The organism is Enterococcus dongliensis (assembly GCF_031927985.1).
GTDB classification, from domain to species: Bacteria; Bacillota; Bacilli; order Lactobacillales; family Enterococcaceae; genus Enterococcus_A; species Enterococcus_A dongliensis.
In genome coordinates, this window is the sequence record NZ_JARPZC010000001.1 from 1 (window position 1) to 57,671 (window position 57,671).

At 38.0% G+C, this 57,671-nt stretch carries 51 protein-coding genes and 2 tRNA genes (1 of these 53 running past the window's edge); 18 read left to right on the forward strand and 35 right to left on the reverse strand.

Features of this window, described 5'->3' with window-relative positions:
• Window positions 1–64: 64 nt before the first annotated feature.
• Window positions 65–137: transfer RNA gene (locus tag P7D84_RS00005), tRNA-Thr, on the reverse strand.
• Window positions 138–271: 134 nt separating this feature from the next.
• Here P7D84_RS00005 and P7D84_RS00010 point away from each other — a divergent pair.
• Entirely contained in the window at window positions 272–508 is a 237-nt protein-coding gene (locus tag P7D84_RS00010; RefSeq protein WP_137603037.1) for a hypothetical protein, read from the forward strand.
• A gap of 42 nt (window positions 509–550) precedes the next feature.
• On the opposite strand, the gene upp is transcribed toward P7D84_RS00010, so the two are convergent.
• The 6 genes from upp to P7D84_RS00040 form a co-directional block, all read right to left on the reverse strand.
• Window positions 551–1,180, reverse strand: a complete 630-nt coding sequence (upp, locus tag P7D84_RS00015; RefSeq protein ID WP_311804605.1) for a uracil phosphoribosyltransferase — start codon at window positions 1,178–1,180, stop codon at window positions 551–553.
• 64 nt (window positions 1,181–1,244) lie between these two features.
• Window positions 1,245–2,486 (reverse strand): serine hydroxymethyltransferase, encoded by a 1,242-nt coding sequence (glyA, locus tag P7D84_RS00020; RefSeq protein WP_311804606.1) that lies wholly within the window; start codon window positions 2,484–2,486, stop codon window positions 1,245–1,247.
• Between the two features lie 68 nt (window positions 2,487–2,554).
• Entirely contained in the window at window positions 2,555–3,568 is a 1,014-nt protein-coding gene (locus P7D84_RS00025) for an L-threonylcarbamoyladenylate synthase (protein WP_311804607.1), read from the reverse strand.
• A gap of 178 nt (window positions 3,569–3,746) precedes the next feature.
• Window positions 3,747–4,577, reverse strand: coding sequence for a peptide chain release factor N(5)-glutamine methyltransferase (prmC, locus tag P7D84_RS00030; protein WP_311804608.1), 831 nt, complete (start codon window positions 4,575–4,577; stop codon window positions 3,747–3,749).
• A complete protein-coding gene (gene prfA, locus P7D84_RS00035; protein ID WP_137603032.1) occupies window positions 4,570–5,643 on the reverse strand; it encodes a peptide chain release factor 1 in 1,074 nt (357 codons plus the stop codon). The genes prmC and prfA overlap by 8 nt, the downstream gene beginning before the upstream one ends.
• A 142-nt stretch (window positions 5,644–5,785) precedes the next feature.
• Window positions 5,786–6,367 carry a thymidine kinase gene (locus P7D84_RS00040; RefSeq protein ID WP_311804609.1) on the reverse strand — a complete coding sequence of 194 codons (582 nt, stop codon included), beginning with the start codon at window positions 6,365–6,367 and terminating at the stop codon, window positions 5,786–5,788.
• Window positions 6,368–6,737: 370 nt separating this feature from the next.
• Here P7D84_RS00040 and P7D84_RS00045 point away from each other — a divergent pair, with 370 nt between their 5' ends.
• From P7D84_RS00045 to P7D84_RS00055, 3 genes are all read left to right on the forward strand, one after another.
• Complete coding sequence (locus P7D84_RS00045; protein ID WP_311804610.1) at window positions 6,738–8,135, forward strand: TrkH family potassium uptake protein; 1,398 nt, start codon at window positions 6,738–6,740, stop codon at window positions 8,133–8,135.
• Between the two features lie 147 nt (window positions 8,136–8,282).
• A complete protein-coding gene (locus P7D84_RS00050) occupies window positions 8,283–9,635 on the forward strand; it encodes a MurT ligase domain-containing protein (RefSeq protein WP_311804611.1) in 1,353 nt (450 codons plus the stop codon).
• A complete protein-coding gene (locus P7D84_RS00055; protein WP_311804612.1) occupies window positions 9,628–10,314 on the forward strand; it encodes a type 1 glutamine amidotransferase in 687 nt (228 codons plus the stop codon). The genes P7D84_RS00050 and P7D84_RS00055 overlap by 8 nt, the downstream gene beginning before the upstream one ends.
• A gap of 96 nt (window positions 10,315–10,410) precedes the next feature.
• On the opposite strand, the gene manA is transcribed toward P7D84_RS00055, so the two are convergent.
• From manA to P7D84_RS00070, 3 genes are all read right to left on the reverse strand, one after another.
• Complete coding sequence (gene manA, locus P7D84_RS00060) at window positions 10,411–11,361, reverse strand: mannose-6-phosphate isomerase, class I (protein ID WP_311804787.1); 951 nt, start codon at window positions 11,359–11,361, stop codon at window positions 10,411–10,413.
• A gap of 130 nt (window positions 11,362–11,491) precedes the next feature.
• Window positions 11,492–12,523 carry a serine hydrolase domain-containing protein gene (locus P7D84_RS00065; protein WP_311804613.1) on the reverse strand — a complete coding sequence of 344 codons (1,032 nt, stop codon included), beginning with the start codon at window positions 12,521–12,523 and terminating at the stop codon, window positions 11,492–11,494.
• Between the two features lie 169 nt (window positions 12,524–12,692).
• Window positions 12,693–13,514 carry a VOC family protein gene (locus P7D84_RS00070; RefSeq protein WP_137603025.1) on the reverse strand — a complete coding sequence of 274 codons (822 nt, stop codon included), beginning with the start codon at window positions 13,512–13,514 and terminating at the stop codon, window positions 12,693–12,695.
• 255 nt (window positions 13,515–13,769) lie between these two features.
• Between P7D84_RS00070 and P7D84_RS00075 the strand changes: the two genes are divergently transcribed.
• Entirely contained in the window at window positions 13,770–14,078 is a 309-nt protein-coding gene (locus tag P7D84_RS00075) for a rhodanese-like domain-containing protein (protein WP_311804614.1), read from the forward strand.
• Between the two features lie 83 nt (window positions 14,079–14,161).
• On the forward strand, window positions 14,162–14,782 hold the full coding sequence (locus tag P7D84_RS00080; protein WP_137603023.1) for an FMN-dependent NADH-azoreductase: 621 nt from the start codon (window positions 14,162–14,164) through the stop codon (window positions 14,780–14,782).
• A 21-nt stretch (window positions 14,783–14,803) separates the two neighbouring features.
• Here P7D84_RS00080 and P7D84_RS00085 read toward each other — a convergent pair whose 3' ends face one another.
• Window positions 14,804–15,961 carry an AI-2E family transporter gene (locus P7D84_RS00085; protein WP_137603022.1) on the reverse strand — a complete coding sequence of 386 codons (1,158 nt, stop codon included), beginning with the start codon at window positions 15,959–15,961 and terminating at the stop codon, window positions 14,804–14,806.
• A 12-nt stretch (window positions 15,962–15,973) separates the two neighbouring features.
• Window positions 15,974–16,318, reverse strand: coding sequence for a PTS glucitol/sorbitol transporter subunit IIA (locus P7D84_RS00090; protein WP_311804615.1), 345 nt, complete (start codon window positions 16,316–16,318; stop codon window positions 15,974–15,976).
• 106 nt (window positions 16,319–16,424) lie between these two features.
• On the opposite strand from P7D84_RS00090, the gene P7D84_RS00095 reads away from it, so the two are divergent.
• Both P7D84_RS00095 and P7D84_RS00100 read left to right on the forward strand, forming a co-directional pair.
• Window positions 16,425–17,444 carry a lactonase family protein gene (locus tag P7D84_RS00095; protein ID WP_311804616.1) on the forward strand — a complete coding sequence of 340 codons (1,020 nt, stop codon included), beginning with the start codon at window positions 16,425–16,427 and terminating at the stop codon, window positions 17,442–17,444.
• Window positions 17,445–17,501: 57 nt separating this feature from the next.
• A complete protein-coding gene (locus tag P7D84_RS00100) occupies window positions 17,502–17,663 on the forward strand; it encodes a hypothetical protein (protein ID WP_170999751.1) in 162 nt (53 codons plus the stop codon).
• 248 nt (window positions 17,664–17,911) lie between these two features.
• Here the strand turns inward: P7D84_RS00100 and P7D84_RS00105 are convergent, their stop codons facing one another.
• The 10 genes from P7D84_RS00105 to groES form a co-directional block, all read right to left on the reverse strand.
• A complete protein-coding gene (locus P7D84_RS00105) occupies window positions 17,912–18,337 on the reverse strand; it encodes a hypothetical protein (protein ID WP_311804617.1) in 426 nt (141 codons plus the stop codon).
• A gap of 235 nt (window positions 18,338–18,572) precedes the next feature.
• Window positions 18,573–21,251, reverse strand: coding sequence for a cation-translocating P-type ATPase (locus tag P7D84_RS00110; RefSeq protein WP_311804618.1), 2,679 nt, complete (start codon window positions 21,249–21,251; stop codon window positions 18,573–18,575).
• Window positions 21,252–21,458: 207 nt separating this feature from the next.
• A complete protein-coding gene (locus P7D84_RS00115; RefSeq protein ID WP_311804619.1) occupies window positions 21,459–22,238 on the reverse strand; it encodes a tRNA 2-thiocytidine biosynthesis TtcA family protein in 780 nt (259 codons plus the stop codon).
• A 17-nt stretch (window positions 22,239–22,255) separates the two neighbouring features.
• Window positions 22,256–24,055, reverse strand: a complete 1,800-nt coding sequence (locus P7D84_RS00120) for an LTA synthase family protein (protein ID WP_311804620.1) — start codon at window positions 24,053–24,055, stop codon at window positions 22,256–22,258.
• A 137-nt stretch (window positions 24,056–24,192) separates the two neighbouring features.
• Window positions 24,193–25,017 carry an NAD(+) synthase gene (gene nadE / locus P7D84_RS00125; RefSeq protein ID WP_311804621.1) on the reverse strand — a complete coding sequence of 275 codons (825 nt, stop codon included), beginning with the start codon at window positions 25,015–25,017 and terminating at the stop codon, window positions 24,193–24,195.
• A 16-nt stretch (window positions 25,018–25,033) separates the two neighbouring features.
• Window positions 25,034–26,506, reverse strand: a complete 1,473-nt coding sequence (locus P7D84_RS00130) for a nicotinate phosphoribosyltransferase (RefSeq protein ID WP_137603014.1) — start codon at window positions 26,504–26,506, stop codon at window positions 25,034–25,036.
• Between the two features lie 223 nt (window positions 26,507–26,729).
• A complete protein-coding gene (locus tag P7D84_RS00135; protein ID WP_311801196.1) occupies window positions 26,730–27,086 on the reverse strand; it encodes a DUF1827 family protein in 357 nt (118 codons plus the stop codon).
• 156 nt (window positions 27,087–27,242) lie between these two features.
• Complete coding sequence (locus P7D84_RS00140) at window positions 27,243–30,158, reverse strand: FAD-dependent oxidoreductase (RefSeq protein ID WP_311804622.1); 2,916 nt, start codon at window positions 30,156–30,158, stop codon at window positions 27,243–27,245.
• Window positions 30,159–30,566: 408 nt separating this feature from the next.
• Complete coding sequence (gene groL, locus P7D84_RS00145) at window positions 30,567–32,195, reverse strand: chaperonin GroEL (protein WP_137603012.1); 1,629 nt, start codon at window positions 32,193–32,195, stop codon at window positions 30,567–30,569.
• A 23-nt stretch (window positions 32,196–32,218) separates the two neighbouring features.
• Window positions 32,219–32,503, reverse strand: a complete 285-nt coding sequence (gene groES / locus P7D84_RS00150; RefSeq protein WP_137603011.1) for a co-chaperone GroES — start codon at window positions 32,501–32,503, stop codon at window positions 32,219–32,221.
• A gap of 196 nt (window positions 32,504–32,699) precedes the next feature.
• Here groES and P7D84_RS00155 point away from each other — a divergent pair, with 196 nt between their 5' ends.
• Both P7D84_RS00155 and P7D84_RS00160 read left to right on the forward strand, forming a co-directional pair.
• Complete coding sequence (locus P7D84_RS00155; protein WP_311804623.1) at window positions 32,700–33,341, forward strand: CPBP family intramembrane glutamic endopeptidase; 642 nt, start codon at window positions 32,700–32,702, stop codon at window positions 33,339–33,341.
• Window positions 33,342–33,462: 121 nt separating this feature from the next.
• Window positions 33,463–34,083 (forward strand): NAD(P)-dependent oxidoreductase, encoded by a 621-nt coding sequence (locus P7D84_RS00160; protein ID WP_311804624.1) that lies wholly within the window; start codon window positions 33,463–33,465, stop codon window positions 34,081–34,083.
• A gap of 69 nt (window positions 34,084–34,152) precedes the next feature.
• Here P7D84_RS00160 and P7D84_RS00165 read toward each other — a convergent pair whose 3' ends face one another.
• From P7D84_RS00165 to P7D84_RS00195, 7 genes are all read right to left on the reverse strand, one after another.
• Window positions 34,153–34,962: an MBL fold metallo-hydrolase gene (locus P7D84_RS00165; protein ID WP_311804625.1), complete on the reverse strand. Its 810-nt coding sequence runs from the start codon at window positions 34,960–34,962 to the stop codon at window positions 34,153–34,155.
• A 48-nt stretch (window positions 34,963–35,010) separates the two neighbouring features.
• A complete protein-coding gene (locus tag P7D84_RS00170; RefSeq protein WP_137603007.1) occupies window positions 35,011–35,847 on the reverse strand; it encodes a two-component system regulatory protein YycI in 837 nt (278 codons plus the stop codon).
• Window positions 35,848–37,158: a YycH family regulatory protein gene (locus tag P7D84_RS00175; protein WP_311804626.1), complete on the reverse strand. Its 1,311-nt coding sequence runs from the start codon at window positions 37,156–37,158 to the stop codon at window positions 35,848–35,850.
• Complete coding sequence (gene walK / locus P7D84_RS00180) at window positions 37,155–38,984, reverse strand: cell wall metabolism sensor histidine kinase WalK (RefSeq protein WP_137603005.1); 1,830 nt, start codon at window positions 38,982–38,984, stop codon at window positions 37,155–37,157. Before walK ends, P7D84_RS00175 begins: the two co-directional genes overlap by 4 nt.
• 2 nt (window positions 38,985–38,986) lie before the next feature.
• Window positions 38,987–39,691, reverse strand: coding sequence for a response regulator YycF (yycF, locus tag P7D84_RS00185; RefSeq protein ID WP_137603004.1), 705 nt, complete (start codon window positions 39,689–39,691; stop codon window positions 38,987–38,989).
• A gap of 239 nt (window positions 39,692–39,930) precedes the next feature.
• Window positions 39,931–40,788, reverse strand: a complete 858-nt coding sequence (locus tag P7D84_RS00190; RefSeq protein WP_170999750.1) for a DegV family protein — start codon at window positions 40,786–40,788, stop codon at window positions 39,931–39,933.
• On the reverse strand, window positions 40,778–41,326 hold the full coding sequence (locus tag P7D84_RS00195) for a DUF1836 domain-containing protein (RefSeq protein WP_137603002.1): 549 nt from the start codon (window positions 41,324–41,326) through the stop codon (window positions 40,778–40,780). Before P7D84_RS00195 ends, P7D84_RS00190 begins: the two co-directional genes overlap by 11 nt.
• 155 nt (window positions 41,327–41,481) lie before the next feature.
• On the opposite strand from P7D84_RS00195, the gene P7D84_RS00200 reads away from it, so the two are divergent.
• Both P7D84_RS00200 and P7D84_RS00205 read left to right on the forward strand, forming a co-directional pair.
• Window positions 41,482–41,554: transfer RNA gene (locus P7D84_RS00200), tRNA-Lys, on the forward strand.
• A 338-nt stretch (window positions 41,555–41,892) separates the two neighbouring features.
• Window positions 41,893–42,834, forward strand: a complete 942-nt coding sequence (locus P7D84_RS00205) for a glycosyltransferase family 2 protein (protein WP_137603001.1) — start codon at window positions 41,893–41,895, stop codon at window positions 42,832–42,834.
• Between the two features lie 34 nt (window positions 42,835–42,868).
• On the opposite strand, the gene P7D84_RS00210 is transcribed toward P7D84_RS00205, so the two are convergent.
• Window positions 42,869–44,617 (reverse strand): putative glycosyltransferase family protein, encoded by a 1,749-nt coding sequence (locus P7D84_RS00210; protein ID WP_311804627.1) that lies wholly within the window; start codon window positions 44,615–44,617, stop codon window positions 42,869–42,871.
• Between the two features lie 976 nt (window positions 44,618–45,593).
• Between P7D84_RS00210 and P7D84_RS00215 the strand changes: the two genes are divergently transcribed.
• The 4 genes from P7D84_RS00215 (at window position 45,594) to leuD (ending at window position 50,178) form a co-directional block, all read left to right on the forward strand.
• Window positions 45,594–47,108 carry a 2-isopropylmalate synthase gene (locus P7D84_RS00215; RefSeq protein WP_311804628.1) on the forward strand — a complete coding sequence of 505 codons (1,515 nt, stop codon included), beginning with the start codon at window positions 45,594–45,596 and terminating at the stop codon, window positions 47,106–47,108.
• Between the two features lie 62 nt (window positions 47,109–47,170).
• On the forward strand, window positions 47,171–48,220 hold the full coding sequence (gene leuB / locus P7D84_RS00220; RefSeq protein ID WP_311804629.1) for a 3-isopropylmalate dehydrogenase: 1,050 nt from the start codon (window positions 47,171–47,173) through the stop codon (window positions 48,218–48,220).
• 3 nt (window positions 48,221–48,223) lie between these two features.
• On the forward strand, window positions 48,224–49,597 hold the full coding sequence (gene leuC, locus P7D84_RS00225; RefSeq protein WP_311804630.1) for a 3-isopropylmalate dehydratase large subunit: 1,374 nt from the start codon (window positions 48,224–48,226) through the stop codon (window positions 49,595–49,597).
• On the forward strand, window positions 49,597–50,178 hold the full coding sequence (leuD, locus tag P7D84_RS00230; protein ID WP_311804631.1) for a 3-isopropylmalate dehydratase small subunit: 582 nt from the start codon (window positions 49,597–49,599) through the stop codon (window positions 50,176–50,178). Before leuC ends, leuD begins: the two co-directional genes overlap by 1 nt.
• Window positions 50,179–50,211: 33 nt before the next feature.
• On the opposite strand, the gene P7D84_RS00235 is transcribed toward leuD, so the two are convergent.
• The 5 genes from P7D84_RS00235 to P7D84_RS00255 all read right to left on the reverse strand — a co-directional run bounded on the left by P7D84_RS00235 (window position 50,212) and on the right by P7D84_RS00255 (window position 55,681).
• Window positions 50,212–51,987 (reverse strand): ABC transporter ATP-binding protein, encoded by a 1,776-nt coding sequence (locus P7D84_RS00235; RefSeq protein ID WP_311804632.1) that lies wholly within the window; start codon window positions 51,985–51,987, stop codon window positions 50,212–50,214.
• Between the two features lie 17 nt (window positions 51,988–52,004).
• The gene (locus P7D84_RS00240; protein ID WP_311804633.1) at window positions 52,005–52,703 is read right to left on the reverse strand and encodes a MarR family winged helix-turn-helix transcriptional regulator; all 699 of its coding nucleotides are present in this window, start codon (window positions 52,701–52,703) and stop codon (window positions 52,005–52,007) included.
• 222 nt (window positions 52,704–52,925) lie between these two features.
• Window positions 52,926–53,060 (reverse strand): FeoB-associated Cys-rich membrane protein, encoded by a 135-nt coding sequence (locus P7D84_RS00245; RefSeq protein WP_137602994.1) that lies wholly within the window; start codon window positions 53,058–53,060, stop codon window positions 52,926–52,928.
• On the reverse strand, window positions 53,048–55,210 hold the full coding sequence (gene feoB, locus P7D84_RS00250; protein WP_311804634.1) for a ferrous iron transport protein B: 2,163 nt from the start codon (window positions 55,208–55,210) through the stop codon (window positions 53,048–53,050). The genes P7D84_RS00245 and feoB overlap by 13 nt, the downstream gene beginning before the upstream one ends.
• The gene (locus tag P7D84_RS00255) at window positions 55,211–55,681 is read right to left on the reverse strand and encodes a FeoA family protein (protein ID WP_311804635.1); all 471 of its coding nucleotides are present in this window, start codon (window positions 55,679–55,681) and stop codon (window positions 55,211–55,213) included. It lies immediately after the preceding gene.
• 392 nt (window positions 55,682–56,073) lie between these two features.
• Between P7D84_RS00255 and nrdH the strand changes: the two genes are divergently transcribed.
• Both nrdH and nrdE read left to right on the forward strand, forming a co-directional pair.
• Window positions 56,074–56,292, forward strand: a complete 219-nt coding sequence (gene nrdH, locus P7D84_RS00260) for a glutaredoxin-like protein NrdH (RefSeq protein WP_137602991.1) — start codon at window positions 56,074–56,076, stop codon at window positions 56,290–56,292.
• A 74-nt stretch (window positions 56,293–56,366) separates the two neighbouring features.
• A protein-coding gene (nrdE, locus tag P7D84_RS00265) for a class 1b ribonucleoside-diphosphate reductase subunit alpha (RefSeq protein WP_311804636.1) crosses the window boundary here: on the forward strand, window positions 56,367–57,671 show its 5' portion. The gene runs 855 nt beyond the window's last position; 1,305 of the gene's 2,160 nt are visible here — the first part of the coding sequence; its start codon is at window positions 56,367–56,369; its stop codon lies off the right edge, out of view.

Sequence of the window (57,671 nt, forward strand, 5' to 3'; positions counted from 1 at the left end):
GCACACGTTTGGCACAAAAAGAAAGACAAACCTTATTGTATCAAGGTTTGTCTTTTAGTTTAAATGCCAGCTGCAGGATTTGAACCTGTGACCTACGCGTTACGAGTGCGTTGCTCTACCAACTGAGCTAAGCTGGCAATTAGTACAAGAGAAATTATAGAAAACTTTTACGAAAAAGTAAAGTAAGATTCTTCTTAAAAAGCGATTACATGAAAAAAAGTTGAAAATATGTTAAAATAAACTATGTGATAAAAGGAGGCGTTCGAAACAGATGGCTACATTTGGCAAAATAGAGGCACACGTTGATCCTTCCGAAGCTGGGAAAAAATTCCCCGTAAAGACACACGTTATGTTCACTATTCGTGGCGAAGCCCAAACCGGGGTCGTTGCTAAACAATTGAAAAACGCGGCAGTCATTGAAATTGATGAAAAACAAGACAATGGAGACTTGATTAATCAATCCAATGGTGTCGTCGTCATCAACTATAAACAAATGAAAATCATTTAGTTTTATACGAAAAAAGCGAACCGTTTAAGCGGCTCGCTTTTTTTATTTTGTTCCGAATAAACGGTCTCCTGCATCGCCCAAACCAGGAACGATGTAGCCTTGTTCATTTAATTTATCATCTAATGCAGCTGTATAAATATCTACATCAGGATGTGCTTCTTGTAAAAGTTTTACGCCTTCAGGTGCAGCGACTAAACAAACAAATTTCATATTTGATGCCCCGCGTTTTTTCAATGAATCAATCGCCATGATTGCAGAGCCACCAGTAGCTAACATTGGATCAACGATGAACAATTGACGGCTGTCGATGTCTTCTGGCATCTTGAAGAAGTATTCATGTGGTTCAAAGGTCTCTTCATCACGAAACATACCGATATGTCCCACTTTCGCTGCTGGGATCAATTCTAAAATACCATCCACCATACCGATTCCTGCACGCAAGATTGGTACGATTGCAACTTTTTTCCCTGATAATGTTTTTTGAGTAGATACTGTAATCGGTGTTTCGATCTCTACTTCTTCTAGCGGCATATCACGAGAAACTTCATACGCCATCAACGTCGCGATTTCATTGACTACTTCACGAAAAACTTTCGTTCCGCAGTTTTTATCACGAATAATCGTTAATTTGTGTTGGATCAATGGATGATCAATTACTTGAAACTTGCCCATATTAAATTGCTCCTTTATTCTGCATTTCTCCTAATTATATGACAACTACTATCAGAAAACTAGTCTAATGTGAGTGAATTGGGTGAGATTTTGTTAATTCTAATGCAGCCTTGCGAAGCTCTACTAATTTTTCTTCGTCACCATTAGCACGTAACGTTTTAACGATTAATTCAGCAACTTGTTTTGCAGCTTCTTCGTTAAAACCACGGCTAGTAATGGCCGCTGTTCCAATACGAATGCCGCTAGTTTCTTTGAAGCTTTTTGATTCAAAAGGAATAGAATTTTTATTGACGGTGATGTGCACGCTGTCTAGTAATTCTTCTGCTGCACGACCTGTAAGATCAAAACCAGTTACTTCAATTAACAATAAGTGATTATCGCTACCGCCTGAGATTACTCTGGTTTCTGGCGTTTGGTTGAAAACTTTTACCATCGCTTGTACATTTTTTAATACTTGTTCACTATAGCTCTTAAATTCTGGCGCTAAAGCTTCTTTAAATGCCACCGCTTTGGCTGCAATTACATGTTCCAACGGCCCTCCCTGCAAACCAGGGAAAACAGCGCTGTTGATTTTTTTCGCTAATTCCGCATCATTGGTTAAAATCAATCCACCTCGTGGCCCACGCAATGTCTTATGTGTAGTTGACGTAACGATATCTGCATAAGGCACTGGGTTAGGATGAAGACCCGTTGCAACTAACCCGGCAATATGAGCCATATCAACCATTAGTTTTGCTCCAATCTCATCGGCAATTTCTCGAAAGCGCGCAAAATCAATCGTCCGACTATAAGCACTTGCACCTGCTACAATCAATTTAGGCTGATGTTTTCGTGCTAGAATACGAACGACTTCATAATCGATTGTCTCTGTATGCGGATCTACACCATAGCTGACAAAGTTATACAACTTTCCGCTGACATTGACTGGTGAGCCATGCGTTAAATGTCCTCCTGCTGATAAATCCATTCCTAAAACTGTATCACCGGGTTGGATCAATGAGAAATAGGCTGCTTGATTGGCCTGTGAGCCTGAGTGAGCTTGCACATTGGCAAATTTTGCATCAAATAATTCTTTGGCGCGATCAATCGCCAAATTTTCTACGACATCAATAAATTCACAGCCCCCATAATAACGTCGACCGGGATAGCCTTCCGCATATTTATTCGTTAAAACGCTCCCTTGTGCCATTTGTACAGCTTCTGACACAATATTTTCTGAAGCAATTAATTCAATGTTTTGTTCTTGTCGTTCTGCCTCGTGTTCAATTGCTCCCCATAGTTCGGGATCCAATGCTTTATAATCCATCCCAACGCCACCTTTCCATTTTCTGATTTTAGTATACGAAAGATTTAACAGATAATCGAATTTTTTGTTTACTTTTTTACAAAATAGTTTTGGGCAGCAGCTTTTTTCAAACGATTCATATAAGCTAATCCTAAATGATCTTCTGGAAATATCTCTGCAAAGATCACATCCACTTTATGCGCTTCGTCCAGGGCCCGTAAACCACTAAATAATCCGCGAGTCGCTGCTTCGATTGTATCTTCATCAAATACAAAACGATCAGCTGTTTTATAATTTTCTGCAATTTTCGGTGTTGCTAATAAGCCGACTTTTTGGTCTTTTTTTTCTGCCCAATCTAGCGCTTTTTCCCAATCATCTGGTCGAATCATCAAGACTGGTGTATCTGGCGAGTAATGTTTATATTTCATTCCTGGAGCCTTTGGTGTTTCACTTTCTTTGACTAAATGCTTATCTAAAGGAATTTCAATTCCTAATACATCTTCTAGCTGCTCCTTCGTCACCGCACCAGGACGTAAAATTGTCGGTACTTCGCCGCTTAAATCTAAAACAGTCGATTCTACACCAATCTGTGTCGCGCCATCGTCTAGAATACCAGCAATTTTTCCTTTTAAGTCATGATAAACGTGCATTGCTGTCGTAGGACTTGGTTTTCCTGAAGTATTTGCACTTGGTCCTACTAACGGTGCACCAGTTTCTTCAATTAAAGATAATGTTTTTTTATTATCTGGCATTCGAAATGCTGCTGTGGATAACCCCCCAGTGACCACAGGGCTCAAACTCCCTGATTTAATTGAAAAAATCAATGTCAGTGGTCCTGGCCAAAAATTTTTCACAATTTTTTCGGTCAATGGATGGTAGCTTTCCACAAATTTTTGTGTCATAGGAAAATCTACTACATGGACGATCAATGGGTTGTCACTAGGACGTCCCTTCACCGCAAAAACTTGTGCGACTGATTTTGGTAACAATGCATTAGCCCCTAGTCCATAAACAGTTTCGGTTGGAAAAGCCACCAATTCTCCTTGACGTAATAATGCTGCTGCATGATTAATTTGATCTGATTGAAAAATTTTTGTTTCCACAGTTTCTCCACAGCTCCTTTTTTTCTTTTCCTTCATTTAAACCTATTCATTGGCAAGTTATCCCCGAATTGTGGATAACGGCCTTGTCAAGTGTGCATAACTATGTTGATAACTTTTTTTATTTTTAAACACTGTTATATCAGTGTTCTTTTATGATTATTCTCACTAAAAATAATTTTTAGTAAACAACGACCATTCGATCATTGCCGGACATATCTTGATGAACAGTGACTTTTTTTTCAGGAAAAATCTTCTGGAATATTTCTTGTACAGCACTTCCTTGCTGAAAACCAATCTCCAAAAAGATCATCCCGTGCGGATTTAACAAGCTTCGACCTTCTACTGCGATTTTTTGATAGATTGCTAGTCCGTCATTTTCTGCAAACAGTGCCGTTTTAGGTTCATACGTACGGACACTCTCATCCATCAAATCCCATTCTGCTTTACTGATATAGGGCGGATTGCTGATAATAATATCTTGTTTCTCAGTTATTGCTGATAATACATCGCTGTACTTGAACTGAATCTTCGCCGCTAAATTTTTTGCATTCTCTTTAGCAACTCGCAATGCTGCTTCAGAAATATCGACAGCTGTTACTTGCCAATTTTGACGTTTCATTTTTAGACTGATTGCAATCGCTCCTGACCCCGTCCCAATATCTACAACTTTTTTGGGAAAATCTCCGTTCATAGATAAACAAAGAGCGACCAATTCTTCTGTTTCTGGTCGTGGAATCAATGTATCCGTCGTAACTTTAAAGCGATGATTGAAAAAATATTCATATCCCAATAAATACTGAGGAGGAATATTTTTCATCAGATGAGCTACATCTTGTTTAATTTGCTCCTCATCTTCTGGTGAAATCTCTTCGCGCATATGGATCAACCATTGAGTTTTATCCCATTTTTTTCGAGCTAAAAAAAGATACTCAATCGCATAGCCTTCTTTACCAGCAGCTTCTAAAAAAGAAGAAGCCCCTGACAGGACTTCTACATAAGTTTTAGCCATTTTGCATATCTTCCAGTTTCTTGGTTTGATCATACATAATCAAGGCATCGATAATCTCATCTAGCTTGCCTGCTAAGATCTGATCTAATTTTTGGATAGTTAGACCAATACGATGATCGGTCACACGATTTTGTGGGAAGTTGTACGTACGGATACGTTCAGAACGATCACCTGTACCAACTGCAGATTTACGGCTGGCATCGTATTCACTTTGCGCTTCTTGTTGGATTTTGTCATAGACGCGCGCACGTAAAATCTTCATCGCCTTTTCACGGTTTTTTATCTGTGAACGTTCATCTTGCATCGCTACAACGATTCCTGTTGGGATATGTGTCAAACGAACAGCCGATGCTGTTTTATTGACGTGCTGTCCACCGGCACCTGATGCGTGATAAATATCCGTTCGAATATCTTTGTCCGCCATATCAATCTCTACTTCTTCTGCTTCTGGCATCACTACGACTGTTGCAGTAGATGTATGGATACGCCCTTGTGATTCTGTCGACGGTACTCGTTGAACACGATGAGCGCCGCTTTCGTATTTCAATTTTGAATAGACATTATCGCCAGTGATCATCATGATGACTTCTTTGTATCCACCAATTCCTGTCACATTAGCTTCCATGACTTCTGTCTTCCAGCCTTGGCTTTCCGCATATTTTTGATACATATTGAACAGATCCCCAGCAAATAATGCGGCTTCATCCCCACCGGCTGCTCCTCGGATTTCCATGATGATGTTCTTATCATCATTGGGATCTTTGGGTAAAAGTAAAATTTTAATTTCATCTTCTAGAACTTCTTTTTCCTTTTTCAAATCAGATAGTTCTTCTTTGGCCATCTCTGCCATTTCAGCATCTAGATTTTCGCCTAACAATTCTTCTGCATCCCGGATACCTTCTACTACTTTTTTATAGCGACGATATGTGGCAACAGTTTCTCTAGTGTTGGCTTCTTCTTTTGACAGCTGCATGAAACGCTGAGTATCACTGATAACTTCTGGATCACTCAATAATTCGCCAAGCTCTTCATAACGATCTTCGATTGCTTGCAGTTGATCATACATGGATAAAATTCCTCCTAATTTTTTACTATAATTACTTTCAATCCGTTTGCGACTCATCACGTGGATCGTTCCACGAAATTTTTAGAACCTACAAAAATCAGCTTACTATTCAGCGAAACGATTCAATCACTTTTTAACGTATCTACGCTCTATGATCAATTCCCGGATGTAAATAATGTTTGCGGCACACCGGATAATAAGCTTCATTACCGCCGATTTGAACTTGATCACCTTCATAGACTGGACGTCCATCGATGTAATGCAAGTTCATTGTCGCTTTTTTATGGCAGAACCAACAAATTGTTTTTAGTTCTTCTAATTTATCAGCATAAAGCAACAAATATTTTGAGCCTTCAAACATTTCATTGCGGAAATCATTTTTTAAGCCGAAAGCCATCACTGGAATATCCAGTTCATCTACAACCTGAGCCAATTGGATAACATGTTCTTTCGTTAAAAACTGTGATTCATCGATGAGCACACAATAAGGTTTGTAATCAAGACTGTTAATAAATTCAAAAATATTGGTCTCAGGAAAAATCGGTACCGCCGAGCGGCTCAACCCGATCCGGCTAGAGATCGTTCCTACGCCTTCACGCGTATCCAATCCACTGGTCATCAAGACCACCGGTTTATTTTGTTCCTCATAATTATGGGCAACTTTTAAGATTTCAATCGTCTTACCACTATTCATTGCACCATATTTAAAAAAAAGCTGGGCCATTTCTTGTCACCTTTCCCTTTTGTTCCTATCGTATTATAGCGGAAAAGCTAGATTATTTACAGTAATAATTTTCAAGAACGTACCGTCTTAGTAGAATCATTTACTATTTTCAAGAAAGTCGTGGTTGACTGTTAAACAAATGACTTGTGCCCATTTTTTATAATTGGCGTCAGTCCTGTAGAGCAATTGCGAAAAACTTTGATGACAGATCACGCTATGATAGCTAAGATCAGGAGCCAATCAAGTGCCGACAACGGCTCTTTTCTTACTGATTTGGCGGAAGTTTTTTTTATAGAACCATGCTATACTGAACTTATTGTTAAAAATTTTACTGTTCAAATTTTTGAATAGATCATCAAAGGAGTTTTTCATGAATTTTGATCGACGAGTTAGTTTTTTCAAAAAAAATTGGCAAAAAATAAACAATCACTTTTCTTCGATTCAGATCATCGTCTTTTATTACTTAGCAATGACCGTGTTGGCATTGATTTTGTTTCATCTGCCTGCTTTTCGCGAACCTGATTCACACGTTTCATTTTTAGATATGGTCTTTATGGCGATCTCAACGATTTCAGTTACTGGCTTAACAACGTTTGATATCAATTCAGTCTTTAATGACGCCGGTGTTTTAGTGTTAGAAGTTTTATTTCACATCGGCGGTTTAGGAATCATGATGATCACTACCTTCTTTTTTATTGTGTCCAAACGACGGATCACTTTGAAACAGCGGCAATTAATCATGACCGATATGAACCAGCCCCGACTTAGCGGCATCGTCAACTTAATCCGGGTCACTTTTACGATGCTGCTAGCAATCGAAGTTCTCTTTGGCACGATTTTTTCCCTTTATTTTTATCTTGCCGGTTATTATCAAAAAATCTCCGAAGCAATCTTTTTTGGTTTTTATCAATCGATCTCTGCGCTGACCAATTCTGGTTTTGATGTGACTGGAGAATCGATCATCCCTTTTTCTCATGATGTGTTTTTCATCGTTACGATTATGCTTTTGATTTTTATCGGTGGAATCGGTTTTCCAGTTTTGATGGATTTTCATGGTTGGATCTTTCATAAGAAATCTTATTCAAAACTGCCTTTTCGCTTCAGCCTTTTTTCAAAGATCGCTTTATTAGCATTCTTTGTACTTTTTATCGGCGGCGCTGTTGCAATCTGGTTATTAGAGAAAGATCATAGTTTTGCTGACATGAATGTGTTTGATCAATGGCTGAATTCTTCATTTTACTCTATGACGACACGGAATGCCGGCCTGCAGATCCATGACTTGTCCAGTTTTCAAAATACGACGTTGATTATTTTTGCCTTGTTAATGTTTATCGGCTGTTCTCCTAGTTCTGTCGGTGGCGGGGTGCGAACTACAACGATTGCTATTATCGGTTTGTATTTGTACTCTTTTTTGAAAAATGAAAATGACATCAACGTATTTGGTCGGAAGATTGCTCAAGAAGATGTTCGTAAATCAGTGGTCGTCTTTATGCTCTCTGCGGGGATGTGTTTGTTCAGTATCCTCTTTTTAACGGCGACTGAAGATCAATCCTTGATTTCAATCATTGTTGAGGTTACTTCTGCTTTTGGGACAACGGGACTTTCACTAGGCATCACTGCTGATCTTTCTAATACTGGAAAAATTATGATTGCTATTTTGATGTTCATCGGCCGCGTCGGAATGCTGTATACGTTGCTGCTTTTTGTACCGAAAGAAACCCAAGATTTAGGCTATGAATTTCCAGAAGAAAAGATTATTATTGGCTAGGAGCAAATTCTTGCTCCGGCTTTTTTTGTGAAAGAACTTTTCACTATTCCAACTGATTAGAACCTTAAGAAAAAGGAAAGCTGTTTAAACTTTGTTTTTAAATATGATAAGATAAATTAAATTTGTTACAGACATGGAGGATGTATGATGAGCTTACGTAGTCAATTGGCGATCACTGCTGGTAGAAGCGCTCAATGGGTATTGAAAACTTTTTTTAAAGGCGGATCGAGTTATCCCGGTCAGCTTGCTTTAAAAATGGACCCTAAAATTTTAGATACTTTAGTAAAAGATTACAAAGTCGTCGTCGTGACCGGAACTAACGGGAAAACATTGACGACTGCTTTAACTGTTAATATTTTAAAACAAGAATTTGATGATGTACTAACAAACCCCACTGGTGCTAATATGGCACAAGGAATCGTCTCAACTTTTTTGAAAGCAAAAGGAAAAAAAGGCGGCAAAAAAATTGCAGTTCTAGAGATTGATGAAGCTAGTCTAAGCAAAGTGACTGAGTACATCAAGCCGGAATTGTTCTTATTCACTAATATTTTCCGTGACCAAATGGATCGATATGGTGAGATTTATACGACTTATAAATTAATCGTTGACGGCGCGGCAAAGTCCCCGGAGGCTCCGATTTTATGTAATGGGGATTCTCCTATTTTTAATTCCTTAGAAACGGTCAATCCGCGAAAATATTATGGTTTTGATCATTTGCCTGATGAAGATCAAGAGGCCCATTACAATACTGATGGCCTGCTTTGTCCAAAATGTCAGCATATTTTACGGTATAAAATGATTACTTACGCCAACCTTGGAAAATACTATTGTCCCAACTGTGGTTTTCATCGTCCAGAATTGGATTATCAACTGACTGAAATAACAGCCATGGACAATCAATCTTCAGAATTTGTAATCGATGAACAAGCCTATAAAATCGAAGTTGGCGGGATGTACAACGTCTACAATGCATTAGCAGCGACAGCCGTGGCGGAATACTACGGTGTTTCAAAAGAGAAAATCAAACGCGGCTTAGGCTATGATGAAAAAGTTTTTGGCCGACAAGAAGAATTCGACATCGCTGGAAAAAAATGCACATTGGTCTTAGTAAAAAATCCTGTTGGTTTGAACCAAGTAATCGACATGATCGGTTTAGCACCTTATCCTTTCTCACTGGTCTCATTATTGAATGCGAATTATGCAGACGGTATCGACATCAGTTGGATCTGGGATGGTAATCACGAAGCCTTTGCTGAAATGGATATTCCTGCAGTGATTGCAGGCGGCGATCGCCATACGGATATGGCATTGAGATTACGTGTTGCCGGTATTCCTGATGAGAAGTTGACTGAGACAGAAAGTTTAACAGACGTGATTGAAAAGATTCAACAACTGCCGACTGATCACGTGTATATCTTAGCAACTTACACTGCCGTTTTACAATTACGCAAAGAATTAGCCCAACAAGGCTACATCAATGGAGGTATGGATCGTGGCTAACTATGAATTGAACTTAGCACATTTATACGGGAATTTATTGAATACTTACGGGGATAATGGGAATCTCTTGACTTTAAATTATTATGCCAAACAAATGGGCATCCAAATCCACTCAGAGATTGTCAGTATCTATCAAGAATTCGATCCAAATAAATATGATTTTGTTTTTATTGGCGGCGGACAAGATTACGAGCAAGTGATCGTCTCCAAAGACATCCAAACAAAAAAAGAAGACTTGACTCGATACATTGAAAATAATGGTGTATTATTGTCAATCTGCGGCGGCTACCAATTGTTAGGCCACTATTACATTGGAGCAAATGGCGAAAAAATTGAAGGAATCGGTGCGTTGGATCACTATACTTTGAGTCAAGATAACCATCGCTTCATTGGTGATATTGAGATTCACAATGAAGAATTTGGCGAAACTTATTATGGTTTTGAAAATCACAATGGCCGTACCTTTTTAGGAAAAGGTGAACGTCCCCTTGGCACAATCGTTAAAGGCAATGGAAATAACGGTGAAGATCAAGGCGAAGGCGTCATCTACAAAAATGTCTACGGTTCATATTTTCACGGACCAATCTTAGCTCGTAACAAGTCATTAGCTGTGCGTTTGCTTCATACTGCTTTAAAAAATAAATATGGCGAATCGGTAGAATTACCGCAACTTCCATAAATAAAATCGGGGCTGTGACAGATTGCTGTCACAGCCCCTTAACTATTTATAAAAAAGTCGGCTTAGTTTTTCGCATCTTTCTAATCGATGACCTGATTATTCTCCTGGTGTCGAAGCGATGATTTTCATTTCGCCTCCCACTTTCCATTCAGTGATCTGTGCTGGCAAAATACAACTTGTCCCTGGCTTCATTTCGTAACTTTGATCGTTGACAATCAGATTTCCGTACCCTTCAATTACAGTTACAAGCGTATAATCTCCTGTTTTTTTCAAAGAAAGTTCACCAACGACATCCCATTCGTAGACATTGAAAAAATCTGTTTTCAAATAAGTAACGACAGATGATTTTCCTTTTTTACTTTCTGATACTTCTAATTCTGGGCTGATTGCAGGTACTGTCGTCACATCAATGGATTGTTGGATGTGTAATTCACGGGTGTTGCCTTGATCATCTTTTCGATCATAATCATACACTCGATAAGTCGTATCTGAGCTTTGCTGCGTTTCTAAAATCATGATGCCTTTTCCGATTGCATGAATCGTTCCGCTTGGCACATAGAAAAAATCACCTTTTTTTACTGGAACACGACGAAGCAGATCATCCCAGCGTTCTTCTTTAATCATTTCGGCTAGTTCTTCACGTGTTTTAGCATTGTGTCCATAAACGATTTCTGAACCTGGTTTAGCATTGATAATGTACCAACATTCTGTTTTTCCTAATTCGCCTTCGTGTTCCAATCCATAGCTATCATCTGGATGGACTTGAACAGACAGATCATCTTCAGCATCTAAGATTTTAGTCAATAACGGGAACACATCCCCTTTTGCATGACCAAATAATTCTCGATGTTCAGTCCAAAGGTCACTGACTTTCCAGCCTTTGTAAGGTCCGTTTTCTACGATGCTGACACCGTGTGGATGCCCGCTGATCGCCCAGTCCTCTCCAATTTTTTCATTAGGGATATCAAAACCAAAAATGGTATGCAGCTGATTGCCGCCCCAAATTTTTTCTTGAAAAACTGGTTGTAAAAATAATGGTTCCATGATTTTTGCTCCTTTTACTGTATTATTTTTTCTAGTAGAAAATAAGGTACATTGACAAACCTATCCTATTGATAGTTTGCTGCTCATTTGCACAACTTTTTTAATCAACTCAAGTGATCGATTAAAAATCTAATTACTTTTGATACCTCGTTGCCCGTTCTTGTAAATAGCTGGCTAAGATCTCATCACGCTGGATTACATAACTAGCGCGGTGGTCACTAGGATGTACACGATTGGATAGAAAAATAAACGCAGACTGCTTTATGATATCCAACACAAGAAAAGTCCCGGTATATCCGGTATGGAAAAGCAGCACTGATTGATCAAGCGGACTAAATTTCAAATCCCAACCAATCGAGCGCTTCCCTTTTCCTGATGGGGTCTGATCGTCCAATAATTCTCGGATTGTTTCCTCTTTTAAATAAATCATATCCTTTATATGTCCGAGATTCAAATACATTTTTGCAAATTTACTTAAATCTTTCACAGTCGTAAATAATCCTGCATTACCGGCATGTGCAGCTAAAACCCGCGCTTTGGGATCATGAGTCTTCCCTTTCAAAATGGTACCATCAGCCAATTTTTGAGTGGGCACGATTTTATCATAAGGAGCTTGCGGCAAAAAAAGACTGTCTGTCATTCCTAACGGCTGCAATACTTCTTCTTTAAAAACAGCTACTGCATCTTTTTGATAATATTTCTCAAGCAAAAAACCTAGTAAAATTGTTCCTGCATCGGTATATTGCACAATTTCTCCCAGCTGATCACCAGGTTGTAAGGTCAAATACGCTGCACGCAATTCTTCTGCATTTAATTGGTCACGTTGTGGGATATACGTCTTGATATCTGACGTATGTGTTAATAAATGACGCAATGTGATCGATTCATTTTGAAATTCTGGCAATATTTCATGCAAGGACTGATCCCAAAAAAGCTGACCGGCTTCTTTTAATTTCAGCAACATTGTCGTCGTACAAACAACTTTGGTTAACGAAGCCACATCAAAAAGAAAATCCTCTTGCATCAAAATTTCTTCCGGATCCACTTGGCTATTGCCTAAAACGTGGTTCTCTTCACGATCGTCTTCGATAAAACTAAAAACAGCACCAGGAAAAACACCGGCTTGTCTTTTTTCTTCAATCAAGCGAAGTGTTTTAGGATACATAAAACTCCTCCTTTTTTGGAAAGTATCCTTATAAATTAACAAATTATTTATTATTAATAAAATACAGATTTTTAAGCTGTATAACAATGTTTGTCTACCCTTTAGGCGTTGGAATCATGTTCGATTGATTGCATAAAAAGACGTGACATCAACTAGTCACGTCTTTTTTTTATTTCAATACGAACCACCATTCGATCCCAGCTGCATCGTAGAGTGTAATCAAAGTTTCTTTTTTATCGCAGAAATAGTCTAATTTCTCTTCATTCAAATGCTTGTGTAATTCTAATAACTTTTCTTTAGACACTTTGAATTGTAGAAAATCCAAGCCTAACACTTTATCTGTTGGCAAATCAATCGTGCCGCCTGTCGCTGTCGTTAAGCCTACATTAAATTCGCCGCGATTCAACAACAGCTCTTCTTTGCTTTCATCATGGACAGTCAATCCTAAAATATCGGCTAGAAATGCTTGCTGTTTTTCCACATCACTGACATTTAAATGAATCTTGTCAAAATAAGCAGCATGGATCTTTTCACGTTTGGTCGATTCTTTCAACAATTCAGTAGAATCCAATTCAATCGGTTCTGCAATCGATCGTTCATTACTAGGTGCATAGAAAATCTCAAGTTCGTTGCCTTCAGGATCTTCAAAAAGTAATCCCTTTTCCTCATCCGCTTGCAAAGCTGATTTGACTGGATAGTCTGCCTTTTCTGCACGATAATAAACATTGGCTAGTTCTTCAATGTTCGGTACAACTAATGACACTCGCTGCATTTTCTTAATCTCGCCACGATGTTCATCTGCCCGTGGACTTTCCTCCAACCAAAGCAATTCACTGGCTGGATCTTTGTATCCTAAAATCGCTAATTCATTTTCTTCTCGCAATAAATGAAGGCCAATGATATCTCGGTAAAAGTGGATCATGCCATCACGATCACGTACCCGAATAGCGATTGTTTTTAAATGAAGTTTTCCTAACTGAAAGTTTTCCATTATTTTCTTCCCTCCGTCATTACCATTTTACCGATGCCTTCAAATTCACGCAAGTGATATCCTTTCCATAGATAGAAAAGGGATTTTTTCTCTTTTGGGTGACTAGAAACTCAGTGGAATTGATGAGTTGAATTTTTTTGACTGTTTTCTTTACTTTTCTTCAAATTCATTTAAACTACTAGGAGAAAACTTGAATCTAATCCATTCATCAATTAAAGTGGGAATCAATCTAAAAAGAAAAGGCTGTTGAAAAAAATGACTTATTCCGTAACAATTAACGAATTTATGCTGCTAGCGGCAAATGAATCCATCGAGATTTTAGATTTGAGAGATCCTGAATTTATCGATTCTTTTGAATTATTAAAAGGCCCAGCTGTCACTCAGATTTCTTTAACTCAGTTACCTAATTGCTTAGACCAACTTGACAAAAGTAAAACGTATTACCTGTTTACTCAATTTGGTGGTCGCTCCAAAACTATGGCGCAATTTTTACGCAAGGAAGGGTTTCAAGTGGTCAACGTAATTGGTGGTGCGACTGCCTATCAGCATTATCTAGCTAGTTGAACTTAATCATTAAGCAGATAAATTGTCTATGGTCCTTATTTTGTGTAGGATTTGCTTATAACTAATTTTAAGGAGTGTTAATTTTGGCCAACGTTCTAATCGTGAATGCCCATCCATTGACCGCAGAAAATTCACAAACAGTGACCGTTTTAGAAACTTTTATCGAAGCACATCAAGCTAGTCATCCTGAAGATGTTTTTACCACGCTGGATTTGTATCATATGGATCTTCCAGAGATCGATAGTGACCTCTTGCTAGCTTGGCAATCATTGCAAAAAGGGGCTGTATTTACCGATTTGACTACTGCTCAGCAAGAAAAAGTTCGTGTTTTTAATGAATTCACTGATCAATTTTTAGCTAGTCAAAAAATCGTAATCGCTAACGCCTTATGGAATCTAAATATCCCTACCAGATTAAAAGCTTGGTTCGATACGATCAACGTTGCTGGAAAAACATTCAAATATACTGCAGATGGACCAATCGGCTTAGTTACTGATAAAAAAGCTCTGCATATCCAATCAAGCGGCGGTACGTATCAAGGGCAAGATTTTTCTGCTCAGTATGTCAAAGGAATCTTAAATTTTATTGGGATTACTGATTTTGATTCTATCTATATTGAAGGCGCTGATTACGATCCAGAAAAAGCCCCTGAAATCATGGATAAAGCAAAAGAAATGGCTCGATCATTAGCTGCACAATTTTAATCAATCAAAAAAACCTGTCGACTAGTCGACAGGTTTTTTTTCTTCTTCATAAAGATTTGAAACGCCTTTATACCATTCAAACACATGGATAGCGACCACTTTCATTACTGCATAAAAAGGGATTCCTAAGATGATGCCCGTGATACCAAATATCTTACCAGCCGTTAACAACACGAACATGATTGTGATTGGATGGATCTTCAACTGATTGCCCAAAACTAATGGGGAAACGATCCGTCCTTCGATCGTCTGTTCGATCACAAAAACAATGATCACTTTGACTAACATGACTGGACCAGTAACAATCGCGATAAAAATTACTGGTACCATTGCGAAAAATGAGCCTAAATAAGGAACCAAATTTAAAAATCCAGCTAAGATACCCAATGTGATTGCATATTTCATCCCTACTAATGAAAATCCGATGATAAACATCACTGCTACTGAAAAAGCCACTGTCAATTGACCCCGGATATAAGAAGCCAGTTGGGAATTTATTTCTGACATGACCTTCAATGTTGGTTTCCGAGTTTTGGTCGGTAGAAAATTAAGGATATAGGGGGCCAAGCGATTGCCATCTTTTAATAAGAAAAACAAAATGATCGGTGCAGTAATCAATGCGATCACTACAGTAGCTACTGTTGAAACAACACTACCCAAGCCTTGTAAAGTCATACGTGAAATATTTTGTGCCGTTTCAGTCAATGACCCTAGTATTTTTTGTAGACTGTTGTCAACGTGCTGCTGAAATGGTTTGAAAGCTGGATCTTTAAAAATTTCATTTGCTTTGTCACTGATTGTATCAAAATAACCTGGCAAACTCTGCATCATCGATCCTATTTGTTCACGAATCTGTGGAATGATTACTACCACACCCCAAATAAGCAAAGCGATGACTGCTATAAAAAGCAAGACAATCGCCAACGTTCGATTCAACCCTTTTTTTTCTAAAAAGTTGATCACAGGATTCATTAAATAATAAAGAATCCCCGCAATGACGACAGGTAGACCTACAATGGCAAAAAATTGTCCAACAGGTTCGAAAAGGTAGGATACTTTTGTAAAAACCAAGGTAATCAGCAGCAGCAATAATACAATAATCAATGCTACAACGACTTGGCTATTTAAAAACCATTTCCAAAACCAAGAAGTTTTTTGTGCTAATTTCTTTTTATCCACTTACTCACGCTCCTACTGAAAGATAATTTTCATTCCAACTTCCAATGCTGGAAGTTTTTCTGGGGTGACATAAATTGCGTTAGGGACCGCCCCCACTTCTTTTTGGAAAAAGATCGTCGCATGACCGATCTCATTTAGATTTTGATTTGCTAACGGCCCTACACTATTTACCTGATATGTTTGATCTCCGAAAATCAGTTGTCCTCCTTTTTTTAAGGCAATCGGATCTTCATTCAGTGCTTTTTGTACAATCGAAACATCCAATAAGTCTGATGTAATTGTCTGACCAAAAAGAACTAAAATCTTTTCATCATCAACGGCATTTTCTCCAATTTGAGTAATTTCTGTTGCTGTCATCTGTCACACTCTTTTCTCAGTTATTTTTCAATTATATCACAAAGTTAGCGCTATCCAAGCGAGAATAAACTTGCTAGAATGTAGATATCATGAAGGAGGTTTTTTTATGATCCATAAAATACTTTTAGGTACCTACACTCGACGAATCAGTCAAGGAATTTACCAAATCGAACTCGATACTTCAACTGAAACATTAACAAATCTCAATTTAGTAACAGCAGAAACCAGTCCCACCTATCTTGCTAAAAGCAACGAACACGTTCTTTATTCTGTCACCAGTCGGGATGATCAAGGTGGACTATCCAGTTATAATCAACAAAATGAATTTTTGAATGCGGTGACAGAAGAAGGCGCTGCACCTTGCTATGTAGCAGTTGATGAAGCTCGTCAATTAGTTTATGGAGCAAATTATCATAAAGGCGAACTAAACACTTATAAAATCCAACCAGATGGTTCACTTAAAGCTGCTGCATCACTTTTTCATTCTGAGCCTACAGGTCCTCATAAAAATCAAGACAAAGCCCATACCCATTACACTGATTTGACACTTGATCAACGCTTAGTTGTTTGTGACTTAGGAACAGATCGCGTATACACATATGACGTTTCTGCTACAGGAGATGTAGAAGAAGTTGCTGTTTATGTAGCGGAACCTGGCACAGGTCCTCGTCATCTAGTCTTCCATCCTACTAAAATGATCGCTTATCTTTTTGGTGAATTAGATAGCAGCGTGAGTGTTTTAGCCTATGACAGTACCGACGGCAGCTTTACTCAAAAACAAAAAATTTCAACTTTACCAAAAGATTTCAGCGGTGACAATGGCGGTGCAGCCATCCGCGTATCCAATGATGGACGTTTCTTATATGCCTCTAATCGGGGACACAATTCCATTGCTGTCTTTGCCATTGCAGAAACTGGATTGACTATTGAGCGGATCCAATCCATTGCCACAGAAGGTGATTTCCCAAGAGATTTTGCTTTAAGTCCAGACAATAAATACATTGTTGTTGCCAACCAAAACAGTGACAACTTGACTCTTTATCGTCGTGACAATGAGAGTGGGCGCTTAACCATGATCCAAAAAGATGTCTTTGCACCAGAAGCTGTTTGTGTATATTTTGATTAATCAACTTCTACCAATTAGCTGATACGACAAACTATTTGATTAAGAAAGGACGTTTCTATGGACAAAGAAGCCGTTATTGAACGACTAAAAAAAGAGTTGGGCTTGCCCAATTTTAAAGGTCGTTTAGAGGAAAAAGAGTACACCGAGGAAGATTATCAAAAAATAAAAAAAGAGTTGAATGACTATTTCGAAAACTATGTAAGAAATATTGAAAATTAAGGAACAAAACTGACCATTGAATCATTTGGTCAGTTTTTTCTTATTAACGTACCCTAAACAATCTCTCCACAAAAAAAAAGCACCGATCGGCAAATCGGTGCAAAAGGAGTATTACATAAATGCAATGAAAAAGAAAAGGTTGTTATTGGTTATGGATTAATCATACCCGATTCTCTTCTTACTGTACTTAAAATAACGTTATAATACAATTAAAAAACCTTTGTTCTATTTGTATTTTGGATTGATCACTATTTCAATAACAAATTTGTGATTTTTTGAATTGTTTTATAAATTGTATCTGTCGCAGCATCCTGTTTTTTTTCAGCAGCATTGAAAGCTTCTTCATCTACTTCTGGCAATAAACTATTCGTCATTTCTTGGCAGCCAGCGACATATTGGATATAGGCTTTCTCAAAGTTTTTGTGATTGCCCATCACTTTCGGCGGAGCTTTAAGCAAACTGATTTTCTCTAAATTCAGTTGGTAAAATTGCGTCCCTTCTTTAAATAATTCATGAATCTCTGACAAGCGTGTTTGATCGAAAGCCGCAATATTCTTCTCATCCAAAGCTTTACGGATTTCTTCATAGCTTGGATGCAAACGTTCGCCCATTTTTTCTGTATTTTGAACAATTTCATTGATTTCTCGTGCATAAAACCCTGTATTAGGTCGCATTCCTTTATTCCTACTTTCTATCTTTTGATACCTTCATTTTACCGATTTTTAATCGAGATGCAAAGCCACTCAGTAAATATTAAACATTGTTTCACTTTCTGGTCATCCTGAAAAAATCTAATAGATAATCGACCCATCCATTTTTAGCAAAAAAGAACTTTATAGATTAATTCACTTGATAAATAAAAAAACTTCGTATGACTCCTAGGAACTCATACGAAGTTTTATTTTTAACTTAATCTGCTTTTTGTGCGCTTCGTTGGAAAACTTTTACAATTTCAACGATTGGAATAATCGCAAACGATGCACCAATAACGATTCCCCATTGATATAGATCAAGATGGGCTACTCGGAAGACATCATTTAATCCAGGCACTACAATGATTATCATCATCAATATAAAGGAAAGCAAGATTGCCCAGTTAAAGCTCTTGTTGCGGAATGCGCCGACTTTGAACAATGACTGGTGAACAGATTTCACATTGAAAGCATGGAACAATTGCATCAAGCCTAATGTCGCAAATGCCATTGTCAATGCATCAGAATGAATCTCAACATAACTTGTGTGAACCGGCCATTGGATTGCCGACCAATAAACAAACAATACTGTTGCCGCTTCTAAGATCCCTTGATAGATGATACTTGAGAAGACTCCTCCAGAAAATAAGTTTGAGCTGCGTCCTCTCGGTTTATGCAACATCAAATCTTTTTCTGCTGGTTCCATCCCTAGTGCAATCGCTGGGAACGTATCTGTCACTAAGTTGATCCACAATAAATGGATCGGCAGCAATGTATCCCAACCAAGTAACGTAGCAATAAACAGAGTTAACACTTCACCTAAATTGGCTGCTAACAAATATTGGACAGCTTTTTGAATATTTGAAAAGACTTTTCGCCCTTCTTCAACAGCAACAACAATCGTTGCAAAGTTATCATCAGCAAGGACCATATCAGAAGCTCCTTTAGACACCTCTGTCCCAGTGATTCCCATACCAATACCAATATCCGCCTGTTTCAATGCAGGGGCATCATTGACACCATCACCTGTCATAGCAACTACTTTGCCTTCTTTTTGCCATGCTTTTACGATTCGAACTTTATGTTCTGGAGAAACACGAGCATAAACAGAATAACGTTCGACATTTTGAGCAAATTCTTCATCAGACATCTCATTTAATTGTGCACCCGTCAATACTGCATCATCGTCACCTTTTTCGATGATTCCTAAACGAACAGCGATCGCTTCGGCAGTATCTTTGTGGTCTCCTGTAATCATCAGTGGACGAACACCTGCTTCTTTAGCTACTCGAACAGCTTCTGCTGCTTCAGCTCGTTCAGGGTCGATCATACCAACTAAGCCAGCGAAGATCAGGTCATTTTCGATTATTTCAGTTTCTAATTCTGCAGGAACTTGATCAACATATTTATAAGCCATTCCTAAAACACGCAATGCTTGTTGAGCCATGTCCTTATTATTTGCCAAAATAGCTTGTTTTTCTTTGTCTGTCATTGAGATGACTTGACCATTCAACAAGATTTGTGATGTGCGATTAAGCAAGACATCAGGCGCACCTTTTACAGCGACTAAAATCTTCCCGCTTTTTTCTTGATGCAAAGTACTCATCAATTTACGATCTGAATCAAATGGCAACTCTCCTACACGAGGTTCTTCAGCCACTTTTTCACGAACATCAAAATCATTGTTCAACCCGAATTGGACCAATGCCGTTTCAGTTGGATCACCAATCAAACTACCATCTTGAGCAATTTTTGTATCATTCGCATAGTTCATTACTTTCATCGCCATGCTATCGACTGGTACTTCGCCGTTAGCATCGTATTGATGATCGTCTACATATAATTTTTCAACGGTCATTTGATTCAGTGTCAATGTTCCCGTTTTATCTGAAGCGATAATATCCGTTGAACCTAATGTTTCCACAGCTGGCAATTTACGGATGACAGAATTTCTTTTTGCCATTACTTGTGTTCCTAAAGCAAGGATAATCGTCACAATCGCTGGCAATCCTTCTGGAATAGCCGCAACAGCTAATGAGATTGAAGTCAACAACATATCGACCCAAGAAGTATCATTGAAGACTGTTCCAACAAAGAACATCACAACAGCGATGATGATAATAGCAAGGGTCAAGAATTTTCCTAATTGATTCAAATTATTTTTAAGCGGTGTCTCGGTCTCATCTGCTTGTGCCAACATCCCGGCGATTTTTCCGACTTCGGTATTCATCCCGGTATTAACAACGACCCCTTTACCACGCCCGTAAGTAACATTACTATTTGAGTAAGCCATATTGACACGATCACCAATACCGACTTCGCCTTCTTCAATCACAATCAATTCTTTTTCAACCGGAACAGATTCACCAGTCAATGCTGCTTCTTCGATTTTTAATGAAGCAATTTCAAGCAATCGTAAGTCTGCCGGTACAACATCTCCTGCTTCTAACATGACGATATCACCAGGAACTAAATCTGTTGATTTTACTGAACGAGTATGACCATCCCGCAAAACATTGGCATTTGGCGTTGACATTTCTCGCAAGGCCTCAATCGCTTGTTCTGCTTTAGATTCTTGGACGACACCCATTACCGCATTGATGACAACAACGGCTAAGATAATGATAGAATCAACTACTTCATGAGAAACAACGGCTGAAATCACTGCTGCAAATAGTAAGACAATAATCATTAAATCTTTGAATTGTTCTAAGAAGCGAACGAGCATACTTTTCTTTTCGCCCTCATCCAATTCATTTTGACCATACTCACTTAAACGTTTCTCCGCCTCAGCAGAGGTCAATCCCTCTTCGGTCGTTTGAACTTCCGCCAAAACCTGTTCCTTTTCTTCTGAGTAAAAAGGCTTTAGTAGTTGTTGCTTTTTCTCCTCTGACATTATTTTCCTCCTTAAATTGGTGTTCTACTTGGAAGTAAAAAAATAGACTTGTGTATGCGAAAAGACACATACATAAGTCTCACTATTTAAGACAACACCAGAAAAATTTCTTTTCTTGCTGGTGGCGTTGTCACAGCTTGTGCTGCTAGTTACTCCCTCATGAATACAAAACGAATTATAGCATGAGAAAAGACTGGAATACAATCACTACTTACCGATTAATGAATTGTAAGAGTTTCCACTAGAGACTTTTGTCCAAAAATCTTCTGTTGTGCCTTGTTCCATTCCCATTATAAACTTTTCTCGGATGTCTGGGTAGTTTTTAGCAATGCGGGTCACTAAGTTTTTGATCTCTTCGCGTTTTGTTTTTTTATCCACAGGACAAGGATTAAAGACAACCGGTAACTCTTCCCGTTTCACCAGCCAGATAATTTGTTGTTCTTCCAAATAAATCATTGGTCGAATCAATGTCACCTTTGTTTTGGATAAATAACTCTTAGGAGCAAAACTGTTCAACTTACCATGAAACAAAAAATTCATAAAATACGTTTCAATTGCGTCATCAACATGATGCCCTAATGCGACTTTTTGACAGCCTAATTCACTTGCACGATTGTACAAAATCCCTCGCCGCAGCTTTGCACATAATGAACACGGCGATTTTTCTTTGCGAATATCAAAAACAACTTTTGCAATAGTTGTTGGAACGATTTCAAGTTTATAGCCTAAACTTTCCACAAACTGTTGCATAGGAGTAGTGTCACAATCCGGAAATCCCATATCCAATGAAATTGGTACAATTTCAAAATCAAATCCTAATCGGCGTTGTCGTCGAATCTGATCCAATAAATACAGTAACGTAGTACTATCTTTTCCACCACTCATTCCGATAGCTACTTTGTCACCTGGTTCAATCATTTGATGAGCCAAAATTGCTCGACGAAGTGGGTTATAGTAAGTTTGATTGTCCTTCTTTTTTACTACCAATCTACTTGCTCCTTTCATTATTCAAAAAAGTTTTCCTGCAAACTATATTGCTCGCCTGTTGTAATATCATACTGAATCATTTGATAGTTTTGATAGATTTCTTCCTGCGCTTTATTCACTGGTGCTTCTTTGAACCATTTTCCACTTTGATAATACATTTCTTTTTCAAAAGCCGGCCATTCTTTTTGTAACGCAAGTAATAAATTTTGAAATCCCGTCAGCGGTAAGTTGCCTTGATGGAATAAATCTGCTGCAAAATAAAAAGGACTTGTTGTTACTTGCTGCTGAGCCAATTCATGACGATTATCATACATTAAAAATTCAGTCTCATGCAATAAAGGCCCTTGATTGGCAGCTTGGATCGTATCAGAATAGATTCCCGGCAAATGATCCCCCCAGAAAACGACCAATGTTCGTTTAGGCAATTGATCCAATTTTTTCAAAAAATTATTCAAAGCCTCACTGCTGTAGGCAATATCTTGCAAATAATTTTTCACTGCCAGCGAAGAATCTCCTTTAGCTGTATAAGACACGTCTGAGTATTTATTTTCATAAGGCATGTGTGTCTGCATCGTCACTAAATGTAAAAATTGCGGCTGTTTATTCTTCAATTGATCAAAAACTTCTCTGTAGGCTGCTTCATCAGAAATATATGGATTGTTCTCAAGTTTCTTCTTATGTTTCATCGTTTGTTCATCTAAAAAATGATCAAAGCCAAATGTCCGATAAACATCCTTTCTTTTATACATCGAAGTATTATATGGATGGATTGCCGTTGTTTCATATCCACGTTTTTTCAATGTTTCTACTAGCGAAGGAAACGAAGAGAACTCTGGAACTAGCATCGTGTACGGCGTCGTCATTTGAGCATTGAAAAGTTCCATTGAAAAACCGGTCAACGCCTCAAATTCGATATTGGCTGTGCCTCCACCATAGTTTTGCGACAACATTTGTCCGCTGTATGTTTTATCAGCTACGGAGCGATAGGCTTGTAATGGATCGCCACCTAAAATCTCCAGTCCATTCAAACGACTAGGATCAGAAAAACTTTCACTCATGATATAAATAATATTGGGTTTTTCAATTGTTTTCTTTGAGGACACTTGGTATTTCTTCACTATTTTTTTGACAGTCTCTTCAGAATACCCTTTTGGTTTTTCCATCGCTTCGACAGGCAAGTTGTATAAAAAACCGCCGATAAAGCCGGTATTATAATAGTTCATTTTTTGACTATAAGGAATCCACAAAGCGGTTTTATCATAAGCCTTACGCAATAAGTTGTTTTGTTGATTGAAGCTCCCAATATAAACAAGTAAACTGCTGGTTAGCACAAAACAAGCTATTCGAAGCCATTGTTGTTTTTTTTCTAAATTCACACTTTGCTTCCAACTAAAAATAAGCAGAAAAATTGCTGCTGCCAAAAGCAATAAAAATAGGAGAAAAATAGGCAGACCTACCATATCACGGATCATGCCAAATTCGGTGATCATTTTTAGGTCATCGGGATAAATTGGCTCCATGCGATAATTCATTTTTAAAAAATTAGCACTGCCAATCCCAAGCACTACTAACAAATATGCCAGTACCCCGATTCTCAATGATCCTAATAGACTACTAAGCCAGCCAAAAAAGACAAGCAAGACGAAGCAACCTAAGAAAAATTTTTGTGTATGCCATGAAAAGGCAAATTTAACTGCTAAATCAAAAGAAAAATCATTTTGCATCAGTTGAAAAAAGAGATTTGAAACGATGATCAATCCTAATACGCCGATAAACTTTAGCACTTGGCGCCAAGGGAATTTGTAAAATTTTTGCATAACTGTCTCCCATCTGTGAACTCTTAAATATTTTAGCGAGAAAACAGCTGAAAGTAAAAAATGCCAAAATCGCTCAAGTATTGACTGATTGAGACTTACGCAAAAAAAGTTGTGACAGCTGACTGCCACAACTTTTTTTATTTCCAAAAATCATCAAAAATCGTAATTGGCAGATGACGCTTATGCTGGGTCTTATGCCACCAAGTTTCGATCATTGCTTGTGCTTTTTCACTAATCTGCTTGCCTTCTAAATAATCATCAATGTCGTCATATGTCACACCTAAAGCGACTTCATCGGCAATTAACGGCTTACCGTCTTCTAAATCTGCTGTTGGGATTTTTAAATACAGTGCTTCTTCTGCTCCTAATTCTTTTAGTAACAGTTTTCCTTGCCGTTTATTCAAACGAAACAATGGAACAATATCCGCACCACCATCACCAAATTTAGTAAAAAAGCCGGTGATATTCTCAGCCGCATGATCCGTTCCAATAACTGCCCCGTGATTATCCCCTGCAATGCCGTATTGTGTAATCATTCGTTGGCGAGCTTTGATGTTGCCTTTATTGAAATCACTGATCATAACACCGGCTGCTTCTAGTGCAGAAACTTGCGCATCTACTGCACCTTTGATATTCACACTCAAACTACTATCTGGTCGGATGAAGGTCAATGCTCGTTTGGCATCTGCTTCATCTGCCTGTGCACCATAAGGCAGGCGCACTGCAATGAATTTATAATCCAGATCTCCTGTCTCTTGCCGCATTTCTTCCATTGTAAGTTGTGCTAGCCGACCAGCCAATGTAGAATCTTGTCCCCCGCTGATTCCTAAGACAAATGTTTTCAAAAAAGGATATTTCTTAAGATAGTCCTTTAAAAAAGTGATACTCTTACGGATTTCTTCTTGCGGATTGATTGTTGGTTTTGTTCCTAATTGTTTGATGATCTCTTCTTGCAACGTCATTAACAAATCTACTCCTTTAATCGTCTTGCTCTGTTTTCATCACGGATTTGCGCACTTGATCCATAATATTATTTTTATGGGTCCAGCATTCTGTAGAAAGATCGACCGGATATTTTTGTGGATTAAGTCCTCGTTTGTATTCTTCCCATAATGAATCTAATCGGTCTTTAGCAAATTGCTTGATTGTTTCTAAATCCGGCAATTCATAGATTCGTTCCCCTTTCACAAAAATATCTTGTAAAATCGGGCGTGCTTCAAAATTTTTCACGGTTTTGTTGATGTATGGATAGACTGGATGGAACATGAAGATTTCTTTTTCTTTACGCGGATCTTCACTCCATAAGGTCACATAGTCTCCTTCTGATTTGCCATCTGAGTTTCGTGTAATACGCCAGACTTGTTTTTTGCCAGGAGTCGTAACTTTTTCTGCGTTACTCGAAAGTTTGATCGTATCGACCATTTCTCCTTGTTCATTTTCGATTGAAACCAATTTAAAGACTGCACCAAGCGCTGGTTGATCATACGCCGTAATCAATTTTGTCCCAACACCCCAAACATCAATCTTTGCGTGTTGCATCTTCAAGTTTTGAATCGTACTCTCATCTAAATCATTTGACGCATAGATTTTCGCTTCCGGAAAACCCGCTTCATCTAATTGCTGACGCACTCGTTTAGAAATATAGGCCATGTCACCGCTGTCAATCCGTACACCTAAGAAATTGATCTTATCACCCATTTCTTTAGCTACTTTGATTGCATTTGGTACACCAGATTTAATCGTGTCATACGTATCCACTAAAAAGACACAATCACGGTGCGTTTGAGCATAAGCCTTAAACCCATCATAGTCATTGCCATACGATTGGATCAATGAATGAGCGTGTGTTCCGCTATCTGGGATACCAAAAATTTTCCCTGCACGTACATTACTTGTCGCATCTGCGCCTCCAATATAAGCGGCTCGTGTTCCCCATAAAGCAGCATCCATTTCTTGTGCGCGCCGTGTTCCAAATTCTAATAACGGATCATTTCCGATTACTGATTTGATACGGGAAGCTTTTGTTGCAATCAATGTTTGGAAATTTACAATATTCAAAAGTGCTGTTTCGACCAATTGACATTGTAACAATGGCCCTTCCACCTGAATAATCGGCTCGTTATTAAAGACCAATTCACCTTCCACCGCTGAACGAACGGTACAAGTAAATTTGAAATCTCGTAAATAATCAATAAAATCTGATGGGTACTTTTCGACTTCTGTTAAATAAGCCAAATCACTTTCACTAAAAGTCAACTCTTCCAAATAATTTACAAGTCGTTCCAGACCAGCAAAGATGACATAGCCATTATCAAAAGGCATATTACGGAAATAACACTCAAACACAGCCTGAAGGTCTGCTCGACCAGTCTCCCAATAAGTTTTCATCATATTGATTTGATAAAGGTCCGTATGAAGTGTCAAACTGTCATCTTTGTACAACTTTTTCATAGTCATGCTCCTCATTTGTTTTTAGTAATTAAAACTATTTTATTCATTATATCATAACGGCTTTAAGTGAGTAGTTTTAGCTGACTAACAGCTGTGAGAAATTTTTATCATAAAAAATTAACTGTCTTGCAAAAAGAGCTGTAACGGGTATCCGTTACAGCTCTTGAAAAGAATCAGCTTCTTTACTTGTATTTAGCGATGAATCCTCTCATACGACATCTTTTTATTTGGGAAGTCTGTATTCTACAGCAATGATATCTTTATAGGATTCTTTCGGACGCAATCCAGCTTCTAAAATTTGTTTTTTATAGCCGACATTTACAAGCACATCTTTTCGCTCAACCTTTAGTAAACGATGGATAATCGTGTCTACTTCTTGATGGCTGATTTTTCGTTGGCGATTTAACAATAACAAGTCAATCGTGTCAAAACGATCAACATAAATAATTTTTGTACGATCATAAGCGTAGAGTTTAAGTAACTTCACAGCTTGACGCTTATCAAAAAAGTATCTCGTTAAATTAGGATATAACGTCTCTAAGTTAACATTACTATTTAAAGGGGTCTCAATTAATTTCATTCACATTCTCCTATCTTTCTATATTTTAATCTACATGAATAATTTATTTTCATTACATTGATTATTTTACCATAATAAACAGTTATTTTTTTCTATGAATAGAATAATTTTATAAAAAATGAAAAAAATCCTGAGACAGATGCCTCAGGATTCTTTTTATTGCATTACATACTCAACCTGAATTATTTTTTGAACACTTTCCGCCGCCAACTTACCAGAAGTTAGTGCCCAAGCATTGTTCGCACCAGATGGTGAGTCACTTCCCATTACACCACCAACTAATTCCCCAGCTGCATACAATCCGTCAATCACACGATTATCCCGATTCAAGACTTGTAATTTATGATTAGCAACTAATCCTCCCATTGTTGTTGCAAATCGAGGTTTTTGTTCAATCAAATAATATGGACCTTCTCCAATTCTTTCTTGTAAAAATTCTAACTGACGATCAAAATCTTCATCCTTTTGTTTTTCAACCCAGCCATTATAACGGGCAACAGTATCTACTAAACTTTCGTAAGGCATTCCTGCTTTTTCTGCTAACTCTTGCAGTGTAGCTCCACGAAAAACTTGCGGTGCCTCATTTTCATTATCAATCCAACGAGTTAGATCTTCACGCGTGATGCCACCTTCTTCTACTGCTTCAGTAAATATCTCAAAATGCTCGGCATCCATTAATAAGTATAACATTTGAGGAGTTTGTTGCAGAAGTACTTCCAGTATTTCCTTATTACTTGCTCGTTCATTGATTACTCGATTTCCTGAAGAATTTACTAATAATCCGTTACGTTTTAATACTGCAAGATTTCCACCAATTGTTGATTTTGCGTAGCCTTGCGAAACTTCTACACCGTTTGGATAAATTTTTCCATATTCCATCAAACGTGTAGCTGCATTCAATTCTGGTGTTGTCGCCATCAAGATCCCATCACCAGTGGAAGATTTTGTTCCATAAAATAGAATATTATTCAGTTTCTGACTTAATAAATTAGGATTATTCCCATAACCGCCTGTCGTCAATATCACTGCCGATGCATGAATATTATGCCGTTTACCAGTGTCTTCAACCGCTGTTAATCCAATAACTTTCCCCTCTCCATTAGTCAATAAACTTTCTGCTTTCGTTTGTAAATAAATTGTTACATCACTTTTTTCTAAGGCTTTTCTAGCACTTGCAGCAAATCCATGTCCTCCATCTTTGTAAGCTAGTTCACGTTTTTTACGATACTCTGCTAACGTGTGTAATCCATTTTTCATATCGTATTCAACACCCATATACTCATGAACCCAGTCGGTCGTTTCACCAATATTTTCTGCTAACGTCTGTAATAATTCTGGTACATTCAATCCACTACCGTTAGCTAAGAAGTCTTCCATCATACATTCTACTGTATCATCAATAACCCCTGCTTCTGCCTGTAATTTCGACCCCATAACGACTTGATTTCCTCCGCTGATAGAAATCGCACCACCAACAAAACTTAATTTTTCTACTAAAATCGTTTTCAAACCCATCTGATTAGCACGTAATGCCGCCGCTATACCCGCGGCTCCCGAACCAACGATCACAACATCTGCTGATTCTTCAATGATTTCTTGAGACCATTGAACAGACGGTTTTGGTCGTGCTCTTAATACTTCTGAACTAGCGCCGGCTAACTCTACTGCTTCTGCCACGCCATCAATCAATCCCTGACTAGATGTTGAAGCTCCTGAAATTACATCTACATTTAATGTCTGACCTTCGATGATTTGTTGCGGTAAACGAATAAATACTTGATCTGATAAACCTTCAGATTCATTACTTTGATCTGCTTCGATTTTTTCGATTCTATCTTCGGAAAATGTCACGTTCATTTTAAGTTCACTGTTGTGTCCCTTTGCATCTATCGTATAAGTTCCAGGTTTAAAGGTCAGTTTTACTTTTTGTAATTCTTTTAATCGTTCATGTTTACGTTTTTCTTCTTCTGGATCAATGACCATATAAGCCATAAAATCCCATAATGGAGTCGGAATCAGAAGTTTACGTTGGGCATTAACATGGGCATAGTCGATTACTTCTTTATTTTCTTTAATCAAATTTACCCAATTAGGTTCGATCAAAAATCCTTTACCAATTGCTAACAAATCATAACCTAGTTTCAATGCCTCTTCCGCATCGGTACGCTGTAAAATTGAGCCCACGCCCATAATTGGAATTTGCGCCAATATCGGAGAACGTTGTGCTAAATATTTTGTAATCAATGGTTCTGAATCACTTGAATCTACAATCGATGGTCTTGTATAAGCACCCATTGAAAAATGGAAATAATCTGGCTGTAATTCAGCAAGCGCATTCAATAAATACATTGTATCTTCAAAATGAATTCCAGGTTCTTCCAACTCTTCAGGAGAAAAACGATAACCAATGATGAAATTTTCAGCATTTTGTTCTTTGACTACTCGCTGAACTTCTCTCATTACTTCTAATGGAAACTTTGCCCGTTTTTCCCGACTGCCGCCCCATTGATCTTCTCTTCGATTAGAGTGTGGGGAAAAAAATTGTTGTAAAAGAAATGTATTAGCTCCATGAATTTCTACTCCATCGAAACCGGCTTTAATTGCGCGACGAGTTGCATCACCAAACATCGTAATCATTTCTAAAATTTGTTTTTCTGTCATCTCACGTGGAACTGGTGCATTGGGCCGTAATGCCGCAATTGGACTTGCTGAAATAGGTGTTACTCCACCATTGATTTCGGGCCAAGCCATTCGACCCGCATGATAGATCTGCATGATAGCTTTCGATCCTTTTACTTTGATTGCTTTTGCTAATTCAGATAAACCTGTAATTTTTTTATCCGTATCAACTCCTAAAGCACCTGGGAATCCGCGACCTTTGTCTTCAATGAAACAACTTTCAACAATAACTGCTGCTGCATCACCTGAACGAAACGCATAATAGTCAATAATTTGTTGTGTAATCTCTCCATCATAAAAGGCTGATTGAGTTGTCATCGGTGACATGAACAGACGATTTTTAAAACTAGCTCCTGATGATAATGGAATTTCATCAAATAAAGTTCGTAACATATAGTTCTCCTTTCAGAATAAACGCTTAGTTTCTTAATTTCTTTTGATATGTAATAACTTTCACATGCATACTTAAAAATAAACTAAAAACAAATGCATCAGTGGTTTTATGCATAACAGCAGTATCTCATTTAAATTAAATCATCTCCTTGATAATTTATGAACAAGGAATATTGCTTTCTTCTTACGTTTATTGTAAGAAATTAAATCAATAAATTCCAATAGTTTATTTTCATAAAATCAATAAATATATTTTATGCATTATTGGTTTTTCGCTAAATTATTACTTAATAATTAAATAAAAAATAGACGAGGACATTTATGTCCTCGTCTAATAAATACGATGAATAATAATCTTTATCAAAAGTGAGAAAATTACTCCATACTAATTTTTTAATTGATGGTCGTTTACATCATACCGCCCATCATCGATGGGTCCATTGCTGGAGCTGCAGCTGCACCACTTTCAGCTGGTTTATCAGCAACAACTGCTTCAGTTGTTAACAATAAAGCTGAAACAGAGGCAGCATTTTGTAAAGCTGAACGAGTTACTTTAGTTGGGTCAACGATTCCGGCATCGATCATATTCACGTATTCGCCAGTTGCTGCATTAAAACCAGTACCACGATCAGCATGTTTTAATTTATCGATCACAACAGAACCTTCAAAACCAGCATTTTCAGCGATTTGGCGAACGGGTTCTTCTAATGCACGGACAACAATTTTAATACCAGTCGCTACATCGCCTTCTGCATCTAATTCAGAGACTTTTTTAATAACGTTAACTAATGCTGTCCCACCACCAGAAACGATTCCTTCTTCAACTGCTGCACGTGTGGAGTTCAAGGCATCTTCAATACGTAATTTCAATTCTTTTAATTCTGTTTCTGTTGCCGCACCAACTTTAACTACTGCGACTCCACCAGCAAGTTTTGCTAGGCGTTCTTGTAATTTTTCACGATCAAAATCAGAAGTTGTTTCGCCGATTTGACGTTTGATCATTTCAACACGATCAGTCAAAGCTGCCTTGTCACCGGCTCCTTCAACGATTGTTGTGTTATCTTTATCAACAACTACTTTACCAGCAGTACCTAAGTTTTCGATTGTTGCTTCTTTCAAATCTAAACCTAGATCTTCTGTGATTACTGTTGCACCAGTTAAAATTGCAATATCTTCAAGCATTGCTTTGCGGCGATCACCAAAACCAGGTGCTTTAACAGCTACTACGTTGAATGTTCCGCGAATTTTGTTCAATACTAATGTAGGTAATGCTTCACCATCAACATCGTCTGCAATAATCAATAATGAACGAGATTGTTGTAACACTTGTTCTAGTAGCGGCAAGATGTCTTGGATGTTAGAGATTTTCTTATCTGTGATCAAAATGTATGGATTTTCTAAAGCTGCTTCCATTTTATCGTTATCTGTGACCATGTATTGAGATAAATAACCACGGTCAAATTGCATTCCTTCAACCACATCTAATTCTGTGTCGATCCCTTTTGATTCTTCAATTGTGATCACACCATCGTTGCCGACTTTTTCCATTGCTTCAGCAATCAGTTCACCAACTTCTTCACTGCCAGAAGAGACAGCAGCTACTTGAGCAATCGCATCTTTGGAATCAACAACTTTAGAGATGCTGTGTAATTCTTCTACTGCTGTTTTTGTCGCTAATTCGATCCCACGGCGGATTCCCATTGGGTTTGCGCCAGCAGTCACGTTTTTCAATCCTTCACGAACGATTGATTGCGTCAAAACTGTCGCAGTCGTTGTACCGTCACCAGCGATGTCATTTGTTTTTGAAGCTACTTCAGAAACAAGTTTTGCACCCATATTTTCAAAATGGTCTTCCAATTCGATATCTTTTGCAATCGTTACACCATCATTTGTGATCAATGGCGAACCGTAAGATTTTTCTAAAACAACATTCCGTCCTTTTGGCCCTAATGTTACTTTTACTGTATCAGCTAATTTGTCTACGCCGCGAAGCATTGCTGCACGTGCATCTTCAGAAAATTTAATATCTTTTGCCATGATTCTTTCACCTCATTAATTTTTTATTCGACAATTGCCATAATATCTTTTGCAGCGATAATCAAGTATTCGCTGCCGTCATATTTTACTTCTGTACCTGAGTATTTTTCAAACATTACCATATCACCAACAGCTACTGGCATTGGACTTTTTTGACCATTTTCCAGTACATTCCCTTCACCAACAGCTACAACTTTAGCGGTTTGTGGTTTTTCTTTAGCCGCAGAAGCTAAGACTAGGCCTCCAACTGTTTTTTCTTCTTCTTCAGTGACTTCAAGAACGACACGATCACCTAATGGTTTTAACACGATAAATCCCTCCAACTAGTAATGAATTTTCAAATCGTTAGCACTCTACAGATAAGAGTGCTAACTCACATTTCTTATGATACCATTTCTGTTCCTTTTTGCAAGTCCTTCGTTTGTATTTTTGAATTTTCTCCTGCTAAGGGATGAAAGATATTATGATATACTTAAAATAGTACATATTTAGAAAGGAAAACGAATGACTAAAAAAAAATATAGTTTTATTACAATTTTTACTTATGGGCTCGTTTTATTTTCACCTGTCATCTTTCAACGCGTCTTTCAAGTATCTTCTGCTCAAATTATTCAATTGACGACATTTGCGTATTTTTTCGGTGCTTTTTTAATGATTTTCTATCGCTTTAAGTCACAGCTATTCAACTTAGAAACACGCCAGAAAAATCTATTGATCGCATTTTTGATTGGAATTATTGGAATACCTGTCTCCCTATTAGTACAAATGGCTATTTTACAAGTCGAACAACGTTTTTTAGGCCAAACGGTTTCTTCACAAAATACGCAAACTATCGTCCAATTGATTAAAGAGAATATGATTTTTATTTTAGCTACTACGATCGCTGGGCCAATCATGGAAGAATTTGTCTTCCGACGGGCTATTTTTGGTTCATTAGAAGGCAAATTAGGTTTTTTCATTCCCACACTTTTAAGTTCAGTATTGTTCGCTCTTGCTCATAACGATGGGCATTACCTATTGTATGCTGGTCTAGGATTTTTATTTTGCGGGATGTATCATTACAGTGGGCGTATTTGGACTTCTATGATCACCCATGTAGGAATGAATCTGCTAGTCGTTTTAACCCAATTAGCCTTGCAAAGATAATAAAAAATCCAATACTAATCCTTTGCCTTTTTAAAAGAAACTCCTTAGACTAAGTGTACTCAGCAGTCTGAGAAACGACATCATTTAACAAAACTAAGTAACAATCAAAGGAGGTTCTTTTATGAAACTAGCAATTATCGGCGCTACTGGACACGCCGGCTCATTGATTTTAAAAGAGGCATTGACACGTGATCTAACCGTCACCGCTATCGTGCGTCACCCAGAAAAATTAACAGTAAAAGTACCAGTCATAGCCAAAGAATTATTTGATCTCACAAAAGAAGAGTTGGCTTCTTTTGATGCAGTAATTGATGCCTTTCGCCCACCGGTGGGACAAGAAGAGCTGCACCAAACCTCTTTGAAACATCTCAGCACGCTTTTACAAGGAACTGACACTCGTTTGATCGTTGTAGGTGGAGCATCTTCTCTATTTGTCGATGAAAGTCACCGCATGATCGATGTCTCTGATCCAAAAGCAGATTATTACCCGACCGCTTATAATATGTACCAAGCATTTTTAGCCTTAAAAACTGAACAGAACGTGCATTGGACATATCTAAGTCCAGCCGCAGATTTTATTCCTGCTGGCACTCGTACGGGTCATTATCAAATCAGTGACGATCATTTACAAAAAAATGCTGCGGGAAAAAGCGAGATCAGCATGGCAGATTATGCTATCGCCATCATTGATGAAGTAATTGAGCCGCATCATTTAAATCAACATTTTAGTGTATACAATTGATTTTTAAATAAAAGGACTGTGACCTTTTTAGGCCACAGTCCTTTTATCATTAATAAATTATTTATCTTTTTAGATCGCAAACAATTCAGTCGCACTATCTGGATCTGTATCAAAGATTTGAAACTGATGGTTCACACCAAGGTCATAGCGTGTCAATGTCTCTTCCATCGTCATATGTGCCAATTCTTTCATATTGTTCTCTCTACTTAAATGTCCCAAATAAATACGTTTTGTTCGATCTCCTAAAATATCCGTCATAACTAATGCACCGTCATCATTAGACAAATGTCCTCGATCGCCTAAGATCCGCTGCTTCAAACTCCACGGATAGGCGCCCATTCGCAACATCTCTAAATCATGGTTGCTCTCAACTAAATAAGCATCTGCATCCCGGATCACGCCTCTAACATGTTCACTCGCATAACCTGTATCTGTCAGCGTCACAAAAGAATGACCATCTTTGTAAAAACGATAAAACTGCGGTGCTGCCGCATCGTGAGAAACGCCAAAGCTTTCAATATCTAAATCACCAAAAGTCAGTACTTTACCCATTTCAAAAATATATTGCTGTGCTACATCAACTTTTCCAATTAAAGGAGCCATCGCTTCCCAAGTTTTTTCGTTGGCATAGATTGGTAATTTGTATTTTCTTGCAAGCACGCCTACACCATGGATATGATCCCGATGTTCATGCGTGACTAAAATCGCATCTAGATCCTCAGGTTTTCGATCGACCTCTGCTAATAGCGAAGTGATTTTTTTTCCACTCAATCCAGCATCGACTAAAATTCTTTTTTGCGGACTTTCTAAGTACAAGGAATTTCCTGTACTTCCGCTAGCTAAAATGCTGACATTGAAGGCATTATTCATTTCTAACATGAGCACTTGGTCCTCTCTTTTAAAACTGTTCTCAGTATACAACCCTTTTTAGGGATTTTCCACCTTCGGAACTAAATTATTCGTGATCACTTGGTTGTTTAAAGCATTGACTTTTTCAATTTGCGTCGTCTTATCAGAAGTCTTTAACTTAACAAACCACACAGGGACATAAACATTTTTTTCACGCACTTCAAGGGTTTTGAAATACCCAAGATAAATATTAGTAATCGTTGACTTGCTAGGGATATTATTATTGATGTACAAAGTATTCAAAATTTCTTTTTCTGAATAGAGTGCCATTTTTTCTCGGAGTGGTTCAATTTCTTTTACACGTGTCTGCGTGTATTTCGTCACTTGGTCACCGTCTCCTATATCTAGCGTTATTCGCGAGGTCTCATCGATAAATGGAATACCTTCATAACTCTGTGCACCAACAATTTTCCCCAATTCCTCATCTTTTTTAGAAACATCTGGCAAGTAAGTATATTCTTGTCCTGCCATAATGATTTCTTTATCGTTCATCAGACGATTGAAACTATTGGTGGCCTTTTTTAAATCAAATGTCACCTGACTACTTGGATAACTGGTCAACACTCGATCTGAGATGTTTGAATTTTGAGCAATCGTTTGATTTCCCGCTTCATTTAGCAATGAATCAAAATTGTCTTGTTCCGCACTTAGATAATACCCTTCTCGATGCTCTTCAGAGACATCATCTTTGATGGTGATTTCATCATTTTCCAAACGACGTAAAATATCTTCTCGTTGGTTTGAATTTGTGACAAGACTCTGCTCATGCTGATTACTCCAGTAAATACTGAAAAGAAAAATATTCAATCCCATAAAAACGAAAAGGAAAATCCACTCGATTTTTCTAAAATCCAATTAATTCGCCCCCGTTTCTAGGTTCCCTTGCATCAGCTGATCTGCCGGATACCAAACATTCTCATATTTGACGAACCATTCTGGAGTCAATGCAACTAATTTATTTACGCCATCGATGTCTTGCCAAATGTAACCGATGATATAATTTTGAACCTTAGAAAGATCAATACCTACGGCTGCTAGATTGTTTTCAACTTCCAATGTACTAGGCAGCTCAACTTCTTCATCTGACGGTATCGGTACTTGAACCGTGTCCATACTGGTCTCAATTTCAACTTGTGGTGATGTTGTGTTTGAAGCGGGTTCGATCTTGACACTCATCTTGCCTTTGGATGAATGGCTAAAAACTGGATAACCTTCGACAAAAATTCGATAATTGATTTGTCCGTCATGGTGATCAAAGTAACGTAAATTTCCAACTGCTGTTCCCAAACGACTAACATAATTAAAGCTTTGACTGTAAGAACTTTCTTTTGTTAGGTCCGTTGGCAATTCGCCAGTAAAAGTAACAAGACGTTTTTGCTCATCCATCATAAGCTCTTCATGGCCGCTGACAAAAGAACGTGTCCCGCTAGCTTCTTCCCCTTTTGCTTGTTCTGGATTCTGGAAGAATGCGTTGCGGAAAAGCGAATACGACTGTGTCGTCAAAATATAGCTATATTTTTTTAAACGAACTCGATCTTTGGTACGTAATACGCGTGGCGCTCCCGGATCATCATCGGACATTGCTAAATAGCGTCCTTGATTTTTTTGAAAAACCGTAGTCAGACTGGCAAAATCAGCCGAAATCGTCGCTTCATATACTAGGCCTTTACTGTAATTCAAAAAACGCAGCTTTTTCTTAGAGAAATCAACTTGAATCTGAGAAAAATCAATTTTTTCTGCTTCTTTTAACGAACTCAAACTGACTGGCATATCAAAGACCTTTACATACTCAGCCAGTGAAAAACTGCCCTCATAATTTAATTCGACACCATTATCTAAATGATAATATTTTTTAATCTCTGCTTCGTTTTGTGCAACTTCATGAAGTTGACCATACGTTCCTTCAGTTAGACGCGCTTGCGTCGTTGCCAATAAATTCTCACTGCTCGTTTGAAAAATTCCTTCTGCTGCATGCCAAACACCTCGGATTGGTAAAAAAGCATCTGTAGCTTTTGTATAATTTTGATCATTTTTCACCGCTTGCTTGCTCGTATTCACATCGGCTGTTTTAGAAGTAGGACTTAGCCAGATAGCGTAAGTCAAAACGAGGCTGAGCAGGATCAACGCAACAAGCGCGACGCGAATGATTTTCTCTGATAGTTTCATTCCCAAATATCCTCCTCGTAAGGTTCATAAGGTAAAGAAATATAAAAAGTGGATCCCTTGCCTTCGACACTTTCTACCCAGATTTGTCCTTGATGAGCTTTCATGACTTCTTTAGAAATCGCTAGTCCGAGTCCTGTCCCACCTTGTTGACGCGCTCGTGCTTTGTCTACTCGATAAAAACGTTCAAAAACTTTTTCCAAATCTTTTTTAGGAATCCCCAGTCCTTCATCAGAAATGCTCAAGACTACATTATTATGGGTCTCCATTAAGTGAACCTCGATCTTGCCGCCATCGGGGGAGTATTTGATGGCATTATTCATAATATTATCGATCACTTGCATAATCTTATCTGTATCAATCTCGACCCATAGATCACGTTCTGTAAATTCACGGACGATACGGTAATTCTTTTCTTGATTATTTACCATCATATCAAAGCGATCCAATGCATAATCAACGAGTTCATTAAAATTCACCAATTCGAGATCTAATTGTTGCGCTCCTGAGTCCATGCGGGAAAGATTCAACAGGTCATTGATCATGCGGATCATCCGATCAGTCTCTCCTAAAGTTACATGGATAAACTGCGGAGCAACATTTTCATCTTTCCAGACGCCTTCTTCCAATGCTTCTAAATAACTGCGAACGCTTGTTAATGGTGTCCGTAGTTCATGAGAAACATTTGAGACAAACTGTCGCCGCTCTTCTGCTGTTTTTTCTTGTTCGGTAACATCATGCAATACGACCACTAACCCGCTGATAAAACCAGATTCACGACGAATCATTGCAAAATCTGACCGTAAAGTCATACGATCTTCCTCTAACTCAGATTTTGAACGATCAATCAAGATTTCATCTGGCGTTTCGAGCAATTTCCGTAACGTATACTCTTCTTCCAAATCAAGCAAAGTTAAAATTGATTGACCGATTGCTTGTTCGCTAGTGGTATCTAATAACGACAACGCCATCTCGTTAATGGTTATAACTTTTCCACGACGATCGGTCGCAATAACCCCGTCTGTCATATGGGTCAAGACACTGTCCAAACGATTACGTTCAGCTTCCATCGTATCTTGGGCATCTTCAATCCGATCGGATAATTTATTAAACGTCTCAGCCAATTGACTCAATTCATCATGACCTTGGACATCTACTTTTTCTGAATAATCGCCTTGAGCGATCCGAACAGCTTGTTTTTGCATTTCTTTAATCGGCTTTGTGATTGATCGTGCCACCAGTAATGAGACTACGATTGAAATCAACCCTGCTATCAAAGAAGCCGTAAAGAAAATCAGCGCCGTGTTGCTGATTTCAGTATATTTTTGTTCGATGTCGCTTTTAACATAAAGAGCCCCGATCACAGCCGAATCGCCGGTCGGGGATTGAATAGGTTGGACATTGATGCACACTCGTTTATTATTATCATCCAGTGTCACATATTGTTTGATTGAAAAATCATCGATATCGCTGTATTCATTTTTCTTTCCAACGATAGAATCCTTTTGTCCCACATCATTAGTAGCTATCACAATTCCTTTATCATCTACTACCCACATCTCAGTAATGTCTGCAGCAGTGTTATTCTCAAGGATGCGTTGCAATTGCACGCCTTCATTCTCGCTATCTTCTGCCATCGCAGTTCCTAATGTCGTACTCAACAGTGACACTCGCTGATTCATATCTTTGGTGAAATTATCGATGGTTGATTTTTCAAGTCCACGAATAAAATAAGCACCGATGATCTCAATCGAAATCAGTAAGATCAAGATAAATGAAAAAGCAATCTTAAAATTGACTGATCGGTAAAAACGGACTTTCTTTTCCATACTTACTCCTGTTCAGGGTTGCGCAGGTAATAACCTACACCACGTCTTGTTACTAAATAGGTCGGATGACTTGGATTGTCTTCGATTTTTTCCCGCAAACGCCGAACCGTCACGTCCACTGTGCGCACATCACCGAAATAATCGTAGCCCCAAACTGTTTGCAATAAATGTTCCCGCGTCATTACTTGACCAATGTGCTTAGCTAGATAATGCAATAACTCAAATTCACGATGGGTCAGTTCAATCGTATCACCATGTTTAGTTACCATATAAGCATCTGGATGAATCGTTAATTCACCGATTGTCAAATCACTTTGCGTCGTTTGTTCTTCTTCTTTAGGCGCTTGTCCGCCACGACGTAAATTGGCTTTGACTCGAGCAATCAACTCCCGATTGGAAAATGGTTTGGTCACATAGTCATCTGCTCCTAATTCCAAGCCTAAAACTTTATCAATCTCAGAATCTTTTGCTGTAACCATAATGATTGGCATCTCATGAGTCTTGCGTACTTCACGAGCTACTTCTAAACCGTCTTTTTTAGGCAACATCAAATCTAATAAAATTAGATCTGGATTGACTTCTTCGACTTTTTTCAAGGCTTCTTCACCGTCATACGCGGTAAAGACTTCATAGCCTTCTTTGGTTAAATTAAATTTTACGATGTCCGAAATCGGCTTTTCATCGTCAACTACTAGAATTTTTTTCACTAAGAGTCACCTCATACCTTTATAAAGTTGTATGTACGCCTTCCTATTATACAATAATTTCAGTACTGTTTCATCTTTTCAAATAGACGACGGTTTTTTTACAAGTATTACTTAATAAAAAATGAAAGAAGAGATCATGACATTTGCCACGATCTCTTAGCTATAACTAATTTTTCAACTGAGTCTTTTTTTAGTTAACTATACTTATGAGTATAGTTTCTTGACTAGCATTCACTAGATCAATCCAATACTTGACAGACGACCCCTACTGAACCAGGTCCAGTGTGAACCGATAATGCTGGTGAAACTTTACCAAAATAAATATTTTCCGCTGTTGGGAATAATTCATGTAGACGTTGGCGGATTTTCTCGGCTGTTTCCAGTGCATCTGCTTGTGTCACTGCTAAATTGAAGCGTTTGTGATTACCAATATGTTCTTTCACTAACCCGATCGTCTTGTCGATACTCTTATTTAATCCTCGTACCTTTGCGACTGTATAATAGATGCCTTCTGAATTACATGAGATGATTGGTTTTAATTTTAACGCACTCCCTAATAAGGAAGCCACTAAACCAATCCGGCCGCCTTTTTGTAAATATTCCAACGTATCAACATTGAAAAAGATTTTTGTCTTTGTGATCTTACTTTCTGTTTCATTGATGACTTCAGAAAAAGATTTCCCTTGTTTCACCAAATCCCCTGCATAAATGGCTAATATCCCCGCTCCGATTCCTACATTTTTCGTATCAATCGAATGAAAGACCAATCCTTCATAGTGTTCGCCAAGTACTCGCAATGCATTATACGTCCCACTTAATCCGCTAGAGATCGTAACAATGATTACATGTGTATATCCTTGCTCTTTGATTTTGTCAAAGACTTGATGGATCAGCTCCCCATCAGGCAAAGAAGTCGTAGGCAACTCTTTTTTGATCAGTGGAAAAATAGTATCTGAACTAATATCGATCCCATCACGATACTCTCGATCACTAAAAATGATCCGTAAAGGCACCATAAAAAAGGGGCCGCTTTCTATAACTTCTTTGGGAACATCTGTCCCAGAATCAACGAGAATCGCAATTTTTTCACTCATCATTTTCGCCTTCTTTCTCTTTATCTAATTGAATGATTTTTTCAGCTAACATTTTTTGTGTAAATGAAGCGACAGCGCTTTCCATTGCTAAGTAATAAAAATCCTTGCTCCTGCGTGTCAAACTGACTTCTTCTCCTAGAACAATTTTAGCTACTTGGATTAATGCTTCTTCTTGTACTGTACAAAAACCGTTATACGCATCTTTGGGTTCGTTGATTGCTAATTGCATCCGAATCAATTCATTGATGTCGGGAATTGCAAAAACTTGTTTTAACAACGTGATTGCAATCAAATACGCCAAATGGTTTCGGTTGTATCTTTTTTTATTTGGTGGCGGGACTAGTTTATGTTTCACATAATTATTGACCATCGCGCTAGATAAAAGTTGGTGTTTCTCATCTTCAATCAACGGCGCTAAGTAGCGATCAACTAAGGTGATTACTTGATCCATATATAATTCTAATTCAGGCAGCTCTTCCCAGCGAGGCAAGCGTAATTCTTTCAATCCTTCTGCCCATGATCTAAGCTTTGTATCTTCCATCATTTGAACCCCTTTCATCGGTAGTTTAACAAAATTATGAAAATTATACAATATAGTTTTAGAAACTAGATAATTAAAACGGTTTTAAGGAATTTTTTTTAGTTTCATCTTGCTTTTTTTTTTTTGCAATGCTACCATATGAAAGTACTTTGTTTGGGCCGTTAGCTCAGTTGGTAGAGCAGCTGACTCTTAATCAGCGGGTCGCGGGTTCGAGCCCCTCACGGCCCATTGGGTGCCAAACCCACGCCACATAAGCGTTTTTGGCTACTTCGGTAGTTTAGAAAAAAACGCTTGATGTGGTATTTTTTTGTCTCAAGGGCAGTTTTCAAAAAATATAGTCATTAACATATACCAGGGTTTATCCGTAAGGTAAATACTTTGTATAATTTTCCTCAACCAGATTTATATCAAGAAAACTTATAGATTACGACTGTTAATATCTAGAAAATTCACTGTAAGATTTTTTGTGCTGCTTACAACAATGGATATAAATAATTCATTGCCGCATATTTCATTCAATATGTTATACTTGGAAATAATTTATTTTTAAATTAGAGAGGTTTTTTATGATTTCAATAATCATTCCATGCTTTAACGAAGAGGAGTCTATCCCACTATATTTTTCAGAAATGGAAAAATTGAAAGATAGACTCTCCCATGAATTCGAATATATCTTTATCAACGACGGATCAAGTGATAGAACGCTGGAAATATTACGAAAGATAGCCTCAGAACATGAAAATGTTCGCTACATCTCTTTCTCACGTAATTTTGGTAAAGAAGCTGCTCTTTACGCAGGTTTACAGGCTTCTAAAGGGGATTTAGTCACTGTTATGGATGTCGATTTACAGGACCCTCCTGAATTATTGCCTCAAATGGTTGAAATGATTGAGACGACAGACATTGACTGCGTAGGTACTCGCAGAGCTGATCGAACAGGTGAGCCTCCAATTAGAAGTTTTTTTGCAAGAAAGTTTTATCAGTTAATCAATAAAATTAGCGATACAGAGATGGTAGATGGGGCGAGAGATTACCGCCTTATGACCAGACAAATGGTTGACTCCGTTTTAGAATTGACTGAATATAATCGTTTTTCAAAAGGTCTGTTTAGTTGGGTAGGATATAAGACAGAATATATTTCATTTGAGAATCGTGAACGAATCGTTGGCGAAACCACTTGGTCGTTTTGGAAATTATTTAATTACTCAATAGATGGTATTGTAAATTTCTCAGAGACGCCACTGAACATTGCATCCATTATAGGTGCATTTTCTTGTTTTGCAGCCCTTCTATCTATGATTTTTATCGTTGTACGTGCTCTTCTTTTTAGCGATCCCACAAGTGGTTGGCCATCAATGGTTACAATAGTTCTATTTATTGGAGGTATTCAATTACTAAGTATAGGAATAATTGGAAAATATTTAGGAAAGATATTCCTTGAAACAAAAAAAAGACCTGTCTATATTGTAAAAGAAACTGAAAAAGATAAAGAACAAAAACAAGACTAAAGGTAGAAAGAACTTCCCTTAGTCTTGTTTTTATTTAGTGTTTTCTTTTTCTATTTAAGAACAGAAATACAGCTGATGAAATTAATCCAATTATTTTTAAAACAAATATAATTTTCATACTGAAGAAAGGTTTATAGCCAACAACTAGTTCATTCATACCAGGTTTTGATTTTACTTTTGCTACTCCAATATCTGTTTTGGAAAGATCACTAGGCTTGATTTCAGTACCGTTTAATCTTACAATTGAGTGCCCGTAAATAATGACTGGTACTACTTTTTCTACAGTTTTTTCATCATTGTTTTTCCAGCTTATAATTATTGATCCATTATCAGAAATCTTCTTTTTATAACCAATTTGATTATCTACTATTTCTCTATAGTACATTCCATAAGGCCCCTTATCTAGAAGGCTCTTTGCATCTTCATTTTTTGGCATAGGAAGATAATCACTTGTACCCTTTACAACAATACCAAATGCTTTTGTTAAATCTTTATCTTTGAATCCATCTCGAATTTTCTGTGGATTTCTTTCCCTAAGCGCATACCCGTTATTTCCATTATTTTGAGGTGAATCGCTGAACCAAATTGTAGTCTTATTTGTGATCGCACTGTTTAACCCAAAAATCATTAATCCGGTAATTGTTACCACAATTGAAAATAGAACATTTTTATTTGCTTCTTCTAGTTTACTGTATAGACTACTCATAGATATTAGAAAACCTAGTAATAGTAAAACATAGGTTATCATTAGGAATCTATGCGGAAATTGTAAAATTTGTAGAAAATCAAGTCTCGCTGCTAAAGCATCCCAAGGAATAATAGTAGATGATAAAATCAAAAATACTATTCCCACTGAATTTATTAACTTATAAATTAGTGGGTATTTTTTCCAATTTAAAATTGAGTAGGCTATCTGGAAAATGAAAACAATTGAAACAACCAGACCTAAGCTTTTCAAATCATTTCCACCTAAAGTTGGTATAGCACTAAAATCAGACATCTTTTGTATCAATGTGGGACCGTATATTTTGTTCGATGAGTACACATCTACATAGCTGAAAATCGTATTTGCAACCATCAACAAAGTTAATAGTACTGCTATAAACCCATTTTTTATCCATTGTAATTTATTTTTTTCTAATAAGAAACTTACAATATAAAATGGAACAATCGCTAAAACACCAATGAGTGCAGACAGAGTATGAACAGACAATAAAATACTGACTGGAATAGCAAGATAAACCGGATTAATTCTCTCTTTTGAATCAACCACAGATTTTATTGCAGGAATAAATAGTAGCGGTACGAAAGCAGCTCCCCACCCATTAAATGCTTGGTATAAGGGATACGAAGAAACAACCGACGTGGTCATATACATGACAGATCCAATAAACGAAAATTTCGGACTTAATTTAATCGTCCGTGCTAAGAAATACATTGAAACTCCACTTGTATAAAAACATAAAAATGAAGTCACTATTTGGAACTTCGCCCATGACCTAAATAAAAATAAGATTATTCCTTGAATAAAAGCAAAATCATATCCATATAAAGCATTGATAATCCTTCCACTACTATTGAACGAGTAGATTGACTGAAAATAATTCATATTTCCATTCTTTATTTGCATAAACATTTCATAGAATCTCTGATAATGAAAAGTTATATCATCGCCTAGAAAAATGGCTTTCTTATACACTTGTATTGATATCATCAAAAATACGACAATTGCAAGGAATAGTAACATTCTTAAAACTTCTTTTTTACTTATCTTTGAACTCATTATTACACCTTTTCTTTAAAAATGATGTTTTCATTATACCAAAATCCTAGTGTTAGTTAATCACAATTTTTATAGTATTCAAAAATAAATTAACGAGAAGTAATTTTTCTCAGACTAAGCACTAACTGAAAGGATACAATCTTTATAAAATTTTGTTGATTTGAAAAGATCAAGTTTAGATTTGGAGTCATCATACCATTTTTAGTCAAACTTAGTCACAATGCCTGAACAATATCTCGTCTTAAATTGGTTCGACCGTTGTGGCTTATATATGTAATTCATTATCAAATCTCTTAGAAACCCCCATAATCACTTTCGTTCTTTGAATTTTTAACTCTATATTCCCTGGAAATATCATGAAAATTCGACTTTCAGTTATTTTTAAAACGTACATATATTCACACATCCCCTACCTATATCATCTTCGTCGTACCTCTTAGACAAAGCTCAAAACTAAAATATTCCCCCAATTATCTTTTCTAAGACCATTCTGGAATTATAACTAACTAGTTAGATTTAGCCATTTATTTTTAATAAATAGATCTAGATTTCCTAATGAGACTCATCAATTTTTTTATTCGGATACATCTACTAGTCAAAAAAAATGATTCAAAACAAGCGTAGATCCGCTTTTTTATCTATGGAGTAAAGATCCTCTCATTGACTGTTTTGTATTTCTTTCTATGATATTAAATGAGTTTTTATAAACAAAATCTAATCTTTTTTTAATTATACGCTTGACAAGGTTTAATTTTTTTTATACGATGAGTACAATAATTTTTTAAAAATTCTGACAATAAACGGGTGGTTGCTATGACAAAATCAACAATATCTTATAACGCAACTTTATTATTATAGGTGGGACTTTCTGAAATTTATTTCATGAAGTCCCTATTCGCATTGCATCGCAGAAGAAATGGTCTTTCTGTGATGGAGTGCTTTTTTTATACCCGTTTTGACTGAAGGAGGAAGCAAAGTGAGAAAGATTCAATTTTTTGATACCACATTAAGAGATGGTGAACAGACACCTGGCGTAAATTTTAATACAAAAGAAAAAGTTCAGATTGCACTTCAACTAGAAAAATGGGGCATCGATGTTATTGAGGCAGGCTTTCCCATCGCCTCACCCGGTGATTTTGAAGCTGTCCAGACCATCGCTCAACAAGTAAAGAAAATGACTGTGACAGGATTGGCACGTTGCCAGAAAAAAGATATTGATCGGGCGTATGAAGCACTAAAAGAAGCGGTTGATCCACAGATTCATGTTTTCCTAGCAACGAGTGATGTCCATATGCAATACAAATTAAAAATGACACGTGAAGAAGTGTTAGCTTCTATTAAAGAACATGTTCGTTATGCTCATAGTTTGTTTGAAAAAGTTCAATTCTCGCCAGAAGATGCTTCACGAACTGAAAAAGGTTTCTTGTTAGAAGCTGTCCAAACAGCGATTGATGCTGGAGCCACGATTATCAATATCCCTGATACCGTTGGCTATTCAAACCCAACTGAATATGGAGCTATTTTTAAGTCATTGATTGAAAATATCCATAGTGAAAAAGAAATTACTTTTTCTTCACATTGTCATGATGATCTAGGAATGGCTACAGCAAATGCTCTAGCTGCGATTGAAAACGGGGCAAATCGTGTTGAAGGTGCCATCAATGGTATCGGCGAACGTGCTGGCAATACAGCGTTAGAGGAAGTCGCACTGGCATTAGCAATCCGCAAAGATTTTTATCAGTGTGAAACAAATATCGTATTAAATGAAACAAAACGAACAAGTGAATTGGTTGCTCATCTTTCGGGTATTCCTGTTCCTAAAAACAAAGCAGTTGTCGGTGACAATGCGTATGCACACGAATCTGGCATTCATCAAGACGGTGTCTTGAAAAATCCTGAGACTTACGAGATCATCACACCTACTATGGTAGGCGTCACACAAAACTCGCTCCCACTCGGAAAATTATCAGGACGCCATGCCTTTAATGCAAAATTAGAAGAACTTGGCTATCAATTGACAGACCTTGATAGTAAAGAAGCTTTCAAACGATTCAAACGATTGGCTGATAAGAAAAAACAAATTACTGTTAAAGATTTGATTGCCTTGCTGGCCGACCAATCACGTGAAGAAACTGAAGCATTCAAGTTAGCTGATGTCCAAGTCCAATACAGTTCTAACGGTTATCAAGGTGCAATCGTGTCAATCATTAATGAAAAAAATGAAACAAAAGTCGCTTCCCGCATCGGTTCAGGTAGTATCCAAGCAATCTACAATGCCATTGATGAATTGTTCCAACAAACTATCGAACTCACAGAATATGAGATTCAAGCACTGACGGGCGGCGAAGATGCACAGGCTGAAGTTCGTGTAACCATTCGTGATGAAAAAACAAAACAAGAATTTCGTGGAATCGGTGTAGACTTTGATGTATTACAAGCTTCTGCTAAGGCATATGTAAAAGCCAGCAATCGATTTAAAACGACTAGCTAAGATCAATGCGACTTTTTTCACAACAGAGAAATGCTATTTAAATAAAAGATAGGAGTAAAAAAATGAAAAAGAAAATTGTGGTTTTAGCTGGTGATGGGATTGGACCAGAGATTATGGCAAGTGGCCTTCAAGTATTGGACGCTGTCGCAAAAAAATGCTCTCACTCTTTTGAGCTGGAAGAACATCCTTTCGGCGGTGCTGGACTTGATGAAGCTGGTGCTTCTTTACCTAAAAAAACATTGGCTGCTTGTCAAAATGCCGATGCAATTTTATTAGGAGCAATTGGCGGTCCTAAATGGGAAAAAATGTCAGATACGCCAGAAAAAGGCTTACTAGCTCTTCGAAAGGCTTTGAATTTATTTGCAAACATTCGTCCAGTAGCCGTCTCTTCTGCCTTAATCCATCTTTCGCCTTTAAAACCGGAGATTATCGAAGGAACTGACTTGATTATTGTACGAGAATTAAGCAGCGGGATTTATTTTGGAGAGCCACGTGAGCTAACAGAACAGATGGCATATGATACCGCACGCTATCAAAAAAATGAAATCGAACGAATCCTCCACTCTGCTTTTAAGCTGGCACAAAGTCGTGGAAAAAAAGTAACTTCAGTAGATAAAGCAAACGTTCTTGCTTCTAGTAAATTATGGCGCGCAACAGCAGAAGAAATTGCCAAAGAATACCCTGATTGTCGGTTGGAACATCAGTATGTTGATTCGGCTGCGATGAAATTAATCCAAAATCCAAAAGCTTTTGATGTGATTGTCACTGACAATTTATTCGGCGATATCTTAAGTGATGAAGCTTCCGTATTGCCCGGTTCATTAGGGGTGTTGCCAAGTGCTAGTTACAGTACGGCTGGTCCGTCTCTTTACGAACCAATCCATGGTTCTGCGCCAGATATTGCAGGACAAGGAATCGCCAATCCAATCTCGATGATTTTATCTGTAGCGATGATGCTGAGACAATCATTTCAAGAAGAAACGGCAGCGCAAGCCATTGAAGACGCTTGTGACAAAATATTGTCAAAAGGATTGTTGACACATGACTTAGGTGGTCAAGCAACAACAGCCCAATTTACTGAAGCTGTGATTCAAGAATTGGAAGGAGCATAAACTATGGGAAAAACGCTATTTGATAAACTATGGGACCGACATGTCGTCCACGGGAATGAAGGTGCGCCACAATTACTTTATATTGATCTGCATTTGATCCATGAAGTAACCTCCCCTCAAGCATTTGAAGGAATTCGTGAAGCTGGCAGAACACTACGTCACCCAGAGCGGACGTTTGCGACGATGGATCACAACGTACCAACTGTGGATATTTTTAATTTCACCGATCTGATTGCAAAGAAACAAATCGATACGTTAAGAAAAAATTGTCAAGAGTTTGGCGTACAGCTTTGCGACAATGGTAGTGATCGACAAGGAATCGTCCACATGGTCGGTCCCGAGACTGGTTTGACGCAACCAGGGAAAACAATCGTTTGTGGTGATTCGCACACGGCGACTCACGGAGCATTCGGTGCTTTAGCTTTTGGGATTGGTACGAGTGAAGTGGAACATGTTTTTGCTACTCAAACACTTTGGCAAAACAAACCTAAAAACATGGGGATTGAGATTACGGGAAAATTACCTAAAGGTGTTTATGCAAAAGATATTATTTTAGCATTGATCGCTAAATATGGGACCGATTTTGGCGTGGGTTATGGTGCTGAATTTTATGGAGAAACCATTGAAAATCTATCAATGGAAGAACGTATGACGATCTGTAACATGGCGATTGAAGGCGGTGCAAAAATCGGACTAATGGCACCTGATGAAAAAACTTTTGACTATGTTGCACATCGTGAGTACGCACCTAAAAATATGGAAACAGCCATCAATGCTTGGAAAGAGTTATACACCGACAAAGATGCCGTTTATGACAAAGTACTGACCCTAGATGCCAGCGAATTGGTTCCTTTTGTTACATGGGGAACTAACCCTGAGATGGGTGTGCCGTTTGATGGTACTTTCCCAGAGATTACTTCGCCTGACATGCAAAAAGCTTATGATTATATGGACTTGAAACCGGGGCAAACACCAGCAGATATTCCTGTAGGATATGTTTTCATCGGTTCCTGTACCAACGGACGTTTGTCTGATTTGCAAGAAGCAGCAAAGATCATCAAAGGAAAAAAAATTCATGAGAACGTCACAGCTATCGTGGTTCCTGGTTCACGACCCGTTCGCAAAGCGGCAGAAAAGATTGGCTTGGATAAAATTTTTATAGACGCAGGCTTTGAATGGCGGGAACCTGGTTGTTCGATGTGTCTAGGAATGAATCCTGATCGTGTACCAGCCGGTGTTCATTGTGCTTCAACATCTAATCGGAATTTCCAAGGCCGGCAAGGCAAGGATGCTCGTACACACCTTTGCAGTCCTGTAATGGCCGCATTAGCCGCACTTCATGGGAATTTTGTCGACAGTCGTAAGGAGGTCATTTAATGGAAAAGTTTACCAGCTATACAGGAAAATCGGTCCCTTTGATGAATGATAATATCGATACCGATCAAATCCTTCCCAAAGAATTTTTAAAACAAGTTGACAAAGCCGGCTTTGGAAAACATCTTTTTGATGAGTGGCGCTATTTAGCCGATGGATCACCGAATCCCAACTTTATTTTGAATACTTCTGAGCGAAAAGATTCAACCATCCTAGTCACGGGAGAAAATTTTGGTTCAGGTTCTTCACGGGAACATGCTGCATGGGCTATCCAAGACTATGGTTTTAAAGTAATCATCGCTGGAAGTTATGGAGATATCTTTTATATGAATGCACTGAAAAATGGCCTGTTACCTATTCGCTTGGAAAAAGATATGCGAGAAAAATTGAGTCAGCTTCCTGCAGATCAATCCATCACTGTTGATCTAATCGCTCAAGAAGTACGAACTGGATCAATTTGTTACACCTTCCAAATCGACCCAACTTGGAAAGCAAAATTAATCAGTGGGTCAGATGATATCAGTGTCACATTGCAGTATGAAGATGAAATCCGAGCCTACGAAGAAAAAATGACAAATTATTAATTAAAACGCCTTCGAAAACTCGAAGGCGTTTTTTTAGCTTACAACTTGTTCTTGTACATATTGGGCGTAAAGTGGGTGAGTTGCGATCAATTCACTATGTGTGCCATGACCAGTTACTTCCCCTTTTTCAATAAAATAAATATGATCTGCATCAACAATCGTAGAAAGCCGGTGTGCAATCACTAATGTCGTTCGTCCTGTCATTAATTGATCCAATGCCCGCTGAACTTTTTCTTCAGACTGTGAATCTAAGCTGGCAGTGGCCTCGTCTAACATGAGGATCTTAGGATCACGTAAAAATGCGCGTGCGATGGCAATCCGTTGTTTTTGACCACCAGATAATTTCACTCCTCGTTCACCTAATTCCGTTTCCAATTGCTCTGGAAATTCTCGAACGAACTGATCTGCGTACGCTAATTCCAAGCCGTGCCATAATTCTTCATCCGTCAGCATTCGTTCCAAGCCGTATTGTAGATTTTCACGAATACTGCCAGCAAAAACGGCACTGTCTTGGGAAACGTAGCCGATTTGTGAGCGCCAACTAGTAAGACTGAGTGAATCGGCGGCATCATCACCTATTTTTATTGAACCTTCTGTCGGTTGATAGAATCGCTCTAACAAAGCAAAGATTGTTGATTTACCACCACCGCTTGGTCCAGCAAAAGCAATCACTGTGTTTGGTTTTTCTTCAAAAGAAACATTCTTCAAGATTGGACAATCTGCAACATAATGAAAGGAAAGATTTTCTGCTTTGATCATTTTACCAGCAACATCTATGCTTTTTCCAGTCTTAATTGGTTCCAGATCCGTTTTCAAAATTTGTTCAATTCGTTCGGTTGCTCCCATAGCTTTTTGCACTTGTGAAAAGAACAGTGCAAAACTAGCTGCTGGCATCATGATATTGAACAAATATAATAAGAAAGCGACCAATTGACCACTAGTCAAAGTTCCCGCTTGCACTCGGACAGCCCCATAACCTAAAATCCCCACAAATAATCCTAACATGACTGTTGTGATGATTGGTTGCAAGATGGCTTCCACTTTTGCGTCTTTAATCCCTAGAGTAAAAATTTTGTTGATAAATGAACCGCCGCTATTTTTTTCAAATTTTTCCCCATTACTAGCTTTGATCAATCGTATCTCTGATAATTTCTCACTAGCTTCTGCATTGAAATCAGCAGTTGCCGATTGTAATTGTCGACCTAGACGAGACATGACCCGTCCGATCGGCAGCATGATTAATGCCATGATCGGTACAGCTAAAAACATCATTGCTGCCATCTTCCAATCCATCACAAACAAGATGATCATTGATCCCACTAATTGAATCGCCCCAGTGATAAAATTCGGAAACTGAGTCGCGACCAAATCTTTGATGACTGTCGTATCATTAACAAGACGTGAACTGCTCTCGCCTGATTTATGATCGTCATAATAACTGACAGGCATTTGCAACAGATGTTCCCATAATTTTTCTCGCAGTGTTTTGACTGCACTTTCACCAACAAAACGAAGGAAGAAACTGCCGATTGCACCAAAGGCTAACTGTGCTATGAAGGCTAAGATTAAAACAAGCAGCATTTTTTTATCGATCTGTGCCAATCTACTTGTGTCGATCAACCCTTTGGTCAGTTGCGGAACAATCAAACTAGCACCGCTCGTCAGTAAACTTAATACTAATCCGATGATAAACAACATTTTTTTAGGATTGACACTCAAGATTAAGCGCAAAAAATCTTTTAACTTGTAGTTACTTTTTTTAGTATCTTTCGTCGTTTGCTTTGATGCGACATTTTTATTTTGAGCCATTTTGGTTCCTTCTTCCGTTAAAAATCTTCCCATTCTGTATCTGCTGAATGATCCGGTTTATCTGATTTTTTTAAGCAGTCATGATTGTTCCAAAAATTCGACCTAAAATCATGATTGAAATTACGGGAAAAATCTCTTGAGACATTGTGCATCTCACGTCTCATTTGATTTCGCATGCGATGTTGCTCTTCTCGCGAAAGCTTTCGCCAATCGTCTTGCCAATTTTCGGAAAATTGTTCACGAATGGCTTGCATCTGACGTAGACGGTCCATAGGATCTACAAATCGCCCCGACTGTTTCTGAAATTCTTCTTGCCACCCAGCAGAAATTTTTTGCAGATACTCACTAAAATTCTGTTGTTCTTCATCTGTCAGTCCAGCAAAAAAAGCCTCGCTCATATCCTGATCATTGTTGAACCGTTGTGCTTTTTGCTTTCCTCTTTCAGTCAAAAAGACGCGTTTGATCCGTTTGTCCTGTTCTTCTGCTTTTCGTATCACATCTCCTTGTTTCTCCATCTTCTTCATTAATTCAGCCAATGAACTTGGACGTATGTCCAAAATTTCAGCTAACTGACTTTGAATCAAGCCATCTTCTTTTGCTAAAATTACTAAAACACGTTGTTGTCCATTCAATCGTTGCCGTCTATTCATAAAAGCATTACTAGCAGAGCTGATAAAACGTAATTGACGCATCAAATCTTTGGTGAACTCACTCATGATAAATTCTCCTTTTCTATTCATATAGTTAGGCGCCTAACTTAATTTCATTCGTTATTATAGTTCGGTACCTAACAATTGTCAACTCTTCTATTTATTTTTTCCCCATCAATCGTTAGATTTTCTTTCAGCATTATCTATGCCAATCATCAAATATTGACGTGCTAGTATTTTTATTAGTAAAAATACAAAAAAAAGATCCGGCAAATGCCGAATCTCAATTTAATGCCGCTGTTGTTCTTCTTTCACTGGACAACTGCTATTACAATCTTCGCAAGAACTACCGTTTTTAACTCGCCGATAAATAATTACTCCCGCACCACCAAAGATTAAAATGCTCAAGATTATAGTTGCCATTCTTTCACCTCTTTAATTTCTTCAATCGTAATGGACGGTGTTTGCTTAACAGGTCTTCTTATAACAAAGTAAATCATCGCGATTAATACTACTGCTGCTAACATCAATCCAATACCGATTTTCCCATTTTCAAAAATCACATGACCAAACTGATAGACAATAAAACTTACCGCATAAGCAAGACCACATTGATAGCCGATCGCACGCCATGTCCATTTTGCATCGCCCATTTCACGATGGATTGCACCAATTGCTGCAAAACATGGTGCACATAGTAAATTAAAGACAAGAAATGAATAACCAGCAATCGGTGTATACGCTAGTTGTAAGGATTTCCAGATTTCTACCCCATCTTCAGCTACTGCCGCATGACGATATAAAATTCCAAAAGTACCGATTACATTTTCTTTGGCGATCAATCCGGTGATAGCTGCCACCGTCCCACGCCAATCGCCCCAGCCTAGTGGTACAAATAATGGCGCAATTACACCGCCTAGAGCAGCTAATATACTCTCATTTTCATTTACTGCTTGTAAGGAGAAATTATAGTTAGAAATAAACCAAATTACAATGCTAGAAATAAAAATGATTGTTCCAGCACGTTTGACAAAGGCTTTACTATGATCATAAGTATAACGGAGCGTATTACTGATTCGTGGCAGATGATATAACGGAAGTTCCATGATAAACGGCGTCGGATCACCTGCAAAAAGCTGCGTTTTCTTCAATGCGATTCCTGACAACACAATCGAACCCATTCCGACAAAATATGCAGATGGCGCTACCCAGCTGCTGTTTGGAAAGAAAGCACCTGCAATCAAAGCAATGATCGGCAGTTTTGCTGAACAAGGCATAAAAGTCGTCAACATCACGGTCATTCGCCGATCCTTTTCATTTTCAATCGTCCGACTTGCCATTACACCTGGCACACCACAACCTGTTGCAATCAGCATCGGAATAAATGATTTTCCTGACAAACCAAATTTACGGAAAATCCGATCCATAACAAAAGCAATCCGCGACATATAGCCACAGTCTTCCAAAAGCGCTAAACATAGGAAAAGTACAATCAATTGTGGGAGAAAGCCTAAAACTGCACCAACTCCTGCAAGGATTCCATCTAAAATCAATTGTTGCATCCAGATAGCCACATCCCACGACTGTAAAGTCGATTGGACAAACGTTGGGATGATGTCGCCAAACAGATTTTCATTGATCCAATCAGTACCCATTGTGCCGATTGTCTGAATTGCAATGTAATAAATCAACCACATAACCAAAGCAAAAATCGGCAGTGCCAAAAAACGGTTGGTAACGATTTGATCGATTTTATCTGAAACAGATAATTTGAATTGGTCATCTTCAACTACGCACAGCGTTTTTAGATCTGTGATGAAATTATAGCGTTCGTTAATCACTAAGCTTTCCGCATCTTCACCAAATATTTTTTCAGTGATTTTAATAATTTCTTCTAAATCTTTTTGCTGGATTGTACTTAGATTCAACTCACGTTGCGCACGTTCATCCCGTTCAAATAATTTCAAACTATACCAGCGACTATATTTAGTTAGAACCGTACTGCCTAAAACCGTTTCGACCTCGCTAAGTGCTGCTTCTAATCGCCTATCGTAGTGGGGGAAATTGATTTCTTCCACACCTTTTTTGACTAGATGAACCGCTTCAGTGAGTGCTTTGTCCAGCCCCCAATTTTTCAATGCACTAATGCCAATTACTGGCGTGCCTAAAGCGTAGGACAGTTTGTCTAAGTTGATTTGTTTTCCACTTTTTTTTATGACATCCATCATGTTCACCGCAACTACTACTGGAATCCCTGTTTCAATCAGTTGCGTGGTCAAGTAAAGATTTCGTTCAAGATTGGTGCCATCAATGATATTCACGATGGCATCAGGTGTCCCTGAGAGCAGATAGTCTCGTGCCACTACTTCTTCTGGGGAATAAGGCGATAGTGAATAAATCCCCGGCAGATCATCGATGATTACTGCCGCATCTTTTTTATAGATTCCTTCTTTGCGTTCGACTGTAACTCCGGGCCAATTTCCAACGAACTGATTCGTTCCAGTCAAGACATTAAAGGTGCTTGTTTTTCCACTGTTAGGATTTCCCGCTAAAGCAATATGCATCTTTGTCATCTACTCCTCCTCCTTTGCCACAACTACCATTTCTGATTCACTTTTACGTAAACTTAATTCATACCCACGTACTCGTAGTTCGATTGGATCACCAAAGGGCGCTAATTTAACGACTTTGATCGGTGTACCTTTGGTCAATCCCATGTCCATCAAACGCCGCTTAATTGAACCGCTTCCATGGACATTAACAATCACACCTTGTTCTCCCACACATAATTGATCCAATGAGACCCACGTCTGTAGATCTTCCGTGAGCTCCTTCACAAGTATTTTTTTTAATAAAGACTGGGATAACGCCAGCCGTGTATTATGTAATAGAATAATTCCGTTATCTCCAGAATGATTCACGACCGCGATTTTTGAGCCAACGACTATGCCTAGATCCTGCAGTCGATGTTTTACTTCATTGTCTAAAGTCATTTCAGCAATTTGAACGACATGGTTCAATGAAACATCTGCCAAAGTTGTCATCTCTTTCTCCACCCTACTGTTCAACTTCTGAAGCTAATTAATAATGAGAATCTTTCTCACTAAGAATAGCTTCATTTGATTCCAAAGTCAATGAAAGGTCGGAGATTTTCACTTTTTTCTAAGCAACTTATTTGACAATCTCTAATTTATTTGTATCGTTTTTTGATTTTCGTTATTAAAAAAAACTTATTTAGCGAAAAAAAACATTCTTCCGTATTTTTTTGGATTCTGTAAAGGGATTTTTCTTTGCAACCGTCCGTTTTCATTATTTTTGCAAAAACACAAAGAGTAGTATACCAATCATTTCTCACCACAATATATAGTATTAAACAATTGACTTTTTCCCTACATCTTTTATACTGGTAATTGTAGAAATCAAGGGAGGTAGTCTTATGGTAAAAGTCTATTCTAAAAATAATTGTATGCAGTGTAAAATGACAAAACGTTATTTAACTGATAACCAAATCTCCTTCGAAGAGGTCAATATCGACCATGAACCCGAAGCTTTGAGTTTTTTGCAAGAACAAGGTTTCCAGAGTGTCCCAGTTATTTTCGGTGGACAACAAACCATTATCGGTTTTCGTCCAGACCAATTGAAAGCATTAGCCTAATTTGAAACTTTGCGGTCCCACGATTGCAAAGTTTTCTTCTTTATTATAGATAAAAAATGGAAAGATGTGATGAAATGAGTTTAAAAAACTTAGGAGACGTCTCCTACTTCAAGTTGAACAATGAAATCAATCGTCCAGTAAATGGACAGATTCCACTAAACAAAGACAAAGAAGCCTTAGCTGCTTTTTTCAAAGAAAATGTTGAACCAAATACGCATACTTTTTCTTCTGTTCAAGAAAAAATCGACTACTTGATTACAGAAAACTTTTTAGAAGCAGCGTTTATCGCCAAATATACCCCAGCTTTTATTGAAAAACTGTTTGATTATTTAGCTGACCAACATTTTACTTTCAAATCATTTATGGCAGCGTATAAATTCTATTCCCAATACGCTCTAAAAAACAATGCTGGGACAGAGTATTTAGAAAGTTACGAAGACCGTGTAGCATTTAACGCATTGTATTTTGCGGATGGAGATGAACAATTGGCTCTAGCACTTGCGGATGAAATGATCCATCAGCGCTACCAACCAGCTACTCCTTCATTTTTAAATGCTGGACGAAAACGGCGTGGTGAATTAGTCTCTTGTTTTTTGATCCAAGTGACAGATGATATGAACAGTATTGGGCGTTCCATCAATTCTGCTTTGCAATTATCACGAATCGGCGGTGGCGTCGGAATCAATTTATCAAACTTACGCGAAGCCGGCGCACCGATTAAAGGATTTGAAGGAGCCGCAAGCGGTGTCGTTCCAGTAATGAAATTATTTGAAGATAGTTTCTCTTATTCTAATCAATTAGGACAACGTCAAGGCGCTGGTGTTGTTTACCTTGATGTCTTCCATCCAGATATCGAGATGTTCTTATCCGCCAAAAAAGAAAATGCTGATGAAAAGATCCGCGTGAAGACTCTTTCATTAGGTGTGACCGTTCCTGATAAATTTTATGAATTAGCCCGTAAAAATGAAGAGATGTATTTGTTCAGCCCTTATGGTATTGAGCGCGAATATGGTGTCCCTTACTCTTATGTCGATATCACAAAAGAATACGATAACTTAGTCACCAATCCAAATATCCGTAAGAAAAAGATCCGTGCCCGTGATTTAGAGAATGAATTGTCTAAATTGCAGCAAGAATCAGGCTATCCTTACATCATCAATATCGATACAGCCAATCGTACCAATCCGATTGATGGAAAAATCGTTATGAGCAATCTATGTTCTGAGATTTTACAAGTCCAAACCCCTTCAGTAATCAATGGTCGGCAAGAATATGACGTATTAGGGACCGATATTTCCTGCAACCTTGGTTCAACCAATATCGTCAATTTGATGGACAGTCCTGATTTTGGTCAATCTGTTCGGACGATGGTGCGTGCA

Bases quoted from the DNA above. Each gene is read 5' to 3' on its own strand.
- P7D84_RS00010 (WP_137603037.1), top strand. From the start codon at position 272: ATGGCTACATTTGGCAAAATAGAGGCACACGTTGATCCTTCCGAAGCT.
- upp (WP_311804605.1), bottom strand. From the start codon at position 1,180: ATGGGCAAGTTTCAAGTAATTGATCATCCATTGATCCAACACAAATTA.
- glyA (WP_311804606.1), bottom strand. From the start codon at position 2,486: ATGGATTATAAAGCATTGGATCCCGAACTATGGGGAGCAATTGAACAC.
- prmC (WP_311804608.1), bottom strand. From the start codon at position 4,577: ATGGCTAAAACTTATGTAGAAGTCCTGTCAGGGGCTTCTTCTTTTTTA.
- prfA (WP_137603032.1), bottom strand. From the start codon at position 5,643: ATGTATGATCAACTGCAAGCAATCGAAGATCGTTATGAAGAGCTTGGC.
- P7D84_RS00040 (WP_311804609.1), bottom strand. From the start codon at position 6,367: ATGGCCCAGCTTTTTTTTAAATATGGTGCAATGAATAGTGGTAAGACG.
- P7D84_RS00045 (WP_311804610.1), top strand. From the start codon at position 6,738: ATGAATTTTGATCGACGAGTTAGTTTTTTCAAAAAAAATTGGCAAAAA.
- P7D84_RS00050 (WP_311804611.1), top strand. From the start codon at position 8,283: ATGAGCTTACGTAGTCAATTGGCGATCACTGCTGGTAGAAGCGCTCAA.
- P7D84_RS00065 (WP_311804613.1), bottom strand. From the start codon at position 12,523: ATGTATCCTAAAACACTTCGCTTGATTGAAGAAAAAAGACAAGCCGGT.
- P7D84_RS00070 (WP_137603025.1), bottom strand. From the start codon at position 13,514: ATGGAAAACTTTCAGTTAGGAAAACTTCATTTAAAAACAATCGCTATT.
- P7D84_RS00075 (WP_311804614.1), top strand. From the start codon at position 13,770: ATGACTTATTCCGTAACAATTAACGAATTTATGCTGCTAGCGGCAAAT.
- P7D84_RS00090 (WP_311804615.1), bottom strand. From the start codon at position 16,318: ATGACAGCAACAGAAATTACTCAAATTGGAGAAAATGCCGTTGATGAT.
- P7D84_RS00095 (WP_311804616.1), top strand. From the start codon at position 16,425: ATGATCCATAAAATACTTTTAGGTACCTACACTCGACGAATCAGTCAA.
- P7D84_RS00100 (WP_170999751.1), top strand. From the start codon at position 17,502: ATGGACAAAGAAGCCGTTATTGAACGACTAAAAAAAGAGTTGGGCTTG.
- P7D84_RS00105 (WP_311804617.1), bottom strand. From the start codon at position 18,337: ATGCGACCTAATACAGGGTTTTATGCACGAGAAATCAATGAAATTGTT.
- P7D84_RS00110 (WP_311804618.1), bottom strand. From the start codon at position 21,251: ATGTCAGAGGAGAAAAAGCAACAACTACTAAAGCCTTTTTACTCAGAA.
- P7D84_RS00120 (WP_311804620.1), bottom strand. From the start codon at position 24,055: ATGCAAAAATTTTACAAATTCCCTTGGCGCCAAGTGCTAAAGTTTATC.
- nadE (WP_311804621.1), bottom strand. From the start codon at position 25,017: ATGACGTTGCAAGAAGAGATCATCAAACAATTAGGAACAAAACCAACA.
- P7D84_RS00130 (WP_137603014.1), bottom strand. From the start codon at position 26,506: ATGAAAAAGTTGTACAAAGATGACAGTTTGACACTTCATACGGACCTT.
- P7D84_RS00135 (WP_311801196.1), bottom strand. From the start codon at position 27,086: ATGAAATTAATTGAGACCCCTTTAAATAGTAATGTTAACTTAGAGACG.
- P7D84_RS00140 (WP_311804622.1), bottom strand. From the start codon at position 30,158: ATGTTACGAACTTTATTTGATGAAATTCCATTATCATCAGGAGCTAGT.
- groL (WP_137603012.1), bottom strand. From the start codon at position 32,195: ATGGCAAAAGATATTAAATTTTCTGAAGATGCACGTGCAGCAATGCTT.
- P7D84_RS00155 (WP_311804623.1), top strand. From the start codon at position 32,700: ATGACTAAAAAAAAATATAGTTTTATTACAATTTTTACTTATGGGCTC.
- P7D84_RS00160 (WP_311804624.1), top strand. From the start codon at position 33,463: ATGAAACTAGCAATTATCGGCGCTACTGGACACGCCGGCTCATTGATT.
- P7D84_RS00165 (WP_311804625.1), bottom strand. From the start codon at position 34,962: ATGTTAGAAATGAATAATGCCTTCAATGTCAGCATTTTAGCTAGCGGA.
- P7D84_RS00175 (WP_311804626.1), bottom strand. From the start codon at position 37,158: ATGAAACTATCAGAGAAAATCATTCGCGTCGCGCTTGTTGCGTTGATC.
- walK (WP_137603005.1), bottom strand. From the start codon at position 38,984: ATGGAAAAGAAAGTCCGTTTTTACCGATCAGTCAATTTTAAGATTGCT.
- P7D84_RS00190 (WP_170999750.1), bottom strand. From the start codon at position 40,788: ATGATGAGTGAAAAAATTGCGATTCTCGTTGATTCTGGGACAGATGTT.
- P7D84_RS00195 (WP_137603002.1), bottom strand. From the start codon at position 41,326: ATGGAAGATACAAAGCTTAGATCATGGGCAGAAGGATTGAAAGAATTA.
- P7D84_RS00205 (WP_137603001.1), top strand. From the start codon at position 41,893: ATGATTTCAATAATCATTCCATGCTTTAACGAAGAGGAGTCTATCCCA.
- P7D84_RS00210 (WP_311804627.1), bottom strand. From the start codon at position 44,617: ATGAGTTCAAAGATAAGTAAAAAAGAAGTTTTAAGAATGTTACTATTC.
- leuB (WP_311804629.1), top strand. From the start codon at position 47,171: ATGAAAAAGAAAATTGTGGTTTTAGCTGGTGATGGGATTGGACCAGAG.
- leuC (WP_311804630.1), top strand. From the start codon at position 48,224: ATGGGAAAAACGCTATTTGATAAACTATGGGACCGACATGTCGTCCAC.
- leuD (WP_311804631.1), top strand. From the start codon at position 49,597: ATGGAAAAGTTTACCAGCTATACAGGAAAATCGGTCCCTTTGATGAAT.
- P7D84_RS00235 (WP_311804632.1), bottom strand. From the start codon at position 51,987: ATGGCTCAAAATAAAAATGTCGCATCAAAGCAAACGACGAAAGATACT.
- P7D84_RS00240 (WP_311804633.1), bottom strand. From the start codon at position 52,703: ATGAGTGAGTTCACCAAAGATTTGATGCGTCAATTACGTTTTATCAGC.
- P7D84_RS00245 (WP_137602994.1), bottom strand. From the start codon at position 53,060: ATGGCAACTATAATCTTGAGCATTTTAATCTTTGGTGGTGCGGGAGTA.
- feoB (WP_311804634.1), bottom strand. From the start codon at position 55,210: ATGACAAAGATGCATATTGCTTTAGCGGGAAATCCTAACAGTGGAAAA.
- P7D84_RS00255 (WP_311804635.1), bottom strand. From the start codon at position 55,681: ATGACAACTTTGGCAGATGTTTCATTGAACCATGTCGTTCAAATTGCT.
- nrdH (WP_137602991.1), top strand. From the start codon at position 56,074: ATGGTAAAAGTCTATTCTAAAAATAATTGTATGCAGTGTAAAATGACA.